General features: G+C 70.5%; 54 protein-coding genes (2 of these 54 only partly in view). 42 read left to right on the top strand and 12 right to left on the bottom strand.

Annotated elements, in window-relative coordinates; translation table 11 throughout:
- The 14 genes from ACIREI_RS04440 to ACIREI_RS04375 form a co-directional block, all read left to right on the top strand.
- Positions 1–719 carry the final stretch of a peptidoglycan D,D-transpeptidase FtsI family protein gene (locus ACIREI_RS04440; protein ID WP_403327250.1) on the top strand. Its footprint begins 1,231 nt before the window's first position, so 719 of the gene's 1,950 nt are visible here — the last part of the coding sequence; the start codon falls outside the window, past its left edge; its stop codon occupies positions 717–719.
- A 172-nt stretch (positions 720–891) separates the two neighbouring features.
- Entirely contained in the window at positions 892–2,418 is a 1,527-nt protein-coding gene (locus ACIREI_RS04435; protein WP_403327249.1) for a UDP-N-acetylmuramoyl-L-alanyl-D-glutamate--2,6-diaminopimelate ligase, read from the top strand.
- A 4-nt stretch (positions 2,419–2,422) separates the two neighbouring features.
- Positions 2,423–3,838, top strand: coding sequence for a UDP-N-acetylmuramoyl-tripeptide--D-alanyl-D-alanine ligase (murF, locus tag ACIREI_RS04430; protein WP_403327247.1), 1,416 nt, complete (start codon positions 2,423–2,425; stop codon positions 3,836–3,838).
- Positions 3,838–4,908 (top strand): phospho-N-acetylmuramoyl-pentapeptide-transferase, encoded by a 1,071-nt coding sequence (mraY, locus tag ACIREI_RS04425; protein ID WP_403328037.1) that lies wholly within the window; start codon positions 3,838–3,840, stop codon positions 4,906–4,908. Before murF ends, mraY begins: the two co-directional genes overlap by 1 nt.
- Positions 4,890–6,314 carry a UDP-N-acetylmuramoyl-L-alanine--D-glutamate ligase gene (gene murD, locus ACIREI_RS04420; RefSeq protein WP_403327245.1) on the top strand — a complete coding sequence of 475 codons (1,425 nt, stop codon included), beginning with the start codon at positions 4,890–4,892 and terminating at the stop codon, positions 6,312–6,314. Before mraY ends, murD begins: the two co-directional genes overlap by 19 nt.
- A gap of 103 nt (positions 6,315–6,417) precedes the next feature.
- Complete coding sequence (gene ftsW / locus ACIREI_RS04415) at positions 6,418–7,779, top strand: putative lipid II flippase FtsW (RefSeq protein WP_403327243.1); 1,362 nt, start codon at positions 6,418–6,420, stop codon at positions 7,777–7,779.
- A 6-nt stretch (positions 7,780–7,785) separates the two neighbouring features.
- Positions 7,786–8,877 (top strand): undecaprenyldiphospho-muramoylpentapeptide beta-N-acetylglucosaminyltransferase, encoded by a 1,092-nt coding sequence (murG, locus tag ACIREI_RS04410; RefSeq protein WP_403327241.1) that lies wholly within the window; start codon positions 7,786–7,788, stop codon positions 8,875–8,877.
- A gap of 25 nt (positions 8,878–8,902) precedes the next feature.
- Entirely contained in the window at positions 8,903–9,700 is a 798-nt protein-coding gene (locus ACIREI_RS04405; protein WP_403327239.1) for a cell division protein FtsQ/DivIB, read from the top strand.
- Between the two features lie 291 nt (positions 9,701–9,991).
- Complete coding sequence (ftsZ, locus tag ACIREI_RS04400; RefSeq protein WP_403327237.1) at positions 9,992–11,215, top strand: cell division protein FtsZ; 1,224 nt, start codon at positions 9,992–9,994, stop codon at positions 11,213–11,215.
- 10 nt (positions 11,216–11,225) lie between these two features.
- Positions 11,226–11,954, top strand: coding sequence for a peptidoglycan editing factor PgeF (gene pgeF, locus ACIREI_RS04395; RefSeq protein ID WP_403327236.1), 729 nt, complete (start codon positions 11,226–11,228; stop codon positions 11,952–11,954).
- Positions 11,955–11,960: 6 nt separating this feature from the next.
- The gene (locus ACIREI_RS04390; RefSeq protein ID WP_403327234.1) at positions 11,961–12,680 is read left to right on the top strand and encodes a YggS family pyridoxal phosphate-dependent enzyme; all 720 of its coding nucleotides are present in this window, start codon (positions 11,961–11,963) and stop codon (positions 12,678–12,680) included.
- A 130-nt stretch (positions 12,681–12,810) separates the two neighbouring features.
- Positions 12,811–13,452, top strand: coding sequence for a cell division protein SepF (locus ACIREI_RS04385; RefSeq protein WP_031483359.1), 642 nt, complete (start codon positions 12,811–12,813; stop codon positions 13,450–13,452).
- Between the two features lie 52 nt (positions 13,453–13,504).
- A complete protein-coding gene (locus ACIREI_RS04380; protein ID WP_004001943.1) occupies positions 13,505–13,792 on the top strand; it encodes a YggT family protein in 288 nt (95 codons plus the stop codon).
- Positions 13,793–13,847: 55 nt separating this feature from the next.
- Positions 13,848–14,978: a DivIVA domain-containing protein gene (locus ACIREI_RS04375; protein ID WP_403327231.1), complete on the top strand. Its 1,131-nt coding sequence runs from the start codon at positions 13,848–13,850 to the stop codon at positions 14,976–14,978.
- Positions 14,979–15,373: 395 nt separating this feature from the next.
- On the opposite strand, the gene ileS is transcribed toward ACIREI_RS04375, so the two are convergent.
- Positions 15,374–18,511: an isoleucine--tRNA ligase gene (gene ileS, locus ACIREI_RS04370; protein WP_403327229.1), complete on the bottom strand. Its 3,138-nt coding sequence runs from the start codon at positions 18,509–18,511 to the stop codon at positions 15,374–15,376.
- Between the two features lie 604 nt (positions 18,512–19,115).
- Here ileS and ACIREI_RS04365 point away from each other — a divergent pair.
- The 6 genes from ACIREI_RS04365 to ACIREI_RS04340 all read left to right on the top strand — a co-directional run bounded on the left by ACIREI_RS04365 (position 19,116) and on the right by ACIREI_RS04340 (position 25,047).
- The gene (locus tag ACIREI_RS04365; RefSeq protein WP_403327227.1) at positions 19,116–20,402 is read left to right on the top strand and encodes a TraR/DksA family transcriptional regulator; all 1,287 of its coding nucleotides are present in this window, start codon (positions 19,116–19,118) and stop codon (positions 20,400–20,402) included.
- A gap of 70 nt (positions 20,403–20,472) precedes the next feature.
- Complete coding sequence (lspA, locus tag ACIREI_RS04360) at positions 20,473–21,066, top strand: signal peptidase II (RefSeq protein ID WP_403327225.1); 594 nt, start codon at positions 20,473–20,475, stop codon at positions 21,064–21,066.
- 80 nt (positions 21,067–21,146) lie between these two features.
- Positions 21,147–22,091, top strand: a complete 945-nt coding sequence (locus tag ACIREI_RS04355; protein ID WP_302001387.1) for an RluA family pseudouridine synthase — start codon at positions 21,147–21,149, stop codon at positions 22,089–22,091.
- 62 nt (positions 22,092–22,153) lie between these two features.
- Positions 22,154–22,570, top strand: a complete 417-nt coding sequence (locus tag ACIREI_RS04350) for a GNAT family N-acetyltransferase (RefSeq protein ID WP_403328036.1) — start codon at positions 22,154–22,156, stop codon at positions 22,568–22,570.
- An 88-nt stretch (positions 22,571–22,658) separates the two neighbouring features.
- The gene (locus tag ACIREI_RS04345) at positions 22,659–24,245 is read left to right on the top strand and encodes a Na+/H+ antiporter (protein ID WP_403328035.1); all 1,587 of its coding nucleotides are present in this window, start codon (positions 22,659–22,661) and stop codon (positions 24,243–24,245) included.
- Positions 24,246–24,306: 61 nt separating this feature from the next.
- Positions 24,307–25,047, top strand: coding sequence for an SDR family NAD(P)-dependent oxidoreductase (locus ACIREI_RS04340; protein WP_403327223.1), 741 nt, complete (start codon positions 24,307–24,309; stop codon positions 25,045–25,047).
- Between the two features lie 56 nt (positions 25,048–25,103).
- Here the strand turns inward: ACIREI_RS04340 and ACIREI_RS04335 are convergent, their stop codons facing one another.
- Positions 25,104–26,234: a mechanosensitive ion channel family protein gene (locus tag ACIREI_RS04335; RefSeq protein WP_403327221.1), complete on the bottom strand. Its 1,131-nt coding sequence runs from the start codon at positions 26,232–26,234 to the stop codon at positions 25,104–25,106.
- A 94-nt stretch (positions 26,235–26,328) separates the two neighbouring features.
- Here ACIREI_RS04335 and ACIREI_RS04330 point away from each other — a divergent pair, with 94 nt between their 5' ends.
- Entirely contained in the window at positions 26,329–26,898 is a 570-nt protein-coding gene (locus ACIREI_RS04330; protein WP_403327219.1) for a dienelactone hydrolase family protein, read from the top strand.
- A 29-nt stretch (positions 26,899–26,927) separates the two neighbouring features.
- On the opposite strand, the gene ACIREI_RS04325 is transcribed toward ACIREI_RS04330, so the two are convergent.
- From ACIREI_RS04325 to ACIREI_RS04310, 4 genes are all read right to left on the bottom strand, one after another.
- Positions 26,928–28,589 (bottom strand): alkaline phosphatase D family protein, encoded by a 1,662-nt coding sequence (locus ACIREI_RS04325; protein WP_403327217.1) that lies wholly within the window; start codon positions 28,587–28,589, stop codon positions 26,928–26,930.
- Positions 28,590–28,682: 93 nt separating this feature from the next.
- A complete protein-coding gene (locus ACIREI_RS04320; RefSeq protein ID WP_403327215.1) occupies positions 28,683–29,522 on the bottom strand; it encodes a thioredoxin domain-containing protein in 840 nt (279 codons plus the stop codon).
- A 77-nt stretch (positions 29,523–29,599) separates the two neighbouring features.
- Positions 29,600–30,298 (bottom strand): hypothetical protein, encoded by a 699-nt coding sequence (locus ACIREI_RS04315; protein ID WP_403327213.1) that lies wholly within the window; start codon positions 30,296–30,298, stop codon positions 29,600–29,602.
- Between the two features lie 89 nt (positions 30,299–30,387).
- Positions 30,388–31,737, bottom strand: a complete 1,350-nt coding sequence (locus ACIREI_RS04310) for a DUF2252 domain-containing protein (RefSeq protein WP_403327211.1) — start codon at positions 31,735–31,737, stop codon at positions 30,388–30,390.
- Positions 31,738–31,964: 227 nt separating this feature from the next.
- Between ACIREI_RS04310 and dnaE the strand changes: the two genes are divergently transcribed.
- The gene (dnaE, locus tag ACIREI_RS04305; protein ID WP_403327209.1) at positions 31,965–35,504 is read left to right on the top strand and encodes a DNA polymerase III subunit alpha; all 3,540 of its coding nucleotides are present in this window, start codon (positions 31,965–31,967) and stop codon (positions 35,502–35,504) included.
- 104 nt (positions 35,505–35,608) lie between these two features.
- Here dnaE and ACIREI_RS04300 read toward each other — a convergent pair whose 3' ends face one another.
- Positions 35,609–35,773: a hypothetical protein gene (locus ACIREI_RS04300; RefSeq protein WP_302001396.1), complete on the bottom strand. Its 165-nt coding sequence runs from the start codon at positions 35,771–35,773 to the stop codon at positions 35,609–35,611.
- Between the two features lie 246 nt (positions 35,774–36,019).
- Here ACIREI_RS04300 and ACIREI_RS04295 point away from each other — a divergent pair, with 246 nt between their 5' ends.
- The 4 genes from ACIREI_RS04295 (at position 36,020) to ACIREI_RS04280 (ending at position 40,126) form a co-directional block, all read left to right on the top strand.
- Positions 36,020–37,240 (top strand): NYN domain-containing protein, encoded by a 1,221-nt coding sequence (locus ACIREI_RS04295; protein ID WP_403327206.1) that lies wholly within the window; start codon positions 36,020–36,022, stop codon positions 37,238–37,240.
- A gap of 211 nt (positions 37,241–37,451) precedes the next feature.
- Positions 37,452–38,426: an ABC transporter ATP-binding protein gene (locus ACIREI_RS04290; protein ID WP_403327204.1), complete on the top strand. Its 975-nt coding sequence runs from the start codon at positions 37,452–37,454 to the stop codon at positions 38,424–38,426.
- An 88-nt stretch (positions 38,427–38,514) separates the two neighbouring features.
- Positions 38,515–39,339: an ABC transporter permease gene (locus ACIREI_RS04285; protein ID WP_403327202.1), complete on the top strand. Its 825-nt coding sequence runs from the start codon at positions 38,515–38,517 to the stop codon at positions 39,337–39,339.
- Positions 39,340–39,373: 34 nt separating this feature from the next.
- Positions 39,374–40,126 carry an AAA family ATPase gene (locus ACIREI_RS04280; protein ID WP_403327200.1) on the top strand — a complete coding sequence of 251 codons (753 nt, stop codon included), beginning with the start codon at positions 39,374–39,376 and terminating at the stop codon, positions 40,124–40,126.
- 268 nt (positions 40,127–40,394) lie between these two features.
- Here ACIREI_RS04280 and ybaK read toward each other — a convergent pair whose 3' ends face one another.
- The 4 genes from ybaK to ACIREI_RS04260 all read right to left on the bottom strand — a co-directional run bounded on the left by ybaK (position 40,395) and on the right by ACIREI_RS04260 (position 44,422).
- The gene (gene ybaK, locus ACIREI_RS04275; RefSeq protein ID WP_403327198.1) at positions 40,395–40,901 is read right to left on the bottom strand and encodes a Cys-tRNA(Pro) deacylase; all 507 of its coding nucleotides are present in this window, start codon (positions 40,899–40,901) and stop codon (positions 40,395–40,397) included.
- 10 nt (positions 40,902–40,911) lie between these two features.
- A complete protein-coding gene (locus tag ACIREI_RS04270; RefSeq protein ID WP_403327196.1) occupies positions 40,912–41,649 on the bottom strand; it encodes an LON peptidase substrate-binding domain-containing protein in 738 nt (245 codons plus the stop codon).
- An 11-nt stretch (positions 41,650–41,660) separates the two neighbouring features.
- Positions 41,661–42,707: a hypothetical protein gene (locus tag ACIREI_RS04265; protein ID WP_403327194.1), complete on the bottom strand. Its 1,047-nt coding sequence runs from the start codon at positions 42,705–42,707 to the stop codon at positions 41,661–41,663.
- 125 nt (positions 42,708–42,832) lie between these two features.
- The gene (locus ACIREI_RS04260; protein WP_403327193.1) at positions 42,833–44,422 is read right to left on the bottom strand and encodes an oxidoreductase; all 1,590 of its coding nucleotides are present in this window, start codon (positions 44,420–44,422) and stop codon (positions 42,833–42,835) included.
- Between the two features lie 170 nt (positions 44,423–44,592).
- On the opposite strand from ACIREI_RS04260, the gene hisD reads away from it, so the two are divergent.
- From hisD to ACIREI_RS04210, 10 genes are all read left to right on the top strand, one after another.
- Positions 44,593–45,942, top strand: coding sequence for a histidinol dehydrogenase (gene hisD, locus ACIREI_RS04255; RefSeq protein ID WP_403327191.1), 1,350 nt, complete (start codon positions 44,593–44,595; stop codon positions 45,940–45,942).
- Positions 45,939–47,075 (top strand): histidinol-phosphate transaminase, encoded by a 1,137-nt coding sequence (locus tag ACIREI_RS04250; RefSeq protein ID WP_403327189.1) that lies wholly within the window; start codon positions 45,939–45,941, stop codon positions 47,073–47,075. Before hisD ends, ACIREI_RS04250 begins: the two co-directional genes overlap by 4 nt.
- Complete coding sequence (gene hisB, locus ACIREI_RS04245) at positions 47,072–47,665, top strand: imidazoleglycerol-phosphate dehydratase HisB (protein ID WP_403327187.1); 594 nt, start codon at positions 47,072–47,074, stop codon at positions 47,663–47,665. The genes ACIREI_RS04250 and hisB overlap by 4 nt, the downstream gene beginning before the upstream one ends.
- 4 nt (positions 47,666–47,669) lie before the next feature.
- Positions 47,670–47,834: a hypothetical protein gene (locus ACIREI_RS04240; protein ID WP_033318048.1), complete on the top strand. Its 165-nt coding sequence runs from the start codon at positions 47,670–47,672 to the stop codon at positions 47,832–47,834.
- Positions 47,834–48,478 (top strand): imidazole glycerol phosphate synthase subunit HisH, encoded by a 645-nt coding sequence (gene hisH, locus ACIREI_RS04235; protein WP_403327185.1) that lies wholly within the window; start codon positions 47,834–47,836, stop codon positions 48,476–48,478. The genes ACIREI_RS04240 and hisH overlap by 1 nt, the downstream gene beginning before the upstream one ends.
- A 4-nt stretch (positions 48,479–48,482) precedes the next feature.
- Positions 48,483–49,208 carry a bifunctional 1-(5-phosphoribosyl)-5-((5-phosphoribosylamino)methylideneamino)imidazole-4-carboxamide isomerase/phosphoribosylanthranilate isomerase PriA gene (gene priA, locus ACIREI_RS04230; protein ID WP_403327183.1) on the top strand — a complete coding sequence of 242 codons (726 nt, stop codon included), beginning with the start codon at positions 48,483–48,485 and terminating at the stop codon, positions 49,206–49,208.
- Positions 49,205–49,603 carry a RidA family protein gene (locus ACIREI_RS04225; protein ID WP_403327181.1) on the top strand — a complete coding sequence of 133 codons (399 nt, stop codon included), beginning with the start codon at positions 49,205–49,207 and terminating at the stop codon, positions 49,601–49,603. Before priA ends, ACIREI_RS04225 begins: the two co-directional genes overlap by 4 nt.
- A 12-nt stretch (positions 49,604–49,615) precedes the next feature.
- A complete protein-coding gene (gene hisF / locus ACIREI_RS04220; protein ID WP_403327179.1) occupies positions 49,616–50,371 on the top strand; it encodes an imidazole glycerol phosphate synthase subunit HisF in 756 nt (251 codons plus the stop codon).
- A 117-nt stretch (positions 50,372–50,488) separates the two neighbouring features.
- Positions 50,489–51,076, top strand: a complete 588-nt coding sequence (locus tag ACIREI_RS04215; RefSeq protein ID WP_403327177.1) for an ArsR/SmtB family transcription factor — start codon at positions 50,489–50,491, stop codon at positions 51,074–51,076.
- Between the two features lie 17 nt (positions 51,077–51,093).
- Complete coding sequence (locus tag ACIREI_RS04210; RefSeq protein WP_403327175.1) at positions 51,094–52,344, top strand: MFS transporter; 1,251 nt, start codon at positions 51,094–51,096, stop codon at positions 52,342–52,344.
- 4 nt (positions 52,345–52,348) lie between these two features.
- Here the strand turns inward: ACIREI_RS04210 and ACIREI_RS04205 are convergent, their stop codons facing one another.
- The gene (locus ACIREI_RS04205) at positions 52,349–52,984 is read right to left on the bottom strand and encodes a TIGR03085 family metal-binding protein (protein ID WP_403327173.1); all 636 of its coding nucleotides are present in this window, start codon (positions 52,982–52,984) and stop codon (positions 52,349–52,351) included.
- A gap of 74 nt (positions 52,985–53,058) precedes the next feature.
- Here ACIREI_RS04205 and hisI point away from each other — a divergent pair, with 74 nt between their 5' ends.
- The 6 genes from hisI to trpC all read left to right on the top strand — a co-directional run.
- Positions 53,059–53,475, top strand: a complete 417-nt coding sequence (gene hisI / locus ACIREI_RS04200) for a phosphoribosyl-AMP cyclohydrolase (protein WP_403327171.1) — start codon at positions 53,059–53,061, stop codon at positions 53,473–53,475.
- An 11-nt stretch (positions 53,476–53,486) separates the two neighbouring features.
- Entirely contained in the window at positions 53,487–54,983 is a 1,497-nt protein-coding gene (locus ACIREI_RS04195; protein ID WP_403327169.1) for an anthranilate synthase component I, read from the top strand.
- Positions 54,984–55,056: 73 nt separating this feature from the next.
- Positions 55,057–55,698 carry a TIGR02234 family membrane protein gene (locus ACIREI_RS04190; RefSeq protein ID WP_403327168.1) on the top strand — a complete coding sequence of 214 codons (642 nt, stop codon included), beginning with the start codon at positions 55,057–55,059 and terminating at the stop codon, positions 55,696–55,698.
- A gap of 230 nt (positions 55,699–55,928) precedes the next feature.
- On the top strand, positions 55,929–56,180 hold the full coding sequence (locus ACIREI_RS04185; RefSeq protein ID WP_403327166.1) for an HGxxPAAW family protein: 252 nt from the start codon (positions 55,929–55,931) through the stop codon (positions 56,178–56,180).
- A gap of 79 nt (positions 56,181–56,259) precedes the next feature.
- The gene (locus tag ACIREI_RS04180; protein ID WP_403327164.1) at positions 56,260–56,700 is read left to right on the top strand and encodes a DUF2752 domain-containing protein; all 441 of its coding nucleotides are present in this window, start codon (positions 56,260–56,262) and stop codon (positions 56,698–56,700) included.
- A gap of 136 nt (positions 56,701–56,836) precedes the next feature.
- Positions 56,837–57,014, top strand: partial view of an indole-3-glycerol phosphate synthase TrpC gene (gene trpC, locus ACIREI_RS04175; RefSeq protein ID WP_403327162.1) — the 5' portion only. The gene runs 632 nt beyond the window's last position; only the first 178 of its 810 coding nucleotides appear in the window; its start codon is at positions 56,837–56,839; its stop codon lies beyond the right edge, outside the window.

Genomic DNA, 57,014 nt, shown 5'->3' with positions numbered 1-57,014 from the left:
AGTCCAGCAACATCGGCACCATCCTGGCCACCGGCCAGCTGGGCAGGACCCAGGCGCAGGTCAACAAGGTGCTCTACAAGTACCTGCGCAAGTTCGGCCTCGGCAGCTATACCGGGCTCGGCTTCCCCGGCGAGACCCGTGGCATCCTCGCGGCCCCGGACAAGTGGTCGACCTCCCAGCAGTACACGATTCCTTTCGGCCAGGGTCTGTCCCTCAACGCGATGCAGGCGGCCTCCGTCTACTCGACGATCGCCAACGGCGGCGTACGCGTCGAACCCACGCTGGTGCGAGGCACCCAGGGTCCCGACGGGCAGTTCACCCCGGCCAAGGAGCCCAAGAAGACCAGGGTCATCAGTGCGAAGACGGCGAAGACCCTCGCCCAGATGCTGGAGTCGGTCGTGGACGACAAGGAGGGCACCGGCACCAAGGCGCGCATCCCCGGCTACCGGGTCGCGGGCAAGACGGGTACGGCGAACCGCGTGGATCCGGCCACCGGCAAGTACCGCGGCTACACGTCGTCGTTCGCCGGTTTCGCGCCCGCGGACAAGCCCCGCGTCACGGTCTACTGCGCCATCCAGAACGCCACCGCGGGCAATTACTTCGGCGGCCAGATCTGCGGCCCCATCTACAAGAAGGTGATGGAGTTCGCCCTGAAGACCCTCCAGGTCCCGCCGACCGGTGCCAAGCCCGCGAAGCTCCCGGTCTCCTACAAGCCCTGACCACCCTGATCAGCACCGAGCAGCCAGGAACCACCTCGTGACAACGATCACCCCCGACTCCGGGAACCAGGGGGCGTCCCGCCCCTCACTTCGCTCCGAAGCGGGTGCGCCCGGTACGCTCACCGCCGTGCCACACGCTGATCAGTCCCAAACCACCCAGAAGGGGCATCCCGTGACGTATCCCGGGCCGCCCAGGCCGGCGCAGGTGTCCGCCACACCCCTCGCGGAACTCGCCGATCAGCTGGGTGCCGCCGCGCCGGACCGCGCGGACGCCGTCGAGGTCACGGGCATCACCCATGACTCGCGCGCCGTCCGCCCCGGCGACCTGTACGCCGCCCTCCCGGGCGCCCGCCTGCACGGCGCCGACTTCGTCACGCAGGCCGCCGGCCTCGGCGCGGCCGCCGTGCTGACCGACCCGACCGGCGCCGAGCGTGCCGCGGCGACCGGCCTGCCGGTCCTGGTCGTCGACGACCCACGCGGGCTGATGGGCGAGCTGGCGGCCACGATCTACGGCCACCCCGGCCGCGACCTCCTCCAGATCGGCATCACCGGCACCTCCGGCAAGACCACCACGGCGTATCTCGTCGAGGGCGCCCTGAAGACCGCCCGCACCACCGGCCTCATCGGCACGGTCGAGATGCGCATCGGCGACGAGCGCATCAAGTCCGAGCGCACCACCCCGGAAGCCACCGACCTGCAGGCCCTGTTCGCCGTCATGCGCGAGCGCGGCGTCGAGGCGGTCGCCATGGAGGTCTCCAGCCACGCGCTGGTCCTCGGCCGGGTCGACGGCTGCGTCTTCGACATCGCGGTCTTCACCAACCTCAGCCCGGAACACATGGAGTTCCACTCCGACATGGAGGACTACTTCCGGGCCAAGGCGCAGCTGTTCACCCCGAAACGCAGCAAACTCGGCGTCGTCAACCTCGACGACGAGTACGGCCGCAGGCTGGCCAAGGAAGCCACCGTCCCGGTCGTCACCTTCTCCGCCGAGGGCCACCCGGACGCCGACTGGCGCGCCGAGGACGTTGAAGTCGGCCCCATGGACTCGACGTTCACCGTGATCGGCCCCAAGGGCGAGCGGATCGCCGCCCGGTCGCCGATCGCGGGCCCCTTCAACGTGGCGAACACCCTCGCCGCCGTCACCGCCCTGGCCGCCGCCGGCCTCGACGCCCAGGCCGCCGCCGACGGCATCGCCGCGGTGCCGGGCGTGCCGGGCCGCCTCGAGCGGGTGGACGCAGGGCAGCCGTATCTCGCGGTCGTGGACTACGCCCACAAGACCGACGCCGTCGAATCGGTGCTCAAGGCGCTCCGCAAGGTCACCGAGGGCAGCCTGCACATCGTGCTCGGCTGCGGCGGGGACCGCGATGTGACCAAGCGCGGGCCGATGGGCGCCGCCGCGGCCCGGCTCGCCGACACCGCCGTACTGACCTCCGACAACCCCCGCTCCGAGGACCCCCTCGCGATCCTCGCCACCATGCTCCAGGGCGCGGCGTCCGTACCGGCTCACGAGCGCGGCGAGGTCCAGGTCTTCGAGGACCGGGCCGCCGCCATCGCCGCGGCCGTCGCCCGTGCCCGGCCCGGCGACACCGTGCTGGTCGCCGGCAAGGGCCATGAGCAGGGCCAGGACATCGCCGGAGTGGTCCGTCCCTTCGACGACCGCCTAGTGCTTCGCGAAGCTATCCAGAAGACCCAGGGATGAACTTGTGATCGCCCTCTCTCTCGCCGAGATCGCTGAAGTCGTCGGCGGGCAGACGTACGACATACCGGATCCGTCCGTCCAGGTCACCGGACCGGTCGTCCGGGACTCCCGTGAAGTGGAGCCCGGCACCCTCTTCGCCGCCTTCGTCGGTGAGCGCGTCGACGGCCACGACTACGCCCGGCAGGTCGTCGAAGCGGGCGCGGTCGCCGTACTGGGGTCGCGCCCCGTCGGCGTTCCCGCGATCGTCGTGGCGGACGTCCAGAAGGCCCTCGGCGCCCTCGCCCGCCATGTCGTACGACGGCTCGGCGCGACCCTCGTGGCCCTGACCGGCTCGGCCGGCAAGACCAGCACCAAGGACCTGATCGCCCAGGTGCTCCAGCACAAGGCGCCCACCGTGTGGACGCCGGGCTCCCTCAACAACGAGATCGGGCTGCCGCTGACCGCCCTGAGCGCCACCGAGGAGACCCGGTTCCTCGTCCTGGAGATGGGCGCCCGCGGTATCGGCCACATCCGCTACCTCGCCGATCTGACGCCCCCGAAGATCGGCCTCGTGCTCAACGTCGGCACCGCCCACATCGGCGAGTTCGGCGGCCGCGAGCAGATCGCGCAGGCCAAGGGCGAGCTCGTCGAGGCCCTGCCGTCGGCGGACGACGGCGGCGCCGCGATCCTCAACGCCGACGATCCCCTCGTACGGGCCATGGCGTCCCGTACGAAGGCGAAGGTGGTCCTTTTCGGAGAGTCAGGCGAAGCGGACGTACGCGCCGAGAACGTGAGACTCACGGACAGCGGACAGCCTGCTTTCACTCTTCACACACCCTCCGGTGCAAGCGATGTGACCATGCGCCTGTACGGTGAGCACCACGTGTCGAACGCGCTCGCCGCGGCCGCCGTCGCCCATGAGCTGGGCATGTCCGCGGAAGAGATCGCCACCGCGCTCTCCGAGGCGGGCTCCCTCTCCCGCTGGCGGATGGAGGTCACCGAGCGCCCGGACGGCGTGACGGTCGTCAACGACGCCTACAACGCGAACCCCGAGTCCATGCGGGCCGCCCTCCGGGCGCTGGCAGCCATGGGCAAGGGGCGGCGGACCTGGGCGGTGCTCGGCAAGATGGCCGAGCTCGGGGACGAGGCGCTCGCCGAGCACGACGCGGTCGGGCGGCTCGCCGTCCGGCTCAATGTCGGCAAGCTCGTCGCGGTCGGGGGCAGGGAAGCGTCCTGGCTGCAACTGGGCGCATATAACGAGGGTTCGTGGGGTGAGGAGTCGGTGCACGTGTCCGACGCACAGGCGGCGGTCGACCTGTTGCGCAGCGAGTTGCGCCCGGGGGACGTCGTGCTCGTGAAGGCGTCCCGTTCGGTGGGGTTGGAGAGCGTCGCCGAGGCGCTGCTCGGGACCGGTGCCGAGGGTGAGGTTGCCGCCCGATGATGAAGCAGATCCTGTTCGCAGGAGTCATTGGTCTCTTCCTGACCCTGATCGGCACCCCCTTGCTGATCAAGCTCCTCGCGCGCAAGGGCTACGGCCAGTACATCCGCGACGACGGCCCGCGCGAGCACGCCAGCAAGCGCGGTACGCCGACGATGGGCGGTATCGCCTTCATCTTCGCGACGGTGGCCGCCTATTTCCTGTCCAAGCTCATCACCGGCTACACCCCGACCTACTCGGGTCTGCTCGTGCTGGGTCTGATGGTCGGCATGGGCCTGGTCGGCTTCCTGGACGACTACATCAAGATCGTCAAGCGGCGTTCGCTGGGCCTGCGGGCCAAGGCCAAGATGGCCGGCCAACTGCTCGGCGGTATCGCCTTCGCGGTGCTCTCGCTGCAGTTCGAGGACGCCCGCGGCAACACCCCGGCGTCCACGAAGCTGTCGTTCATCACCGACTTCGGCTGGACGATCGGCCCGGTGCTGTTCGTCGTCTGGGCGCTGTTCATGATCCTCGCGATGTCGAACGGCGTGAACCTGACCGACGGTCTGGACGGTCTGGCCACCGGCGCCTCCGTGCTCGTCTTCGGCGCCTACACCTTCATCGGCGTCTGGCAGTTCCAGGAGTCCTGCGCCAACGCGCAGACCCTGACCAACCCCAACGCGTGTTACGAGGTACGAGATCCACTCGACCTGGCCGTCGTCTCCGCCGCCCTGATGGGCGCCTGCCTCGGCTTCCTGTGGTGGAACACGTCGCCGGCCAAGATCTTCATGGGTGACACCGGTTCGCTCGCGCTCGGCGGTGTGCTCGCCGGTCTCGCGATCTGCTCCCGCACCGAGCTGCTGCTCGCCATCCTCGGCGGCCTGTTCGTGCTGATCACCATGTCGGTGGTCATCCAGGTCGGCTCCTTCCGCCTCACCGGCAAGCGCGTCTTCCGGATGGCGCCACTCCAGCACCACTTCGAACTCAAGGGCTGGTCAGAAGTGCTCGTAGTGGTCCGCTTCTGGATCATTCAGGGCATCTGTGTGATCGTCGGACTGGGCCTCTTCTACGCGGGATGGGCAGCGGACAAGTGACCGACTGGCAGGGGAAGAACGTCACCGTCGCCGGGCTCGGCGTCTCCGGGATCCCGGCGGCCAAGGTGCTGCACGGCCTCGGCGCCAAGGTCACCGTCGTCAACGACGGCGACGACGCACGCGCGCGTGCCCAGGCCGCCGAGCTGGAGGCACTGGGCATCACCGTCCGCCTCGGCGACGGGGCGACCCTGCCCGAAGGCACCGAACTCATCGTCACCGCGCCCGGCTGGAAGCCGGACAAGCCGCTGTTCGCGGCGGCTCATGAAGCAGGCGTTCCGGTCTGGGGCGACGTGGAGCTGGCCTGGCGGCTGCGCGGCCCCGACGCCGCGCCCTGGCTCGCCGTCACCGGTACCAACGGCAAGACCACGACCGTCCAGATGCTGGCCTCCATCCTGAAGGCGGCCGGCCTGCGCACGGCCGCCGTCGGCAACATCGGCGTCTCGCTCCTCGACGCGGTGCTCGGCGAGGAGCAGTACGACGTCCTCGCGGTGGAACTGTCCAGCTACCAGCTCCACTGGGCGCCTTCCCTGCGCGCCCACTCCGCCGCCGTGCTGAACCTCGCCCCCGACCACCTCGACTGGCACGGCTCCATGGAGGCGTACGCCAAGGACAAGGGCCGTATCTACGAGGGCAACCGCGTCGCCTGCGTCTACAACGTCGCCGACAAGGCCACCGAGGACCTGGTGCGCGAGGCCGACGTCGAGGAGGGCTGCCGGGCCATCGGCTTCACCCTCGGCACCCCGGGCCCCTCCCAACTCGGCGTCGTCGAGGGCATCCTCGTCGACCGCGCCTTCGTCGAGAACCGACAGAAGAACGCCCAGGAGCTCGCCGAGGTCGCCGACGTCAACCCGCCGGCCCCGCACAACATCGCCAACGCCCTCGCGGCAGCGGCCCTCGCCCGGGCCTACGGGGTGCCCCCCAAGGCCGTACGCGACGGGCTGCGGGCCTTCACCCCGGACGCCCACCGCATCGCGCACGTGGCGGACGTGGACGGGGTCGCGTACGTCGACGACTCCAAGGCCACCAACACGCACGCGGCCGAGGCCTCGTTGGCCGCCTACGAGTCCATCGTGTGGATCGCGGGCGGGCTCGCCAAGGGCGCGGTCTTCGACGAGCTGGTCGCCAAGTCGGCAAAGCGACTTCGCGCGGCCGTGCTCATCGGCGCGGATCGCGGCCTGATCCGTGAAGCCCTCGCGCGACACGCGCCGGAAGTACCCGTCGTCGACCTCGACCGGACCGACACTGGGGCGATGCTCGCGGCAGTCCAGGAGGCGAAGCGGCTCGCACAGCCCGGCGACACGGTGCTCCTTGCCCCGGCCTGTGCCTCGATGGACATGTTCGCCAACTACAACCAGCGCGGTGACGTGTTCGCGGAGGCGGTTCGCGAACTCGGCGCGGGCGCCTGACGCCGGGTCTCGGCCACTGCGGGTGCTTCGGGACCCTTGGAGGGACGCGTGACTCGGATGTGGCTGGACGGTACGCACGCCCACGGCGGGGCGGTGAGCGCCGATGCCCGGTAGCCGTACGGGACGACCCCCCGTCCAGCGGGCCGTCCGGCGTCCCGTCGCTCCCGGGCCGCCGCGCGACAACCCCGTACGACGGCTCCACACGCGCCTGCACCGGGCCTGGGACCGTCCGCTGACCGCGTACTACCTGATCCTCGGCGGCAGCCTGCTGATCACCGTGCTCGGTCTGGTGATGGTCTACTCGGCCTCACAGATCACCGCGCTGCAGATGTCGCTGCCGGGGTCGTACTTCTTCCGCAAGCAGCTGCTGGCCGCGGCGATCGGCACCGGGCTGCTGCTCGCCGCCTCCCGGATGCCCGTGAAGCTGCACCGGGCGCTCGCCTACCCGATCCTCGCCGGTGCCGTCTTCCTGATGGCACTCGTGCAGGTCCCCGGGATAGGAGTCGCGGTCAACGGCAACCAGAACTGGATCGCCCTCGGCGGCTCCTTCCAGATCCAGCCCAGCGAGTTCGGCAAGCTGGCGCTGGTGCTGTGGGGCGCCGACCTGATCGCCCGCAAGCAGGACAAGAAGCTGCTGACCCAGTGGAAGCACATGCTGGTGCCGCTCGTGCCGGTCGCCTTCATGCTGCTCGGGCTGATCATGCTCGGCGGTGACATGGGTACGGCGATCATCCTGTCGGCGATCCTGTTCGGCCTGCTGTGGCTGGCGGGGGCGCCGACCCGGCTGTTCGTGGGGGTGCTGTCGGTCGCCGGCGCGATCGGCGTGCTCCTCATCAAGAGCAGCGAGAACCGCATGGCCCGCCTGCAGTGCCTCGGCGCCACCGAGCCGCGCAGCGGCCTGGTCGACTGCTGGCAGGCGGTGCACGGCATCTACGCGCTCGCCTCCGGCGGAATCTTCGGTTCCGGACTGGGTGCGAGCGTGGAGAAATGGGGGCAACTCCCCGAAGCCCACACGGACTTCATCTTCGCCGTCACCGGTGAGGAACTGGGCTTGGCGGGGACGGTGTCGGTGCTCGCCCTCTTCGCGGCTCTAGGCTATGCGGGTATCCGCGTGGCCGGACGCACGGAGGACCCCTTCGTGAGGTATGCCGCGGGAGGCGTGACCACCTGGATCACGGCGCAAGCCGTGATCAACATCGGTGCGGTGCTCGGCCTGCTGCCGATCGCCGGCGTCCCCCTCCCGCTGTTCTCCTACGGGGGATCCGCCTTGCTGCCGACCATGTTCGCCATCGGGCTGCTGATCGCCTTCGCACGCGACGAGCCCGCTGCGCGGGCAGCGCTTTCTGCGCGGCAACCCCGCTTTGGTAGAAAGCGTGCGGGAGGCGCCGGCCGCGGCCGGGAGCCTCGGAGATGGAACACGATGCGACGGCGTGCCTCGGCGGCGCGTTCGTCCGGAGAGCGGTGAATTTCGGTGCATGTCGTACTCGCCGGTGGGGGGACCGCCGGCCACATCGAGCCCGCGCTCGCCCTCGCGGACGCCCTGCGCAGGCAGGACCCGACCGTGGGGATCACGGCCCTGGGCACGGAGCGGGGCTTGGAGACCACGCTCGTTCCGCAGCGGGGCTATGAGCTCGCGCTGATCCCCGCCGTCCCGCTGCCGCGCAAGCCGACGCCCGAGCTGATCACCGTGCCGGGCCGGCTGCGCGGCACGATCAAGGCGACCGAGCAGATCCTGGAGCGCACGAAAGCGGACTGCGTCGTCGGTTTCGGCGGCTATGTCGCCCTGCCCGGCTACCTCGCCGCCAAGCGCCTCGGTGTGCCGATCGTCATCCACGAGGCCAACGCCCGCCCGGGCCTGGCCAACAAGATCGGTTCGCGGTACGCCGCCCAGGTGGCCGTCTCCACCCCGGACAGCAAGCTCCGCAACTCGCGCTACATCGGCATCCCGCTGCGCCGGACCATCGCCACCCTCGACCGGGCCGCCGTACGCCCCGAGGCCCGCGCCGCGTTCGGGCTCGACCCGAACCTGCCCACGCTGCTGGTCTCCGGCGGCTCGCAGGGCGCCCGCCGCCTGAACGAGGTCGTCCAGCAGGTCGCGCCCTGGCTCCAGCAGGCCGGGATCCAGATCCTGCACGCGGTCGGTCCGAAGAACGAACTGCCGCAAGTGCATCAGATGCCGGGGATGCCGCCCTACATCCCGGTAAGTTACCTGGACCGGATGGACCTCGCGTACGCCGCGGCCGACATGATGCTCTGCCGCGCGGGCGCGATGACCGTCGCCGAACTCTCCGCCGTCGGACTCCCGGCCGCCTACGTCCCGCTGCCCATCGGCAACGGCGAACAGCGGCTGAACGCCCAGCCGGTGGTCAAGGCCGGCGGCGGACTGCTGGTCGACGACGCGGAACTCACCCCCGAGTGGGTGCAGCAGAACGTCCTGCCCGTGCTCGCCGACCCGCACCGGCTGTACGAGATGTCCCGCGCCGCAAGCGAGTTCGGCCGCCGGGACGCCGACGACCTGCTCGTCGGCATGGTGTACGAGGCGATCGCCTCGCACCGCCGCTAGGAACGTATGACGGAGGGCAGGGAGCGTGGCCGGACCGACGACCGCCGAGCGCGGTGAACGCCAGCAGGAGTCGTCCGACCCGCCCCTCGCCCGGCGACGGTTGAGGCTGTCGCGCCTTCGTATGATCATCATTCTTGCCGTGCTGCTCGCGCTCCTCGCCGTGGGCTCCGTCTGGCTGCTGTACGGCTCCAAGTGGCTGCGCGTCGAGCGCGTATCCGTCGCCGGTACGCGGGTCCTGACGCCCGCACAGGTCCGCGAGGCGGCCGACGTCCCCCTCGGCGCGCCGTTGATTTCCATCGACACCGATGCGATTGAGGCACGACTGCGCCGGAAATTGCCCCGAATTGACGAGGTTGACGTAGTCCGCTCCTGGCCGCACGGAATCGGCCTGAAAGTGGTGGAGCGTACTCCGGTTCTGATTGTCCAAAGGGGCGGAAAGTTCATCGAAGTGGACGATGAAGGTGTCCGATTCGCCACGGTTTCTGAGGCTCCGAAAGGCGTTCCCGCGCTGGAATTGACGCTGTCTCGGTCGAGCTCCGCCGCCGCGAGCCTGCGCCGCTTCGGCGAGGACCGTCTGGTGCGGGAGGCGGTGCGGGTCGCCGGCGCCATTCCGGCCGCCGTCGCGCGGGTCACCCAGGTCGTCAAGGTCCGTTCCTACGACGACATCTCACTGGAGTTGGGCGACGGCCGGACCGTCGTCTGGGGGAGTGGCGAGAAGGGTGCGGCGAAGGCTCGCACACTCATCGCTCTCATGAAAGCCTCGCCGGATGCGCGGTACTTCGACGTCAGCGTTCCCACCGCCCCTGCGTCATCGGGGAGTTGACGCACATCTGCGCAGGCCAGCACCCTGGTTGGGCAGCGACATGGCTGATCACATAGGGTGAAAAGAAAAACGGGAGGTTCGGCGTGTTCGTTGAACGTGCGCCACTTGTCGACTTAGTGTCCTGTTCAGAAGACTTCAAGGAACAGACACACTGGTAACCCTAAACTTCAGGGTTAGGGTTCGGGTCGGCGCTACGGACCGTCCCATTCGGCATCAGTCGCCGGGTTTCGTGGAGCTACAGCGCTTCCCCGTGATCCGACGACCCGTAACTCGAGGCGAGAGGCCTTCGACGTGGCAGCACCGCAGAACTACCTCGCAGTCATCAAAGTCATCGGTGTCGGCGGCGGTGGTGTCAATGCCATCAACCGGATGATCGAGGTCGGTCTCAAGGGCGTCGAGTTCATCGCCATCAACACCGACGCGCAAGCTCTGTTGATGAGCGACGCCGACGTCAAGCTCGACGTCGGCCGTGAACTCACCCGCGGACTCGGCGCCGGAGCCAACCCGGCCGTCGGTCGCAAGGCCGCCGAGGACCACCGCGAGGAGATCGAAGAGGTCCTCAAGGGGGCCGACATGGTCTTCGTGACGGCCGGTGAAGGCGGCGGCACCGGCACCGGCGGCGCGCCCGTCGTGGCCAACATCGCCCGCTCCCTGGGCGCCCTCACCATCGGCGTGGTCACGCGCCCGTTCACCTTCGAGGGACGGCGCCGCGCCAACCAGGCCGAGGACGGCATCGCCGAGCTCCGCGAAGAGGTCGACACCCTCATCGTCATCCCGAACGACCGGCTGCTGTCCATCTCGGACCGCCAGGTCTCGGTGCTCGACGCCTTCAAGTCGGCCGACCAGGTCCTGCTCTCCGGTGTCCAGGGCATCACCGACCTCATCACCACGCCGGGCCTCATCAACCTCGACTTCGCCGACGTCAAGTCGGTCATGTCCGAGGCCGGTTCGGCCCTCATGGGCATCGGCTCGGCCCGCGGCGACGACCGCGCGGTGGCCGCGGCCGAGATGGCGATCTCCTCGCCGCTCCTGGAGGCGTCCATCGACGGCGCCCGGGGCGTGCTGCTCTCCATCTCCGGTGGCTCGGACCTCGGCCTGTTCGAGATCAACGAGGCCGCCCAGCTGGTCAGCGAGGCCGCCCACCCCGAGGCCAACATCATCTTCGGTGCGGTCATCGACGACGCCCTCGGCGACGAGGTGCGGGTCACCGTGATCGCGGCCGGCTTCGACGGGGGCCAGCCGCCGGCCAGGCGGGACAACGTCCTCGGTTCGACCTCGTCCTCGTCGTCGTCCTCGACCGCGTCCTCGCCCCGCCGCGAGGAGCCCACTCCGGTACGGCAGGCCGAGAGCCGCCCGTCCTTCGGCTCGCTCGGCAGCGTCACGCCGAAGGAGGAGCCCGAGCCCGCCGCGCCGGACCCGGTGGCCGACATTCCGGTCGCCCCGCCGGTGCCGCCGTCGCGGACCTACGCCGACAGCGCGGCGGAGGAGCTGGACGTCCCGGACTTCCTTAAGTGATCCTTCTGACGTGATAGCACAGCGCGACATCGTGAGCGGCGCGCACTTCGCCTTCACCGACCGGTGGGGCGGGGTGAGCGCCGCTCCGTATGAGGAGCTCAACCTCGGCGGAGCGGTCGGTGACGACCCCGAAGCCGTACTGACCAACCGCGAGCTCGCCGCCAAGTCGCTGGGGCTCGGGCCGGGCGAGGTCGTCTGGATGAACCAGGTGCACGGGGCGGACGTCGCCGTGGTCGACGGGCCGTGGCGTGATCGTCCGGTTCCCGACGTCGATGCGATCGTCACCGCACAGCGGGGCCTCGCCCTCGCCGTCCTCACGGCCGACTGCGTGCCGGTCCTGCTGGCCGACCCGGTCGCCGGGGTCGTCGCCGCGGCTCATGCGGGACGGCCCGGCCTGGTCGCCGGGGTCGTCCCGGCCGCGCTACGCGCGATGACGGAACTGGGCGCCGACCCCGCCCGGATCGTCGCCCGCACCGGCCCCGCCGTCTGCGGCCGGTGCTACGAGGTGCCGGAGGCGATGCGCGCGGAGGTCGCCGCCGTGGAGCCGGCGGCGCACGCCGAGACGAGTTGGGGCACGCCGGCGGTCGATGTGGCCGCCGGGGTGCACGCGCAGCTCGCACGGCGCGGCGTGGATGACCGGGAGCACTCGCCGGTGTGCACGCGGGAGTCGAGCGACCACTTCTCGTACCGACGCGACCGCACCACCGGTCGGCTCGCGAGCTATGTGTGGCTGGACTGAATGGACATGACGGACCGTAAGGACGAACTCGCCGCGAACCTGGCGAAAGTGGAGGACCGGATCGCCGCCGCCTGCGCGGCCGCCGGGCGCGGCCGCGAGGAGGTGACCCTGATCGTGGTCACCAAGACGTACCCGGCGAGCGATGTGCGGATCCTGTCGGAACTCGGTGTGCGACACGTCGCCGAGAACCGCGATCAGGACGCGGCGCCGAAGGCCGCCGAATGCTCGGATCTGCCCCTTGTGTGGCATTTCGTCGGCCAGTTGCAGACCAACAAAGTGCGATCTGTGGTCGGTTACGCGGATCTCGTGCAGTCCGTCGATCGTTCCAAGCTGGTGACGGCCCTGTCGAAGGAGGCCGTACGGCAGGAGCGCGAAGTGGGCTGCCTCATCCAGGTCGCGCTGGATGCGGGAGAGCGCGCAAGGGGTGAGAGGGGTGGTGTGGCGCCGGGCGGGATCGAAGAGTTGGCCGACCTCGTCGTGAAGGCTCCGGGGCTGCGGCTCGACGGGCTCATGACCGTCGCCCCGCTCACCGGGGAGTACGCGGGGCGCCAACAGGCGGCGTTCGAGCGGTTGATGGATTTGTCGACCGCCATGCGCCGAGCTCATCCGGCTGCGAACATGGTGTCGGCGGGAATGAGTGCGGACCTCGAGGAGGCCGTGGCGGCCGGTGCGACACATGTGCGCGTCGGCACTGCGGTACTCGGAGTCCGCCCCAGGCTCGGGTAACGTCGCCAGGAAGTCGGACCACAGCAGAAAATATGGTCAATGTCGCCGAAAAAGGTGGCGTAACGGCCGCGTGGATCGCGGGCATTTGGCAGTCGTCAGTCGATCCACCACAGAGCGGAGGACTCAGAGAATGGCCGGCGCGATGCGCAAGATGGCGGTCTACCTCGGCCTCGTGGAGGACGATGGGTACGACGGCCGGGGGTTCGACCCCGACGACGACTTCGAGCCCGAACTGGACCCGGAGCCCGAGCGGGACCACCGACGGCACGAGCCGTCGCACCAGTCGCACAGCGCACATCAGTCCCAAAGGGACGAAGAGGTGCGAATCGTGCAGCCGCCCGCGCCGCGTGAACCCGTGGCCAGATCGACTTCGCTACCCGCGGAATCCAGCCGTCCGGCGCGCATCGCGCCCGTGGCATCCATCACACAAGAACGCGCAAGCCTGGAGAAGAACGCACCGGTGATCATGCCCAAGGTCGTGTCGGAACGAGAGCCTTACCGGATCACCACGCTTCACCCGCGGACCTACAACGAGGCCCGTACCATCGGGGAACACTTCCGTGAAGGCACCCCGGTGATCATGAATCTGACTGAGATGGATGACACAGACGCCAAGCGACTTGTCGACTTTGCGGCCGGTTTGGTGTTTGGTCTTCACGGCAGCATCGAGCGGGTGACGCAGAAGGTGTTCCTGTTGTCGCCTGCTAACGTCGATGTCACGGCGGAGGACAAGGCCCGTATCGCAGAGGGCGGGTTCTTCAACCAGAGCTGAGACGCACCACCGGAAACAACCGCACGGAACAGGGGAGAGGGAAGCACCAGTCATGAGCGTGGTCTTGCAGGTTCTCTACATCGCGCTGATGGTCTTCCTCATCGTGCTCATCTTCCGGTTGGTCATGGACTACGTCTTCCAGTTCGCCCGCTCGTGGCAACCCGGCAAGGCGATGGTGGTCGTTCTGGAGGCCACCTACACTGTCACTGATCCACCGCTCAAGCTTCTGCGGCGGGTCATCCCGCCGCTGCGTCTCGGGGGCGTGGCGCTCGACCTGTCCTTCTTCGTTCTGATGATCATCGTCTACATCCTGATCACGCTCGTGCGGAGCGCGATGTGAGCGATGTGACAGATACGGTCTTGCCGACTGCCGACGACTACGTTGAGGTGAAGAGATGCCGTTGACCCCCGAGGACGTGCGGAACAAGCAGTTCACGACCGTCCGCCTCCGAGAAGGCTATGACGAGGACGAGGTCGATGCCTTCCTCGATGAGGTCGAAGCCGAACTGACGCGCCTGCTCCGCGAGAACGAGGACCTGCGCGCCAAGCTGGCTGCGGCCACCCGTGCTGCTGCCCAGAACCAGCAGAACATGCGCAAGCCCCCGGAAGGTCCCGGCGGCCCGCAGGACCAGCAGCAGGGCGGCATGCCTCAGCAGGGCATGCGCGGTCCCGGCGCTCCTGTGCCCGCCGGCATATCGGGCCCGCCGCAGCAGCAGATGGGTGGCCCCATGGGAGGCCCGCCCCAGCTGCCCAGCGGTGCTCCGCAGCTGCCCGCCGGTCCCGGCGGTCAGGGTGGCCCGCAGGGTCCCGGCCCGATGGGCCAGGGTCCGGGGCCGATGGGCCAGCCCCCGATGCAGCAGCAGATGGGTGGCCCCATGGGCGGTCCTATGGGTGGCCCCATGGGCGGCCCGGGTCAGGGTGGCCCCGGTGGCGACAGCGCCGCCCGTGTCCTCTCGCTGGCCCAGCAGACCGCCGACCAGGCGATCGCCGAGGCTCGTTCCGAGGCCAACAAGATCGTCGGCGAGGCGCGTTCGCGTGCCGAGGGTCTCGAGCGTGACGCCCGTGCCAAGGCGGATGCCCTGGAGCGGGACGCGCAGGAGAAGCACCGTGTCGCGATGGGCTCCCTGGAGTCCGCCCGCGCCACGCTGGAGCGCAAGGTCGAGGACCTGCGCGGCTTCGAGCGCGAGTACCGCACGCGGCTGAAGTCCTACCTGGAGTCCCAGCTGCGCCAGCTGGAGACCCAGTCGGACGACTCGCTCGCCCCGCCGCGCACCCCGGCCACGGCGTCCCTCCCGCCGTCCCCGGCGCCTTCCATGGCACCGGCCGGCGCGAGTGCCCCGTCGTACGGCGGCAACCAGACGATGGGCGGCGCCCCGTCTCCGGCTGCTCCGTCCTACGGCGGTCAGCAGCAGATGTCCCCGGCGATGACCCAGCCCATGGCACCGGTCCGGCCGCAGGGTCCGTCCCCGATGGGCCAGGCTCCGTCTCCGATGCGCGGGTTCCTCATCGACGAGGACGACAACTGACGGTTGGTAGTACGCCTTAGGCGTCGGCAGCGTTCAGGGCGGGGCCCCGGATTTCGATCCGGGGCCCCGCCCTTTTGCTACGCGTGTTCACGGGGTTTGCGGTGTTTGTTCGGGGGTTGGGTGCGGTGTCCGACGTACACAACGCCGAAGGCCCGGGACCGCCAAGATTTTCTTGGCCGTCCCGGGCCTTCGATGTGCGCGGGGTGGGGGCTGGGCGCGGGTGGGTCGCGCAGCCCGGCGTCGGCGGGGTGCCGCCCTTCTTTGGGTCGGGAGCCCCAGCGGCACGACTGCCCGCAGGCTGTGCGACTCGATCGGGCCGCGGGCTGTGCGGCTCCATGACGCACCGAAGGCCCGACCCTGCAGAAGGGGCCGGGCCTTCGGCGTGCCGCTGGGGCTTACGCCTTGCGCAGGCGGAACGTCAGGGTCAGGCCCTCGTCCGTGAACGGGGAGCCGTAGGTGTCGTCCGCCTCGCCCTGGGCGAAGTCCGTGGCGAGGACCTCGTCGGCGATGAGCTCGGCGTGCTCGCCCAGCGCCGCGATCGTCGCCGGGTCCGTAGCGGTCCAGCGCAGGGCGATCCGGTCGGCCACGTCCAGGCCGCTGTTCTTGCGGGCCTCCTGGATCAGGCGGATCGCGTCACGGGCCAGGCCCGCGCGGCGCAGCTCCTCCGTGATCTCCAGGTCCAGGGCGACCGTGGCGCCCGAGTCGGAGGCCACCGACCAGCCCTCGCGCGGGGTCTCCGTGATGATCACCTCGTCCGGAGCGAGGGTGACCGTCTCGCCGTCGACCTCGACCGACGCCGTGCCCTCGCGCAGGGCCAGGGACAGCGCCGCCGCGTCCGCGTTCGCGATGGCCTTCGCGACGTCCTGGACGCGCTTGCCGAAACGCTTGCCCAGGGCGCGGAAGTTGGCCTTGGCGGTGGTGTCCACCAGGCTGCCGCCCACCTCGGACAGCGACGCCAGCGACGAGACGTTCAGCTCCTCGGTGATCTGCGTGTGCAGCTCGGGGTCGAGGGTCTCGAAGCCCGCGACCGCCACCAGGGCACGGGACAGCGGCTGGCGGGTCTTCACGCCCGACTCCGCGCGCGTGGCGCGGCCCAGCTCGACCAGCCGGCGGACCAGGACCATCTGCTTCGACAGCTCCGGGTCGATGGCGGTGAGGTCCGCCTCCGGCCAGGACGCCAGGTGCACCGACTCCGGGGCGCCCGGGGTGACCGGCACGACCAGGTCCTGCCAGACCCGCTCGGTGAGGAACGGGGTCAGCGGGGCCATCAGCTTGGTCACCGTCTCGACGACCTCGTGCAGGGTGCGCAGCGCCGCCTTGTCGCCCTGCCAGAAGCGGCGGCGGGAGCGGCGGACGTACCAGTTCGACAGGTCGTCGACGAAGGCCGAGAGCAGCTTGCCGGCGCGCTGGGTGTCGTACGCCTCCAGGGACTGGGTCACCTGGTCGGTCAGCGCGTGCAGCTCGGACAGCAGCCAGCGGTCCAGGACCGGGCGGTCGGCCGGGGCCGGGTCGGCCGCGGACGGTGCCCAGTTCGAGGTGCGGGCGTACAGGGCCTGGAAGGCGACGGTGTTCCAGTAGGTGAGGAGGGTCTTCCTCACCACCTCCTGGATCGTGCCGTGGCCCACGCGGCGGGCCGCCCACGGGGAGCCGCCGGCCGCCATGAACCAGCGGACCGCGTCGGCGCCGTGCCGGTCCATCAGAGGGATCGGGTCCAGGGTGTTGCCCAGGTGCTTGGACATCTTGCGGCCGTCCTCGGCGAGGATGTGGCCGAGGCAGACGACGTTCTCGTACGACGACTTGTCGAACACCAGGGTGCCGACCGCCATCAGCGTGTAGAACCAGCCTCGCGTCTGGTCGATGGCCTCGCTGATGAACTGCGCCGGGTAGCGGCTCTCGAAGAGCTCCTTGTTCTTGTGCGGGTAGCCCCACTGCGCGAACGGCATGGAGCCCGAGTCGTACCAGGCGTCGATGACCTCCGGCACGCGCGTGGCCGTCTTCTCGCACTGGGGGCACGCGAAGGTGACGTCGTCGATGTACGGGCGGTGCGGGTCCAGGTTCGACTGGTCGGTGCCGGTCAGCTCGGTGAGCTGAGCACGAGAGCCGACGCAGGTGAGGTGGTCGTCCTCGCAGCGCCAGATGGGCAGCGGGGTGCCCCAGTAGCGGTTGCGGGAGAGCGCCCAGTCGATGTTGTTCTGCAGCCAGTCACCGAAGCGGCCGTGCTTGACCGTGTCCGGGAACCAGTTGGTCTTCTCGTTCTCCTGGAGGAGGCGGTCCTTGACGGCGGTGGTGCGGATGTACCAGGACGGCTGCGCGTAGTAGAGGAGCGCGGTGTGGCAGCGCCAGCAGTGCGGGTAGCTGTGCTCGTACGGGATGTGCCGGAAGAGCAGACCGCGCTGCTGGAGGTCCTCGGTGAGCTTTTCGTCCGCCTTCTTGAAGAAGACGCCGCCGACGAGGGGCACGTCCTCGGCGAAGGTGCCGTCAGGGCGGACGGGGTTCACGACCGGCAGGTCGTACGCGCGGCAGACCTTGAGGTCGTCCTCACCGAAGGCGGGGGACTGGTGGACCAGACCCGTACCGTCCTCGGTCGTGACGTACTCGGCGTTGACCACGAAATGCGCCGGTGCCGGGAACTCGACCAGCTCGAACGGACGTTGATACGTCCAGCGCTCCATCTCGGCGCCCGTGAAGGTCTGGCCGGTGGTCTCCCAGCCCTCGCCGAGGGCCTTGGCGACGAGCGGCTCGGCGACGACGAGCTTCTCCTCGCCGTTCGTCGCGACGACGTAGCTGACCTCGGGGTGCGCGGCCACGGCCGTGTTGGAGACGAGGGTCCAGGGCGTCGTCGTCCACACCAGGAGCGCGGCTTCGCCGGCGAGCGGACCGGAGGTGAGGGGGAAACGGACGTACACCGAGGGGTCGACGACCGTCTCGTAGCCCTGCGCCAGCTCGTGGTCGGACAGGCCGGTGCCGCAGCGCGGGCACCAGGGCGCGACGCGGTGGTCCTGGACCAGCAGGCCCTTGTCGAAGATCTCCTTGAGCGACCACCAGACCGACTCGATGTACTCGGGGTCCATCGTGCGGTAGGCGTCGTCGAGGTCGACCCAGTAGCCCATGCGGGTCGTCAGGTCGGTGAACGCGTCGGTGTGCCGGGTCACGGACTCGCGGCACTTGGCGTTGAACTCGGCGATGCCGTACGCCTCGATGTCCTGCTTGCCGGAGAAGCCGAGCTCCTTCTCGACGGCCAGCTCCACGGGGAGGCCGTGGCAGTCCCAGCCGGCCTTGCGGGCGACGTGGTAGCCGCGCATGGTGCGGAAGCGGGGAAAGACGTCCTTGAAGACGCGGGCCTCGATGTGATGGGCGCCGGGCATGCCGTTGGCGGTGGGCGGGCCCTCGTAGAACACCCACTCGGGGCGGCCCTCGGACTGCTCCAGGCTCTTGGCGAAGATCTTCTGCTCGCGCCAGAAGTCGAGCACGGCGTGCTCGAGCGCGGGCAGGTCGACCTGGGCGGGTACCTGGCGGTACGTCGGCGTTGTCATCAGCGAGCTTCCTCCGGCGGACTTGCTGCCTTCCGTCCGGAGGGACGAGAGCTGTGTCTTTCCGTACGCCGGTTTCGGCGCGCTCCCGCGGTACCACCCTCCTTGGCCCGCCGACGCGGGGTGTGCGTCGGTGAACCCCCTCATTGGGGTCGCGATGCCGGGTCTACCGACCACTGCCGTACGGCTGCGGCTTTCTTCCGGCGGCTCCGGGGTGATCTTCACGTCGCGCTCGCCCCCGGGCTTCCACCGTCCCCGGGTCGCTCTGGGCTGCGTACGCCGCTACTCGTCCCCATCCACGCTTTTCGCTCCGCCCAGTGTACGGCGCCGCACCGACAGCGGCCGACCGGATTTTCGGGGGAGCGAAAGCGGAGGTGCTGTACCGGCCGGGATGACCCGAATGGATCGGTACGCGTGTTCGGATTCTGGGACGTCCGGCTCGGTTGCATACCCGGCGGGGAGCTGGGCACAACGCATGCAGGTCTGCCGCGCGGCATGCGCGAGGCGGGCGAATCGGGCGGTGTGCCCCGTTGCCGCGGGACTCAAGTCGATTTATCGTCCCAGCACGATTCGCGAGCAAGATCACAATATGTGAAGGGGCCGCGGCATGGTGGCGAAGAAGACCGCCGTACAGCAGTCGGCGTCGGGCAGGTCCACCCATGCGAGTGCCTCCGGCGGTACGGGTGCCGGTGCCTCCGGCGGTGCGGCCAAGGATGTGGGCGGGAAGAAGAGTGCGCGGGGTGGTTCCACGGGGGCGCGGGGAGGTTCTTCCGCGGGTGGGCGGGGCGGGAAGCCGGTGAAGACCGTTCGGGGGCCGGTCGGGGGTGGGGCGGAGGAGGCGGCAGGGAAGAGGGCGGGCTCGAAAGCGGCCGTCAAGAAGGTCGGGTCCAAGAAGGCCGGGCCCGGCGGCAAGGGAGTCAAGGAGGCGGCGGCCGAAGAGGCGACCGCGGAGAGAGCGGTCGCGAAGAGGGCGGTCGCGAAGACGGCCGTCGCGAAGAAGGTGGTGGCCAAGAAGGCGACACCCAAGGAAAGCGCGGCCAGGAAGGCGGCCAAGGGTAGCGCGGCCAAGAAGGCCGTGGCCAAGGAAGGTGCCGCCAAGAAGGTGGCCGTGAAGGTGGCCGTCGGGAAGGAAGCAGCCGGGAAGGAAACGGCCGGGAAGGAAACGGCCGGAGAGAAGGCGGCCGGGGACAAGGGCGTCGGCAGGGGTGGGGAGGGGCGCGGTGCTGTGGTGCAGGGCGCCTCCGAGGCGAGCGCCGCCAAGAGGAGCACGTCCAGGACGAGCACCACGTCCAAGAGGGCCGCGGCCAGGAAGAAAGCGGTCGCGGAGCGGGCGGCCGGGAAGAGTGCGGTCGCCGAGAGCAGGGCCAAGAAGGCGGGCGCGGCGCAGGCCGCGGAGCAGACGGGAGCCACGACGGTGGTTGCGAAGAAGACTCCTGGCACGGCCACGGCGGCGAAGACCGCCCTTCCCAAGGCACGCATCGCCGCGGCGGTGGAGCCCGGCGAGCTCGCGGTGCGCCCCGGTGAGGACCCCTGGACCCCGGAGGAGGTCGAGGAGGCACGAGCCGAGCTGATGGCCGAGGTGATGCGGCTGCGCGAGGAGCTCGCGTCGTCCGAGCAGTCCCTGGTCGGTCTGATGCGGGACTCCGGGGACGGGGCCGGCGACGACCAGGCGGACACCGGCGCCAAGAACATCACGCGCGAGCACGAGCTGGCGCTCGCCGCCAACGCGCGCGAGATGCTCACGCAGACCGAGCGGGCCTTGGAGCGGCTCGACGCGGGCACCTACGGACTGTGCGAGAACTGCGGCAACCCGATCGGCAAGGCGCGCATGCAGGCCTTCCCGCGCGCGACCCTGTGCGTGGAGTGCAAGCAGAAGCAAGAACGACGGTACTGACCGGTATCCGGGTGCCGCCGGACGTGTCGTACTCTCGTCCTCAGTCAGGTAACTAGGTTGAAGGACTCACGTGGCAGAGGCGGAGCGCATCATCGGTACGCCGGATACCCCAGAGGCGGCGGGAGCCGAGCCGGAGCAGTCCGACGAGAACGCGAAGGACACGGCCGAGCGGCCCCGGGGCAGGCGTCGGATCGCCGTGCTGTTCGGGGTTGCCGCCTTCGCCTACGCCCTCGACCTGATCAGCAAGATGATCGTGGTCGCCAAGCTGGAGCATCACCCGCCGATCGAGGTCATCGGGGACTGGCTGAAGTTCGAGGCGATCCGCAACGCGGGCGCGGCCTTCGGCTTCGGTGAGGCCTTCACCGTGATCTTCACGGTGATCGCGGCGGCCGTGATCGTGGTGATCGCCCGGCTCGCCCGCAAGCTGTACAGCCTGCCCTGGGCGATCGCGCTCGGCCTGCTGCTCGGCGGTGCGCTCGGCAACCTCACCGACCGGATCTTCCGCTCGCCGGGCGTCTTCGAGGGCGCGGTCGTGGACTTCATCGCGCCCAAGCACTTCGCCGTGTTCAACCTGGCCGACTCGGCGATCGTGTGCGGCGGCATCCTGATCGTGCTGCTGTCGTTCAAGGGGCTGGACCCCGACGGGACCGTCCACAAGGACTGAGGCCCCGGCGGGCCGGGCCGGCCAGGGGTTGTCCACAGGCTCCGTACGGGGCTGTCGGCCCCGTCCGGCATACTCGTCGGGTGAGCACGATTCCCGAGATCCGTACCCTGCCCGTGCCCGACGGCCTGGAGGGCGAGCGCGTCGACGCCGCCATCTCCCGCATGTTCGGCTTCTCCCGGACCAAGGCGGCCGAGCTCGCCGCCGCGGGGAAGGTCACGGTCGACGGGTCGGTGGTCGGCAAGTCGGAGCGCGTGCACGGCGGCGCCTGGCTGGAGGTGGAGATGCCGCAGGCGCCGGCGCCGGTGCAGGTCGTCGCCGAGCCGGTCGAGGGCATGGAGATCGTGCACGACGACGATGACGTGGTCGTGATCGTGAAGCCGGTCGGTGTGGCCGCGCACCCGTCGCCGGGGTGGAGCGGTCCGACGGTCATCGGCGGGCTGGCCGCGGCCGGGTACCGGATCTCCACGTCCGGTGCCGCCGAACGCCAGGGCATCGTGCACCGGCTCGACGTGGGCACGTCCGGGCTGATGGTCGTCGCCAAGTCCGAGTACGCGTACACGTCGCTCAAGCGCCAGTTCAAGGAGCGCACGGTCGACAAGCGGTACCACACGCTCGTCCAGGGCCACCCCGACCCGACCAGCGGCACCATCGACGCTCCCATCGGCCGCCACCCCAACCACGACTACAAGTGGGCGGTCACCGCCGACGGCAAGCCGTCCGTCACGCACTACGACCTCATCGAGGCGTTCCGCGCGGCCTCCCTGCTCGACGTGAAGCTGGAGACCGGCCGCACCCACCAGATCCGCGTCCACATGGCCGCTCACCGGCACCCCTGCGTGGGCGACCTGACGTACGGGGCCGACCCCACGCTCGCCAAGCGGCTCCACCTGACCCGCCAGTGGCTGCACGCCGTACGTCTCGGCTTCGAGCACCCCGGGGACGGCCAGTGGGTGGAGTTCGCCTGCGACTACCCGGCCGACCTGCAGAAGGCCCTGGACCAGGTCCGCGAGGAGACGTACGCGTGAGTTCGCCGTCCCCGTCCGCGTCGTATGCGGTGCGGGTCGCCGAGGACCCCGCCGACCGTGAGATGTGCTTCGCGGTGCGCAAGGAGGTCTTCGTCGGAGAGCAGGGCGTCCCCGAGGACCTGGAGTACGACGCGTACGACGCCGTGGCCGTGCATGTGCTGGCCGTGCGGGCGGACGGGGTGCCGCTCGGCACCGGGCGGCTGCTGCACGGGGAGGCGGCCGCGGCCAAGGTCGACGGCGATCCGTCGGTGGCGTCGCTGGGGCGGCTCGCGGTGACGAAGGCGGCGCGCGGGCTCGGCGTCGGGGTCGCGCTGGTGCGGGCCATCGAGGAGGCGGCACACGCGCGTGGGCTCGCGGCCGTGGATCTGCACGCGCAGACGCACGCGCTGGGTTTCTACGAGCGGTTGGGGTACGCGGCGTACGGGCCGGAGTTCCCCGACGCGGGGATACCGCACCGGGCGATGCGGCGCGCTCTGTAGTCGAGGGGGCCGTACGTGCTGGTGAGAAGGGCGGCCTGGCAGGCTTGAGGTCTGTCTCGTGGACGTCGACGTCACCGGAGCGCTGACCGTGGATCAGTTGGCCCTGTTGTTCGTGCTGTTGCTCGGGGCCGTGGTGAGTGTCCCGGTGGGGGACCGGGTCGGGCTGCCGGCGCCGGTGCTGATGACGCTGCTCGGGATCGTTCTCGCGCTGCTGGAGTTCGTTCCCAATGTCGATATTCCGCCCGATCTGATTCTGCCGCTGCTGTTGCCGCCGTTGCTGTACGCGGCCGTACGGCGGACCTCGTGGCGGCAGTTCGCGGCGAATGTGCGGCCCATCTTTCTGCTGGCCGTGGCGCTGGTGTTCGTCACGACGGTGTGCGTGGCCGCGGTCGCCCACGCGATCGTGCCGGGGCTGCCGCTCGCCGCCGCCGTGGCGCTGGGCGCGCTCGTCGCGCCGCCCGACCCGGTCGCGGCGACCGCCGTCGCCGGGCAACTCGGGCTGCCGCGGCGGCTGGTGTCCATCCTGGAGGGCGAGGGACTCTTCAACGACGTGACGGCCATCGTGCTGTACCACGTGGCGATCGCGGCCGCTGTGAGCGGCAGTTTCTCGCCGTGGGAGGCCGGACTGGATCTGGTGCTCTCCGCCGTGGTGGCGCTGGCCGTCGGGCTCGCTCTCGGGTGGGGCGCCAACAAGCTGATGGATCTGCTGGGGGACCCGACCCTGCAGATCGGGCTCACGCTCCTCGTGCCGTACGCCTCGTACGTGATGGCCGAGGAGCTCCACGGCTCCGGTGTGCTCGCCGTGCTGGTCACCGCCCTGTTCCTCGCCGAGTACGCCACCGACGCGGACGACGTGATGACACGGCTCGCCGGGCACACCTTCTGGGACATCGTCGACACGCTGGTCACCGGCGTCGCGTTCGGGCTGATCGGGCTCGAACTGCACATCGCGGTGCGGACGGCGTCCGGGCGGTGGGACGAGATGCTCGGCTGGGCGGCCGCGGTGGTCGGCGTCGTCGTACTGGTGCGACTGCTGTGGTTGCTGCCGGCGACCTGGCTCACCAAGCGGATGCACGCGAAACGGGACTACGACGAGGAGATCCCGGTGAGCTGGCGCGAGACCGTCGTCATGTGGTGGTCCGGGATGCGGGGCGTCGCCTCGGTCGCCCTGGCGCTGGCCATTCCGCTCGAGACGGATTCGGGCGCCCCGTTTCCCGACCGGGACGAGATCGTGTTCATCGCGTTCGGGGTGATCATGGCGACGCTGGTGCTGCAGGGGCTGACCCTGCCGTGGCTGGTGAAGCGGCTCGGGGTGCGGGCCGACAGCGAGCGCGAGAAGGAGTTCGAGAAGCAGCTGGCGGTGCGGGCGGCCAAGGCGGCGAAGCGGAGGCTGAGGGAGATCGAGGCCGTCGAGGACCTGCCCGAGGAGCTGTCCGAGCAGATGCTGCGGCGGGCGTTCGAGATCGGGGTGCGGATCAGCCCGGAGATGGGCGAGGAGGAGCGCAGGGAGGCCCATCAGCAGCGGGTGCGGCGGCTGAAGCGGGTGCGGCGAATCCAGGGCGAGCTGCTGAGCGCGGCCCGGCACGAGGTGCTGGCGGCGCGCAGTGAGCCGGGGGCCGACCCTGAGGTGGTGGACCGGGTACTGCGGCATTTGGACGTGCGTAGTCTGCGGTGACCTTTATGGCAGTCGTGTGAACGGACGAGGCATGTGCGGCGTCCCTTTGTAGGGTCGGATCATGGCTCGCAACGTTGTCATCAGTGGTGGCGGTACAGGAATCGGGCTCGCGGCGGCGCAGCTCTTCGCGGCGGACGGGGATCAGGTGCTGCTGCTCGGGCGGCGCGCCGAGGTGCTGGAGCAGGCCGGTGTGCGCGGGGCCCTCACGTATGCGGCGGATCTGAGCAAGCCGCGCGGCGTGCGGGGCGTGGAGCGGTTCGTGGCGTCGGAGTTCGGCACCGTGGACGTACTGATCCACAGCGCCGGAGGCGCCGGCTACCTGGAGCCCACGGTGGACAGCGACGAACCCCTCGACGTCGTCCTGCACAACTGGACCCTCAACTTCGGCCTCAACACCCTGACCGCGGCCCTGCTCACCGAGGCGTTGAAGGACCGGCTCGCCGACCCCGGCGGGCGGGTGCTGTTCCTCAGCTCCATCGCCGCCTTCCGGGGGTCCGGCAGCGGGGCGTACGCGGCGTCCAAGGCGGCGCTGCATCCGTACGCCCATGATCTCGCCCGGCAGTTGGGGCCGCGCGGGATCACCGTCAACGTGGTCGCGCCCGGCTATGTCGAGGACACCGACTTCTTCGGCGACACGATGGACCGGGAGCGGCACGAGCGGCTCGTCGCGGAGACCTCGACCGGGCGGGCCGCCACGCCGGGGGACGTCGCCGCGACCCTGCACTGGCTGGCGTCCCACGCCGCCGGGCACATCACCTCGCAGATCATCCAGGTCAACGGCGGGGCCGAGCGCGGCCACTGAGCCGGTCACGGTCGGTCGGCGGCGGCCAGGAAGCGGTCAGGGGCGGCCAGGAGCGGTCAAGGGCGCTCCGGCCGCACCGTCGGCTGGTGGTCGTGCTGGTGCGTGCGGCGGGCCGGGACGCGGCCGGGCACGGCACCGGGGACGGGGAAGCCCGGCGGCAGCGCCGCGTCCGTCGCGTTGACCCGTGGCAGCGCGTACGGGTGCCGCTCGGCCAGCCAGCCGATGAGCTGCTCGCGCACGGTGACCCGGACCGTCCACAGGTCGTCCGCGTCCTTCGCCGTGACCAGGGCCCGCACCTCCATGGTGCTCGGTGTCGAGTCCGTGACGACCAGGCCGTAGTCGCGGCCGTCCCACGCCGGGCACGCGCGCAGGATGTCGCGGAGCTTCTCGCGCATCTTCTCCATCGGCGCCGAGTGGTCGAGGTGGAGGAAGACGGTGCCGGTCATCTGGGCACCGCCGCGCGACCAGTTCTCGAAGGCCTTCGAGGTGAAGTACGACACGGGCATCGTGATCCGGCGTTCGTCCCACGTGCGCACCGTCAGGAACGTCAGCGTGATCTCCTCGACCGTGCCCCACTCGCCGTCCACCACGACGGTGTCCCCGAGGCGCACCATGTCGCCGAAGGCGATCTGGAACCCGGCGAACATGTTGCTCAGCGTGGACTGGGCCGCGACACCGGCGACGATGCCGAGGATGCCGGCCGAGGCCAGCAGCGAGGCGCCGGCCGCGCGGAACGCCGGGAACGTCAGCAGCATCGCGGCGACGGCCACGACGCCGACGACCGCCGAGACCACGCGCATGATCAGCGTCACCTGGGTGCGCACCCGCCGGACCCGGGCCGCGTCACGGTGGACGCGGGCGTAACGGCTGTACGAGGTCTCGACGACCGCCGCCGCGATCCGGATCGCCAGCCAGGCCGTCGCCCCGATCAGCACCAGCGTCAGCACCCGGCCGACGGCGCCCCGGTGCTCGGGCAGCAGATCGGCCTCGTGGTACGACGCTCTGAGCAGGGCCGTGCACAGAACGAGCTGGTAGGGGATGCGGCTGCGGCGCAGCAGACCCCACAGCGGGGTCTCACTGTGCCGGTCGTCAGCCTTGCGCATCAGGCGGTCGGTGGCCCACCCGATGATCACGGTGAGCAGCACCGAGCCGCCGATCACGATCAGTGGTCGGAGTATGTTCTCCATCCCCCGAACGTAACCAGCCGAGGGGGGTCATGAACATGTGCGTGGGTGAGGCGGTGGTCACGGCGTTGTCGTACCCGGCTGGCACCATGGCCTCATGAACATCATGCTCTTTCACTCGACCTATGGCCTCAGGCCCGCGGTGCGCCAGGCCGCGGACCGGCTGCGCGCCGCCGGACACGAGGTGTGGACGCCGGACCTCTTCGAGGGGCGCACGTTCGAGACGGTCGAGGAAGGCATGGAGTTCAACGACCGGATCGGCAAGGACGAGCTGCTGAAGCGGGCCGTGCTCGCCGCCGCGCCCTACTCGGAGCGAGGCCTGGTGTACGCCGGGTTCTCACTCGGTGCCTCCATCGCGCAGACCCTCGCGCTCGGCGACGAGAAGGCGCGCGGGGTGCTGCTCCTGCACGGCACCTCGGACATCGCGGCGAGCGCCTCGGTGGACGAGCTGCCGGTGCAGCTGCATGTCGCCGAGCCGGACCCGTTCGAGACGGACGACTGGCTGAGCGCCTGGTATCTGCAGATGGGCAGAGCGGGCGCCGACGTGGAGGTGTACAGATACGCCGGAGCGGGCCACCTCTTCACCGACCCCGATCTGCCGGACTACGACGAGGAGGCCGCCGAGGCCACCTGGCGGGTGGCGCTCGGCTTCCTCGAAACCCTCTAGAGGCCGTTCGACGGGGTCGTACGGCTGCGTCAGACGGGGTCGTACGTCCGTTCGACCTTCTGCGTCCCGCTGCGCGTGCGGTACGAGCGCGCCCAGGAGGCGGTCGCGTCCTTCTTGGTCTTGTCGGACAGGACGTAGTAGTCCATCTGCGCCCGTTCGGCCGTGATGTCCAGGACGCCGTAGCCGTGGCGGTCGGTGTCGACCCAGTGGACATGCCGGTTGGCGGCCTTGATGATCGGCGCGGCGATCGCGGAGACCGTGCCCTCGGGGACCTTGACGATGTCGTCGAGGTTGTCCGAGGTGACCGACGTGACCACGAACTCCGTGGCGGCGGAGGCGGACAGCGGGTAGGTGCCGGCGTCCACCGGCACGTCGTTGGCCCACGCCATGTGGATGTCGCCGGTCAGGAACACGGTGTTGCGGATCGCGTTCGAGCGCAGGTGGGCGAGCAGCTCCCGGCGGTCGTCCGTGTAGCCGTCCCACTGGTCGGGGTTGAGGGCGAGGCCCTCCTGCGGCAGGCCCATCAGCTTGGCCAGCGGCTTGAGCAGGTCCGCCGTGAGGGAGCCGATCGCGAACGGCGAGATCATCACCGAGTTGCCGACCAGCCGCCAGGTGGTGTCGGAGGACTTCAGCCCCGCCTTCAGCCAGTCCAGTTGGGCCCGGCCGGTGAGCGTACGGTCCGGGTCGTCGACCTCGCCGTTGCCGACCTTCACCTGCTGCGAGCGGAAGGAGCGCAGGTCGAGCAGGGAGAGGTCGGCGAGCTTGCCGAAGCGCAGGCGGCGGTAGGTGGTGCCGGCGATCGCCGGGCGCACCGGCATCCACTCGAAGTAGGCCTGCTTGGCGGCGGCCTGACGCGCCGTCCAGGTGCCCTCGGCGCCCTCGGTGTGGTTCTCGGCGCCGCCCGACCAGGCGTCGTTGGCGATTTCGTGGTCGTCCCAGATCGCGATGACGGGCGCCTTCGTGTGCAGGGCCTGCAGATCGGGGTCCGTCTTGTACTTGCCGTGCCGGACGCGGTAGTCGGCGAGCGTGAGGATCTCGTGGGTGGGCGCGGTCTGGCGTACGACGGTCCCGCGCGTGCCGTACTCGCCGGTGCCGTACTCGTAGATGTAGTCGCCGAGGTGGAGCCACGCGTCCAGGTCGCCGCGGGCCGCGAGATGGCGGTACGAGGCGAAGTAGCCGCCCTCCCAGTTGGCGCAGGAGACCACGCCGAAGCGGAGACCGGCCACGGACGCGTTCGCCGCCGGCGCGGTGCGGGTACGCGCCACCGGGGAGTCCGTGCCGCCCGCCGAGAAGCGGAACCAGTAGTCCGTGGCCGGCTCCAGGCCGCGTATGTCGGCCTTGACGGTGTGGTCGGAGGCGGCGGTCGCGGTGGTCGAGCCTTTGGCGACGATGTTCGTCAACGCCTTGTCGCGGGCGACGATCCAGCTGACCTCGGTGTCCGGACCGAGCCCGGAGCCGGGTACGGCCTCGGCGGTCGGTGTCACCCGGGTCCACAGCAGGACGCCGTCGGGCAGGGGGTCGCCGGAGGCGACGCCGTGCAGGAAGGCCGGGGCCTGCTCGGCCGCCCGGGCGGGTAGCGCGGCGGCGAGCGGGCCGGCCAGGACAGCCGTCGCCGCCGCGGCCTTGACGACCGTACGGCGGCGAGGGGTAAGGGAGTTGAGCTGCTCTGGTGATCTGTATCGACTGGTCACAGCCGATCAGGTTACTGACTGGTATGAACAAAGGCGGGCGAACCCGTGAAAGTTCGCCCGCCTTTCATACGAAGACCGGCTTCCCGGCCGGCGTCAGCCCTTGAGGGCCGTGTCCACCGCGTTGGTGAACTCCTCCGCCGTCCAGGGCTGGTTGGGGCCGGAGGTCTTCAGCTGCTTGCCGTCCATGACGAAGCTGGGAGTTCCCGTCACGCCGTCCTTGTTGGTGTCGAAGGCCTTCGACATGGCCAGCGCCCAGGCGTCGTACGTGCCCTTCTTCACGGCGTTCTGGAACTTGGTGTTGTTCTTGAGAGCGGGGACGGTGTTCGCGATCTCGATCAGGTAGTCGTCGTCCTTGAACTTGTCGTCCGTCTCCTCGGGGTGGTACTTCGCCGAGTAGATCGCGGTCTTGTACTCGAGGAACGCATCCGTGCTCACGTTCAGCGCGGCGCCCAGGGCGCTCATCGCGTTCTTGGAGCCCTCGGCGTTGGCGCCGATCTTGCCGTCCTTCAGCTGGTCACCGTCGAGGAACGTGCCGCCGATGAACTGCATCTTGTACTTGCCGGCCTCGATGTCCTTGTCGACGACCGAACCGGCGGCCTGCTCGAACGAGGCGCAGACGGGACAGCGCGGGTCCTCGTAGACCTTGAGCGTCTTCTTGGCGCTGTCCTTGCCGATGACGACGGTCGTGCCGTTCGTGCCCGTGGTGTGCGCCGGGGCGACGACCTTCTCGTCCTTCACCGCCTCCCAGTGGCTGGGCTTGCTGGCCTGGACGACGGCGTAGCCTATGCCGCCCGCCGCCGCCAGGACGCCGACGACCGAACAGGCGACGATGATCTGCCGCCTGATCTTCGCCCGCTTGGCCTCGCGCTCGCGCTCGGCGCGCAGCCGCTCCCGGGCCGCCGACTTCGCTGCCTGGCTGTTCCGCTTGCTCATGTTGGTGATCTCCATGGGGACACGCACACGTGTGTGTGCGGGATACGTATGGGTGGGCTGTGGTGCTCAGACGCCGTTCACGCGCACGTGAAGGCGGGCGAGCACGGCGGTCCACGCCGTCCCAGGGAGTGCACGAGGAGGAGGCTGCGGGCGGTGGCCGTACGGCCGGAGGGGCGCGGCAGGCGGCGGGCCGGTGCGATCCGGCGCACCGTCACCGCGGCGACCGCCAGCAGCAGCGGGCGGAACGTGGTCGCCGTCACCGCGCTCAGCAACTGGGCCAGGGCCCGCTCGCCCCGGCGCAGCCAGGCGGCGGCCAGGAGGCCGACCGAGACGTGCGCGCCGAGCAGCAGCCAGGCGGTGGCCGGGTCGGCGTGGGCGAGGAGACCGCCGAGCCTGTCGGGGTCGGTGCCGGTGACCTGGGCCAGGGGGGTGCCGACCTGGGTGCCGTCGCCGCACAGCACGTCCCAGCCGACCGAGGCCAGCGGGCCGGCGACCGGGCCGCCCGCCTTGCCGTAACAGACGTGCTGGCCGGTGGTGAGAATCGTGTCGGCGGCCAGCTCCAGTGGGATCAGCAGGGCGGCGATCCGCCCGAAGCCGCGCTCGCGGCCGGCCAGGGCGTACGCGAGGACGAACATGGCGGCCGCGAGCAGGGCCACCGTGTTCAGCGGCAACGGCGCCCGGGAGAGCAGCACGTGCGACGCGGTGCTGAGCGTCACGACGAGTGACGTGAACAGCGCCGCGCGTACGGCTCGTAGCTGGGTCCCGGATATGTCCATAGCGGAGAAGAGTCTGTCACGTAGGCCTGTAAGAGACCCTTAAAGGGTGCCTGTGAGTGGCCGGTGAGCGCCGGTGCGCGGCCTTTCCGTCACAGACCCGGAATCCGGCCGTTGCGGAACAGGTCCACGAAGATCTGGTGGTCGGCACGCGCGCGTGCGCCGTAGTCGTGCGCGAAGTCGGCCAGGAGGTCCGCGAAGCCGTCCTCGTCGGCCGCGATCGCCGCGTCGATGGCCCGCTCGGTGGAGAACGGCACCAGGGACTCGCCGGAGGTGTCGTCCGCCGCCGCGTGCATCGTGGCCGTGGCCCGGCCGAGGTCGGCGACGACCGCCGTGATCTCCTCCGGGTCGTCGATGTCGCCCCAGTCCAGGTCCACGGCGTACGGCGAGACCTCGGCGACCAGCTGGCCCGCGCCGTCCAGCTCGGTCCAGCCCAGCCACGGGTCGGCGTGCGCCTGCAGGGCGCGCTGGGAGATCACCGTGCGGTGACCCTCGTGCTGGAAGTACTCGCGGATCGCAGGGTCGGTGACGTGGCGGGAGACGGCCGGGGTCTGGGCCTGCTTGATGTAGATCACGACATCGTTCTCCAGGGCGTCGCTGTGGCCCTCCAGAAGGATGTTGTACGACGGCAGGCCGGCCGATCCGATGCCGATGCCGCGCCGGCCCACCACGTCCTTCACCCGGTACGAGTCCGGTCGGGCCAGCGAGGAGTCCGGCAGCGTCTCCAGATAGCCGTCGAAGGCCGCGAGCACCTTGTAGCGCGTGGCTGCGTCCAGCTCGATCGAGCCGCCGCCCGCAGCGAAGCGGCGCTCGAAGTCCCGGATCTCGGTCATCGAGTCCAGCAGCCCGAAGCGGGTCAGCGCGCGGGCGTCGCGAAGCGCGTCCAGGAGCGGGCCCTGGGCGGTGTCCAGCGTGAACGGCGGGACCTCGTCGCTCTTGGCGCCGGTGGCCAGCGCGTGCACACGCTCGCGGTACGCGCCCGCGTAGATCTGCACCAGCTCGGTGATCTGCTCGTCGCTGAGCGCCTTGGCGTACCCGATGAGGGCGACCGAGGCGGCGAAGCGCTTGAGGTCCCATGTGAAGGGGCCGACGTACGCCTCGTCGAAGTCGTTGACGTTGAAGATCAGCCGGCCGTTGGCGTCCATGTACGTGCCGAAGTTCTCGGCGTGCAGGTCGCCGTGGATCCACACGCGCGAGGTGCGCTCGTCCAGGTACGGTCCGCTGTATATCTTCCCGCCGCCCCGCCCGGCGTTCTCGGCGTCCAGGTCGTGGTAGAAGAGGCACGCCGTGCCGCGGTAGAAGGCGAACGCCGAGGCCGCCATCTTCCGGAACTTCACGCGGAACGCGGCTGGGTCGGCGGCCAGGAGCTCGCCGAAGGCGGTGTCGAAGACGGCGAGGATCTCGTCGCCGCGCTGCTCGCCGTTGAGCTGGGGGACCGACATCGCTGGGTGCCTCCTGGTGCATGAACGTGTACGACAGCGTTTCTGTCGTCTCCAACGGGTGAGGGCACCCGGAAGTGCCCGCGACCCTCGCTGTGAAGGTACGCGGGGGAGACCCTCGGGTGTCAGTCCCGAGGCATAGACTTCGACGCTGTCCCCCAGACTGTCCGCAGCCCGTCGGGATCACGTCCTGATCTTGTCGACGCCCGTTTGCCTTGGAGGCCGAAACCGTGTCAAAGCCGCCGTTCACGCACCTGCACGTCCACACCCAGTACTCGCTGCTGGACGGTGCCGCGCGGCTCAAGGACATGTTCAACGCCTGCAACGAGATGGGCATGACGCACATCGCCATGTCCGACCACGGCAACCTCCACGGGGCGTACGACTTCTTCCACTCCGCGAAGAAGGCCGGAGTCACCCCGATCATCGGGATCGAGGCGTATGTCGCCCCCGAGTCCCGGCGCAACAAGCGCAAGATCCAGTGGGGCCAGCCGCACCAGAAGCGGGACGACGTCTCCGGTTCGGGTGGTTACACCCACAAGACGATGTGGGCCGTGAACAAGACGGGCCTGCACAACCTCTTCCGGCTCTCCTCCGACGCCTACGCCGAGGGCTGGCTGCAGAAGTGGCCCCGCATGGACAAGGAGACGATCTCCCAGTGGTCCGAGGGGATCGTCGCCTCCACCGGCTGCCCCTCCGGCGAGGTCCAGACCCGGCTGCGGCTGGGGCAGGAGGAAGAGGCGCTGAAGGCCGCCGCCGACTACCAGGACATCTTCGGCAAGGACCGCTACTTCCTGGAGCTGATGGACCACGGCATCGACATCGAGCACCGGGTCCGTGACGGCCTGCTGGAGATCGGCAGGAAGCTCGGCATCCCCCCGCTGGTCACCAACGACTCGCACTACACCTACGCGCACGAGGCGACCGCGCACGACGCCCTGCTGTGCATCCAGACCGGCAAGAACCTCTCCGACCCGGACCGCTTCAAGTTCGACGGCACCGGCTACTACCTGAAGTCCACGGACGAGATGTACGCCATCGACTCCTCGGACGCCTGGCAGGAGGGCTGCGCCAACACGCTCCTGGTCGCCGAGATGGTCGACACCACCGGCATGTTCGAGGCCAAGAACCTCATGCCGAAGTTCGACATCCCCGACGGCTACACCGAGGTCACCTGGTTCAAGGAGGAGGTCCGCCGCGGCATGGAGCGCCGCTTCCCCGGCGGCATCCCCGAGGACCGCCAGAAGCAGGCCGACTACGAGATGGACGTCATCATCTCGATGGGCTTCCCCGGCTACTTCCTCGTCGTCGCCGACTTCATCATGTGGGCCAAGAACAACGGCATCGCGGTCGGCCCCGGCCGAGGCTCCGCGGCCGGTTCGATCGTCGCGTACGCCATGGGCATCACCGACCTCGACCCCATCCCGCACGGCCTGATCTTCGAGCGGTTCCTCAACCCCGAGCGCATCTCGATGCCCGATGTCGACATCGACTTCGACGAGCGTCGGCGCGTCGAGGTGATCCGGTACGTGACGGAGAAGTACGGCGCCGACAAGGTCGCCATGATCGGCACCTACGGCAAGATCAAGGCGAAGAACGCGATCAAGGACTCCGCGCGCGTGCTGGGCTACCCGTACGCCATGGGCGACCGCCTCACCAAGGCCATGCCCGCCGACGTCCTCGGCAAGGGCATCGACCTCAACGGCATCACCGACCCCTCGCACCCCCGCTACAGCGAGGCGGGCGAGATCCGGTCGATGTACGAGAACGAGCCGGACGTGAAGAAGGTCATCGACACCGCGAAGGGCGTCGAGGGCCTGGTCCGGCAGATGGGCGTGCACGCCGCCGGCGTGATCATGTCCAGCGAGACCATCACCGAGCACGTGCCCGTCTGGGTGAGGCACACCGACGGCGTGACCATCACGCAGTGGGACTACCCGAGCTGTGAGTCGCTCGGCCTGCTGAAGATGGACTTCCTCGGCCTGCGCAACCTGACGATCATGGACGACGCCGTCAAGATGGTGAAGTCCAACAAGGGCATCGACCTGGAGCTGCTGAGCCTCCCGCTGGACGACCCGACGACCTTCGAACTGCTCCAGCGCGGCGAGACCCTCGGCGTCTTCCAGTTCGACGGCGGTCCCATGCGCTCGCTGCTGCGCCTGATGAAGCCCGACAACTTCGAGGACATCTCCGCCGTCTCCGCCCTGTACCGCCCGGGTCCGATGGGCATGGACTCGCACACCAACTACGCGCTGCGCAAGAACAAGCTCCAGGAGATCACGCCCATCCACAAGGAGCTCGAAGAGCCCCTCAGGGAGGTCCTGGACGTCACCTACGGCCTGATCGTCTACCAGGAGCAGGTGCAGAAGGCCGCCCAGATCATCGCCGGCTACTCGCTCGGCGAGGCCGACATCCTGCGCCGCGTGATGGGCAAGAAGAAGCCCGAGGAACTGGCGAAGAACTTCGTCCTCTTCCAGGACGGCGCCCGCAAGAAGGGCTACAGCGACGAGGCCATCCAGGCCCTGTGGGACGTGCTGGTCCCGTTCGCCGGCTACGCGTTCAACAAGGCGCACTCCGCCGCGTACGGCCTGGTCTCGTACTGGACCGCCTACCTCAAGGCGAACCACCCCGCCGAGTACATGGCTGCGCTGCTGACCTCCGTCAAGGACGACAAGGACAAGTCGGCGGTCTACCTCAACGAGTGCCGCCGCATGGGCATCAAGGTGCTCCCGCCGAACGTCAACGAGTCGGTGCACAACTTCGCCGCCCAGGGTGACGACGTGATCCTCTTCGGCCTCGAGGCCGTGCGCAACGTGGGCACGAACGTGGTCGAGTCGATCATCAAGAGCCGCAAGGCCAAGGGCAAGTACGCCTCCTTCCCCGACTATCTCGACAAGGTCGAGGCGGTCGCCTGCAACAAGCGCACCACGGAGTCGCTGATCAAGGCGGGCGCCTTCGACACCCTCGGGCACACCCGCAAGGGCCTCACCGCGCACTTCGAGCCGATGATCGACAACGTGGTCGCGGTCAAGCGCAAGGAGGCCGAGGGCCAGTTCGACCTCTTCGGCGGCATGGGCGAGGAGGAGAGCGACGAGCCCGGCTTCGGACTCGACGTGCAGTTCACCGACGAGGAGTGGGACAAGACCTATCTGCTCGCCCAGGAGCGGGAGATGCTCGGTCTGTACGTCTCCGACCACCCGCTCTTCGGTCTGGAACACGTCCTGTCCGACAAGGCGGACGCCGGTATCGCCCAGTTGACGGGCGGTGAGCACGCCGACGGCGCGGTGGTGACCATCGGCGGCATCATCTCCGGCCTCCAGCGCAAGATGACCAAGCAGGGCAACGCCTGGGCGATCGCCACGGTCGAGGACCTCGCCGGTTCCATCGAGTGCATGTTCTTCCCGGCGACGTACCAGCTCGTCTCGACCCAACTCGTCGAGGACGCCGTCGTGTTCGTCAAAGGCCGCCTCGACAAGCGCGAGGACGTGCCTCGCCTGGTCGCGATGGAACTCCAGGTGCCCGACCTGTCCAACGCGGGCACCAACGCGCCCGTGATCCTCACCATCCCGGCCACCAGGGTCACCCCGCCGATGGTCAACCGCCTCGGCGAGATCCTCAGCCACCACAAGGGCGACAGCGAGGTCCGCATCAAGCTCCAGGGCCCGACCAAGACGACGGTGCTGCGGCTGGACCGGCACCGGGTGAAGCCCGATCCGGCGCTGTTCGGTGACCTGAAGGTGCTGCTCGGCCCGTCCTGTCTGGCGGGCTGAGCCCTCGCCGCGCGCCTCGGCGTCGGAAGCGTGAGAGGGGCGCACCCCGTGCGGGGTGCGCCTCTCTTCATGTGCCCGGGTCTCAACAACCCGTTATGCAGATGTCAGTTGTGGCCGAAGCGCTTCTGCCGGCCCTTGCGGGCCATGTCGCCCGGCGTCGCCTGGGTGATGCGCTGCTCGGCCTGCGTCTCCATCGAGGACTGCTGGGCCTGCTGCTGACCACGCTCGGACTGCGGCTGCTTGCGGTCCTGCTTCTTGTTCTTGGCCATGGTGATGCCTCCTGTGGGGGATCTAGGGGCCAGGGCCGGGACCAGATTCACATAGGCTGACAAAGCCTGCATTTCGGATAATTACCGTGTGTAACGGGGGTTGTCGGGGCGTGAGGCCTGGCGCGCCGCGGCGACGATGCCCCGAAACGCCACGCCGAAGATCGAGTTCGCCCCGTTAACCCCCGCGCGGTCGGGCAGACTCGAAGGAAGCCCCGAAGCAAACCTCCCAGGAAGAGGGTGAGTCGCGTGGACCGCTGCATCGTCCTGGTGGACGCCGGGTATCTGCTGGGGGCCGCCGCGAGCCTCCTCGCCGGGGAGCCCTCCCGGTCCCGGATCACCGTCGACCACACCGCCCTCATCCAGGGGCTGCGCGAACGCGCCGAGTCCGACACACAGCAGCCCCTGCTGCGCATCTACTGGTTCGACGGCGCCCCCGACCGTGTCCCGCAGCCCGAGCACCGCAGGCTGCGCGTGATGCCCCGGGTCACCGTCCGGCTGGGCGCCCTGACCCGCAGTGACGGCCGCTGGGCCCAGAAGGGTGTGGACGCCGCGATGCACGCCGAGCTCACCGAGCTGGCCCGCAACCGCGCCTGCTCGGACGTGGTGCTGGTGACCGGCGACGGCGATCTGCTGCCGGGCATGATGGCCGCCAAGGAGCACGGCGTCGCCGTACACCTGTGGGCGGTGCAGGCCGCCGACGGTGACTACAACCAGTCCGAGGACCTGGTAGCCGAGGCCGACGAGCGGCGCGTGCTCGACCGTACGTGGATCACCAAGGCCGTACGCGCCAAGGAGCTCACCGGCGTCTGCGCGCCGCCGCCCGTGCCCCGGCCCGAGATCGCCGCGATCCTGTCGGCGCCGCTGCCCGACTCCGCGCTCGGCGCGAGGGCCGAGCGGCCCGCCGACGAGGGCGAGCACGCCCCCGCGGCCACCGCCTCGGAGAACGGCACGCAGGAGCGGGTACCGGCGCCCAAGGGCGTGCCCACGCCGAAGGACCTCGCCGCCCTGCGCGCGCCCGGCGTCCAGCCGGCCCAGCCCCCCGCGAGTGCGACGCTGCGCTGGTCCTCCGACAAGGGGTGGGTCGACCGGCCGGGCGTCGCGGCCGAGCCGCCCGACGCCGCCTCCATGCCGACGCTCGCGCAGCTGACCACGGCGGAGCAGCGATGGGCCGACCGGGAGGAGGACATCACCACGGTCGGCGGCGACCCGTACGAGGTGGGGCAGGTCTTCGCCCGGCGGTGGATGGAGCGGCTGGGGGAGCAGAGCCATCTGCAGAAGCTCTCCGGGATGTATCCGCGGATTCCGCACCGGATCGACGGGGAGCTGCTGCGGTACGCCGCTCGGTTCGGGTTGCTCGCGCACAAGGACGACCAGATCGACGAGCATGACCGGTACGCGATCCGGGCCGGGTTCTGGCGGGAGATCGATGTGCGGACGGCCGCGGAGCACGCTCCTGTGGGTGAATGACCCGGGGCCGCGATGAGCCCGGCGCCGCCGGGAGCGTCGTCGGCGTTGAGTGCCGTTGCGGCGGATTTGGGGTTACCGGCGGATTTCCTGCGGCGAGCTGCCGGTTTGTGCCGAGTGGCCGACCCGAGGGCGGATCGGGGTTCCGGACCCCGTAGTCTCGTCCCTTGTGAGTACGCGCGCGGGACAGGCACTTCGGCACAGTGGGGATGTCGTGTGTGCCGTGCGCGGGCTGACCAAGACCTATCCGGCCGTACGAGGGCGGCGCGGGACGCCCGGCACACCCGAGGTGCGCGCCACCGACGACGTACGGCTGGACATCCGGCGCGGCGAGATCTTCGGGCTGCTCGGCCCGAACGGCGCCGGCAAGACCACCCTCGTACGACAGCTCACCGGGCTGATGCGGCCCGACACCGGCAGCGTGGAGATCCTCGGGCACGACATCGTGCGGCACCCGGAGCGGGCCGCGCGCATCCTCGCCTACCTCGGGCAGGAGTCGACCGCCCTGGACGAGCTGACCGTGTCCCTCGCCGCCGAGACGACCGGGCGGCTGCGCGGCCTGGATGTGCGGCAGGCGCGGGCCGAGCGGGACGCCGTACTCGACGAGCTGGGCCTCGGGCCGCTCGCCGGGCGGCCGATCAAGAAGCTGTCCGGCGGACAGCGGCGGCTGGCCTGCTTCGCCGCCACGCTGGTGGGGGAGCGGCCGCTGCTCGTGCTCGACGAGCCGACCACCGCGATGGACCCGGTGGCGCGGCGGGCCGTGTGGTCGGCCGTGGACCGGCGGCGGGCCGAGCACGGTACGACCGTGCTGCTCGTCACCCACAACGTCATCGAGGCCGAGACCGTGCTCGACCGGGTCGCCGTGCTGGACCGGGGGCGTGTCATCGCCTGCGACACGCCGTCCGGGCTCAAGGAACGGGTCGCGGGCGAGGTGCGGGTCGAGCTGCTGTGGCGGGACCGGGCGCCGCTGGATGTGCCCGAGGTCGCCGCGCTGCAGGACCGGGTCGTGGAGTCCGGGCGGCGCTGGACGCTGCGGCTCGCCCCCGAGGAGGCCCGCGCGGTCGTCGCCACCGTCACCGGCGGGGCCGCCTTCGCCGCGCTGGACGACTTCACGCTGGCCACGCCCAGCCTGGAGGACGTGTACCTGGCGTTGGGCGGGGCCGCGCAGCAGGGGCTGGTGAAGGCTTGAGTACGCAGCCCGTCGTAGCCGTATCCGTATCCGTACGGAGCAGGGCCACCTCCCCCGTGATCCCCCGTGTGAAAGGGAGCAGCGCCACGTGAGTGTCGTACCCGCCGAGGTTCTGCCGGGCAGCGCCCTGGCCGTGGACGAGACGGCCCGTCCGGCCGAGGCCGAGCTCGGGCCGCGGGCGCGGCTGTGGCCGTCGCTGTGCGCCGTGTACCGGGCGCAGCTGTCCCGTGCCCGGGTCGCGCGCATTCCGCTGCTGTTCGTGGCGACCTTCCAGTCGATCGGGATCATGGTCCTGATGCGCGGGGTCGTGGACGGCGGTGCCGAGGCGCAGGCCGTCGTGGCGGGGTCGGCGGTGCTCGTCGTGGCCTTCGTCGCGCTGAACCTGCTCGCGCAGTACTTCGGGCAGCTGCGGGCCAGCGGCGGGCTCGACCACTACGCCACGCTGCCGGTGCCGCCCGCCGCGGTGGTGCTCGGGGCGGCGGGGGCCTACGCGTCCTTCACCGTGCCGGGGACCGTGGTGACGGCGCTCTTCGGGTGCGTGCTGTTCGGGTTGCCGGTGGCGCATCTGTGGGTGCTCGTCGCGGTGATCCCGCTGGCCGGGGCCGCGCTCGCCGGGCTGGGGGCGGCGCTCGGACTGCTCGCGCCGCGGCCCGAACTGGCCACGCTGCTCGGGCAGTTGGGGATGTCCGCGGCGCTGCTGCTGGGGGTGCTGCCGGCCGACCGGATGCCGGAGGTGGTGCGGTTCGCGCGGGATCTGCTGCCGTCGACGTACGGCGTGGAGGCCTTCGCGCGGACCTTCGGGCCGCACCCCGACTGGGCCTTCGTGCTGGGTGACCTCGCCGTGTGCGGGGTGGTCGGCGTCGTCTCGCTGGCCGTCGCCACCTGGGCGTACCGCCGGGCTGCCGTCCGGTGACGCGTCGCACAGTTCGGCCTGGCACGATGGCAGGGTGACCGCTCCGCTGACTCCTCCGCCGCCGCCCCGTGACCAGTCGTCCCACCACGCGTGGCAGCAGCACGCTGCCGGGCGCGCGGGTTCCGGGCCGTACGACGCCGTGTACGGTGCGCCTCCCGGGGCACATGATCCCCACGGTTCTCACGGCGCGTACGGCATATATGGCTCGTACGGACAGGACGGTCCCGGGATGAAGACCGAGGTGCGAGAGGCCGCCGTGGTCGCGGTCGTGGTGGCGCTCTTCGGAGCGCTGCTCGGGGTGCTGTGGTGGTGGCTGGCGCCGAGTGTGCCGCTGGTCGGGGACGTCGTCGACAAGAGCTGGGTCGTCTACTTCAAGGACACCGAGGGGGAGCAGGCGGTCGGGGTGGACGGAACGTTCACTCTGCTCGCGCTCGCGTTCGGGCTGGTGAGTGCGGTCGCCGTCTTCGTCTGGCGGCGGCGTGGGGGTGTGCCGCTGGTGGTGGGGCTGGCCGTCGGGGGGTTTCTCGGGGCGTTGCTGGCCTGGCGGGTCGGGGTGTGGCTGGGGCCGACGGAGGATGTGATCGGCCACGCGAAGGAAGTGGGCAAGGGGGTCACGTTCTCGGCGCCGCTGAAGCTGGGGGCCAAGGGGGCGTGGCTGGCGTGGCCGTTGGCCGCGTTGGTGGTGCATCTGGGGTTGACGGCGTTGTTCGGGCCTCGGGATGCGGAGCCGTATCAGGTGCAGCCGTCGGGGGCTCCGCAGGGGCCGTACGGGGCGCCGCCGGCGTAGGTTTTCTCGCCCCCGCCGCCCCTACCCGTCCCATCCCCCAGGGGCGCTGCCCCTTCGACCCGGTCTCCCTGGGGGCCTGCGGCCCCCAGACCCCCGCTCCGGCCCTGAACGGGCCTTGTCCTCAAACGCCGGACGGGCTGGAGGGGGCGGCTCTACGCCGGGCGCCGGCCATGGTTCGAGCGGCCCTTCTTGATGCGCCACTTGCGTTTCCGCGTTTTCTTCGACATGTCCCTCGTACTTAACCGAGGGGGCGGGGTTCGTCGAGGGGTTACGCGCGTCCGATGGGGGCGAGGGTCGCGTTCGTGAGGTGGGTCAGGTCTTCGGGGGAGAGTTCGACCTCCAGGCCGCGGCGGCCGGCCGAGACGCAGATCGTGGGGTGGGTGGAGGCCGAGGCGTCCACCACCGTGGGGAGCTTCTTGCGCTGGCCCAGGGGGGAGATGCCGCCCCGCACGTAGCCCGTGGTGCGTTCCGCCAGGGCCGGGTCGGCCATCGCGGCGCGCTTGCCGCGGACCGCCGACGCCAGGGCCTTGAGGTCCAGCTGGCCGGCGACCGGGACCACGGCCACGGTGAGGGTGCCGTCCACATCGGCCACGAGGGTCTTGAAGACCCGGTCGGGGGAGACGCCCATCGCCTCCGCGGCCTCCTCGCCGTAGGACGGGTGGGAGGGGTCGTGGTCGTAGGCGTGGATGGTGTACTCGACGCCCGCTGCCGAGAGGGCGACCGTCGCGGGCGTGCCGCCGGACGGTTGCTGGGTCTTCTTCGACTTCTTCGCCATGTCGTTCCGCTCAGTTGAGACTCGTCGGGCCGCGCGTCAGATCCGACGCGGGCAGCGACGGCAGAGTACGGATGATCGAGGTCTCGGCGCGCAGGAGTTTCAGTTCGTCGCGCAGGCGGGACGCGGTGTCCGGAGCCTGGAGCAGGCGCTGCTTCGTCGGGGTGTCCAGCATCATCGCGGCCGCCACCAGGAAGGAGACGACCGACGGCTGGTCGGGCAGTTCGGCCGTGCTGGACAGGGAGCGTTCGCGGGCGCCCGCCAGGCGTTTCTGGTACTGGCGGAACGCGCGCAGCACCCCTTCGGCGAGGGCTCCCGCCTCGTCGCCCGGCTCCTCCGGCAGCTCCTCCAGCTCCGCCGTCAGGAACGGGCCCGAGGCGTCCACCGAGAGCAGGCGCACGCGAGTCGTTCCCGTCGCCAGCACCTCGAACGTGCCGTCGGCCCGCTCCCGGATCGTCGCCGCGTCGGCGACACAGCCCACCCCGTGGAACGCCTTGACCGGGTCGGGGCCGAAGCCCGCCGCGGGGCCGCGCTCGGGGACGGACGTGGGATCCGGCATGCCGGGCGCGCTCTGGGCCACCTCGTGGCCGTCGCGGATCGCCACGACGGCGAAACGGCGCGGTTCCTCCTCGGGGGTCTTCAGCAGGTCGCGCATCATGGCGCGATAGCGCTCCTCGAAGACGTTCAGAGGCAGGACGAGGCCCGGGAACAGCACCGAGTTCAGGGGGAAGAGCGGAAGGCGGACGGTCACGGCGTCAAAGCCTAGTGGTCGCCGGAGTGAACGCGTCCGGCGTGCCCACTCCGTGGATGACCGGCGCCCGCACTCCGGGGAGGGGCGGAGGCCGTCCGGTGCCGGACTTCGTCGCGCACCTCCAGGAACCGGCCGAGCGGATCGTCCGAGTGCCGGCTCCAGGGGAAGGAGGTGGCGTACGGGCCGATCAGGCGCAGTTGCTCCAGGGCGTCCGCCCAGCGGCCCAGCCGTACCAGGACGTACGTCAGCTTGTTGCGGATCGCGGCCGGCCAGAGGTCGGCGGCCGGGAAGCGTGCGGAGAGCGCGATCGCCCGGTCGGCCGCCGCGTCCAGCCGCTCGGGCGGCACGCCCGGACCGCAGCCGTCGTTCAGGTAGCTGAGGACGGCCCGGGTCGGCAGCGCCTGTACGAGGGAGTCGGCCGGGGCGTCCTGCGCGGCCCGGTCGGCGAAGTCGAGGCACTCCCGGTGGGAGCCGTGCCAGGACGAGGCGAGGTAGCGCAGGGCGGCCACATGGCAGCCGTAGTGGAGCGGGGCGCGGCGCAGGGCCGCCTCCCACAGTTCCCCGAAGTAGGTGTGCCCGGCGCGTGAGCCGCGCGCGTGGTCCAGGGCGATCCGCCACGGCACCGGGTCGCGGTCGTCGGCCCGGGCGGCGGCGGTGATCAGCGGGCTCACCCCGCGCAGCAGCTCGGCCCGGGCAGGGGACTGCCAGGCGCGGTCCACCGCCAGCTGGGCCCGGACCAGCAGCGCGTCCGGGTCGTTCGGGGCGGCCGCGCACCAGGCCTCCAGCCACTCGGGCCGCGAGCGTGCGAAGGCGGCAAGGCGCAGCGCGTACCCGTCGCGGTACTCCCACTGTGCCGTCAGCCGGGTGCTGGCGAGCACCTCGGCGGCGGTCTCGTACGTGCCCCGCCCGGCCGCGACCAGCGCGGGTCCGAGGCGGTCGTCGGGCGCGTCGAGGAGCACCTCGGCGTCGGCGGGGAGCCCGACGGCGGGGTGTTCTACGGTCCTTGCCGGCCGGGACGCGCGGCCGAACGAGAGCGGCAGAGCCATGGTGTCGACCATTGAAAGACCGCCGGTCGTGCCCGCGCCAGAGGGAACGGGCAACCCGCGGAAAGTTGTACACGGATCGGTCAAGAACCGGTAAAGGTCAACTGTTCAACAAGTGTCCGACATCCACCCCGGCCGGGTCAGCTCCGTCGCAGTGTGCGTGTCGCCCCCGCCGCCACCGTCGTCGCCAGGATCCAGCCCAGCAGGATCATCACCGCGGCCAGCCACTGCCAGGCGCCGCTCAGGTGCCAGAACCCGACCTGGCCCAGTTCGATGACCGGCAGCAGCAGGTCGAGGGCGAACAGGGACGGACTCCAGGTCGGATGCTCGCCGCCCTTCAGCGGTGGAGGGTCGGCGTGCGCGAAGGCCACCGAACTCGCCGCCCACAACACCGCCATCCACACGGCGGCACGGCCCGGCCGATAGCCGTAGGCGACCATCCAGTCCTGCGCGTACCCCCACAGCTTGGCCGCGGGCGGCAGCGTCTCACGGCGCCGGCGCTGCTTGGCGAGCAGCACCTCGCGCGCGTCCTCGTCCTCACCGCCGTTGCGCAGCACGGAGGCCAGCAGTTCGTACGGCTCCGGGTTGTACTCGGCGGTCGCGGCGGCCACCCACTCCAGCCGTCTCTCCAGCGGGAACGGGCCGCGCGGCACGAGGTTCTCGTAGCTGAAGCCGCCCATGTGCAGCAGTCCCGGGCCCGGCCAGGCGTCCGCCCGGTCCATCAGGTTGACGACCCGTGCCCCGGACAGCACCACCCGGCCGCGCTCCGGCCGCTCCCCGAGGAAGCGCAGTTCGGGCGTCTGGATGCGGCGCAGCGACAGTTCCTGCTCGTCCGAGAAGGTGAACCGGGCCCGCTCCAGGTCCACCGCGTCCCCGAACCGCCCGTCGTCCAGTCGCACACCGCCCTGGCAGGCGAAGCGCTGGATGCGCGTCCCGCGCGCGGGTGTACGGCCGCTCAGCAGCGGACTGCCGACGCCCGCCGGGGTCAGGTACAGGGTGCGCCCGACGGTCAGCTGGGGGGCGTTCAGCGCGAGCCGCGTGTACGGGTTGACCAGCCGCGCGCCCCGCAGGCTCAGCGACACGCCGATGCTGGCGCCGCGCAGGCTCAGCTCGCCGTGCGACTCCAGCATCTCGGCCTGGAGGTCCTGGCCGACGCTGATGCCGTCCGCGGCGATCGAGCGGCCGCTGCGGTCGCGGTAGACGATCGCCTGGTTGAGCAGCAGATCGGTGCCGATCTGCGCGTCGGTGAGCCGTATGCCGCCCTGGAAGCGGCAGCGCGGCAGATGCAGATCGCCCTCGGTGTGCACCCGGGCCGCCTCCAGACGCGGCACCGCGCAGTCCACCAGCCGCACGGTCGTGAAACGGGCCTCCGGCAGCCGGATCTCCTGGTCGAAGCGGCAGCCGCGCATCTCGACGTACGGCACCACCGTGCCGCCCGCGAGGTCCATCGCGTCACTGATCCGTACGCCGACGAGCTTCAGCGACGACACCCGGCCCGCGAGGGCGGGCGGCCCGTCCAGCAGCAGCCAGCAGATGATCCGCGCGCGTACGGTCCGCTCCTCGCCCCACGGATGCCCGCCGTGCGGATCGTCGACGACCGTGTCGCCGCTGCTCAGGTCGTACACGCTGCCGTTGCGGAAGGCCTGCCACATGCCGAGTTCGGCGGCGGTCAGGTCGTTGGGCAGGTCGTCCGGCAGGTCTCCGTCACGGAGGCCGGCACCTTCGGTCACGTTTCGCCCATCCCCCTCATCTACTCATGGGTTCGTACAACTGTTCATGCCCGCTGAGTGACGCCCCGAACGCTAGACGTGAAGGTGATCTTCCAAGTTCCCGGGGGGATCCGTATCAGCCACTGGAACGCGCGAACGGCACGCAACCCACGTCTGAGAGAATTGAGCCCGTGATCTCCCGAATCGATCTGCGCGGCGACGCCCTCCCCGAGGGCCCCGCCCTGCGCGACCTGCTGCCCCGAGCCGAGTTCGACGTTCAGGCCGCCCTGGAGAAGGTGCGTCCGATCTGCGAGGCCGTGCATCATCGGGGCGACGCGGCGCTGATCGACTTCGCGGAGAAGTTCGACGGGGTCAAGCTGGACCAGGTGCGGGTGGCGCCCGCCGCGCTCACGCGCGCGCTGGAGGAGCTCGACCCGGCCGTGCGCGCGGCCTTGGAGGAGTCGATCCGCCGCACCCGTCTCGTCCACCGCGAGCAGCGCCGTACGACGCACACGACCCAGGTCGTGCCGGGCGGATCGGTGACCGAAAAGTGGGTGCCGGTCGACCGGGTCGGGCTGTACGCGCCCGGCGGACGGGCCGTCTACCCGTCCTCCGTGATCATGAACGTCGTCCCGGCCCAGGAGGCCGGCGTCGAGTCCCTCGCCCTCGCCTCCCCGGCGCAGGCCGACTTCGGCGGCCTCCCGCACCCGACGATCCTCGCCGCGTGCGCGCTGCTCGGCGTCGACGAGGTGTACGCCGCCGGTGGCGCGACCGCCGTCGCGATGTTCGCGTACGGCACCGAGTCCTGCGCGCCCACCAACATGGTCACCGGTCCCGGCAACATCTGGGTCGCCGCCGCCAAGCGCTACTTCACCGGCAAGATCGGCATCGACGCAGAGGCGGGCCCGACCGAGATCGCGATCCTCGCCGACGCCACCGCCGACCCGGTGCACGTCGCCTCCGACCTGATCAGCCAGGCCGAGCACGACCCGCTCGCAGCCGCCGTCCTCGTCACCGACTCCGTGGAGCTCGCGGACGCGGTGGAGAAGGAACTGGAGCCGCAGGTCGCGGCCAGCAAGCACATCGACGACCGGATCGTCCCGGCCCTCAAGGGCAGGCAGTCCGCGATCGTCCTGGTCGACGGGGTCGAGGAGGGGCTCCGGGTCGTCGACGCGTACGGCGCCGAGCACCTGGAGATCCAGACGGCCGACGCGGCCGCCGTGGCCGACCGGGTACGCAACGCCGGCGCGATCTTCATCGGCCCCTGGGCGCCGGTCTCGCTCGGCGACTACGCCGCCGGGTCCAACCACGTGCTGCCGACCGGCGGCTGTGCCTGCCACTCCTCCGGCCTGTCCGTGCAGTCCTTCCTGCGGGGCATCCACATCGTCGACTACACGAAGGACGCGCTGGCCGAGGTCGCGCATCACGTGGTCACGCTGGCGGAGGCGGAGGACCTGCCGGCGCACGGCGCGGCGATCAAGGCGAGGTTTGTCGGAGACGAACAAATGTCGCGTGGCTGGAAGGTACCCGGAAGCAAGTGACTGGCATCGACGATCTCCCCGTACGGGACGAGCTGCGCGGCAAGTCCCCTTACGGCGCGCCCCAGTTGGACGTCCCCGTACGGCTGAACACCAACGAGAACCCCTACCCGCTGCCCGAGCCCCTGGTCGAGCGGATCGCCGAGCGCGTCCGTGAGGCGGCCCGCCACCTCAACCGCTACCCGGACCGGGACGCGGTCGAGCTGCGCACCCAGCTCGCCAAGTACCTGACGGACACGTCCGGTCACGAGGTGGGCCTCGCGAACGTCTGGGCGGCCAACGGCTCCAACGAGGTCCTGCAGCAGCTGCTGCAGACCTTCGGCGGACCGGGCCGTACGGCCATCGGCTTCGAGCCGTCGTACTCGATGCACGGCCTCATCTCGCGCGGTACCGGCACGGGCTGGATCTCCGGTCCGCGCAACGAGGACTTCACGATCGACCTCGAGGCCGCCGAGAAGGCGATCGCCGAGCACCAGCCCGACGTCGTCTTCATCACCACCCCCAACAACCCCACGGGCACCGCGGTCCCACCCGAGACCGTCCTCGCGCTGTACGAGGCCGCGCAGTCGGCGAAGCCGTCCATGGTCGTGGTCGACGAGGCGTACATCGAGTTCAGCCACGGCGACTCGCTGCTGCCACTGATCGAAGGCCGGCCGAATCTCGTCGTCTCCCGCACGATGTCCAAGGCCTTCGGCGCCGCCGGCCTGCGCCTCGGCTATCTCGCCGCGCACCCGGCGGTCGTGGACGCCGTCCAGCTCGTACGGCTGCCCTACCACCTGTCGGCCGTCACCCAGGCGACCGCCCTGGCCGCCCTGGAGCACACCGACACGCTGCTGAAGTACGTCGAACAGCTGAAGTCGGAGCGGGACCGGCTGGTGGGCGAGCTGCTCGCCATCGGCTACGACGTCACGCCGTCGGACGCCAACTTCGTGCAGTTCGGACGGTTCGAGGACGCGCACGCCGTCTGGCGGCAGATCCTCGACCGGGGCGTGCTGGTCCGGGACAACGGCGTGCCGGGGTGGTTGCGGGTGACCGCCGGAACTCCCGAAGAGAACGACGCGTTCCTCGACGCGGTACGTGAGTTGCAGTGTCTTGTGGGGGACGCCCCCACACCCCCGAAGGAGCAGAGCACATGAGCCGCGTTGGACGCGTGGAGCGGGTGACCAAGGAGACCTCGGTCCTCGTCGAGATAAACCTGGACGGCACGGGGCAGGTCGACGTGTCGACCGGCGTCGGCTTCTACGACCACATGCTCGACCAGCTCGGCCGGCACGGTCTGTTCGACCTGACCGTGAAGACCGAGGGCGACCTGCACATCGACTCGCACCACACCATCGAGGACACCGCCCTCGCGCTGGGCGCCGCCTTCAAGCAGGCGCTCGGCGACAAGGTGGGGATTTATCGATTCGGCAACTGCACGGTCCCGCTGGACGAGTCCCTCGCCCAGGTCACCGTCGACCTGTCCGGCCGCCCGTACCTCGTGCACACCGAGCCCGAGAACATGGCGCCGATGATCGGCGAGTACGACACCACGATGACCCGGCACATCCTGGAGTCCTTCGTCGCCCAGGCCCAGATCGCGCTGCACGTGCACGTGCCGTACGGGCGCAACGCCCACCACATCGTGGAGTGCCAGTTCAAGGCGCTGGCCCGGGCCCTGCGGTACGCGTCCGAGCGCGACCCGCGCGCGGCGGGCATCCTTCCCTCCACGAAGGGTGCCCTGTAACCCCATGAACGGGCTGTCCACCGTCCTGATCGTCGTCGGCCTCTTCCTCGTCGGCGGGATCATCTCGTTCGCCAAGCAGCAGATGCCGAAGAGCCTCATCGTGCTGCTCTCGATCGGCGCCGCGATGTGTCTCGTCGCGGGCATCCTGAGGCTGGAGGTGTGGAACTGATGAGCACCGTCGCGAAGAAGGTCGTCGTCTTCGACTACGGCTTCGGCAACGTCCGCTCCGCCGAACGCGCCCTCGCGCGCGCGGGCGCCGATGTCGAGATCACGCGCGACTTCGACAAGGCCATGAACGCCGACGGCCTGCTGGTGCCCGGCGTCGGCGCCTTCGCGGCCTGCATGCAGGGCCTGAAGGAGGCGCGCGGCGACTGGATCGTCGAGCGCCGGCTGGCCGGCGGGCGCCCGGTGATGGGCATCTGCGTCGGCATGCAGATCCTGTTCGCGCGGGGCATCGAGCACGGCGTCGAGACCGAGGGCCTCGGCGAGTGGCCCGGCTCGGTCGAGCCGCTCCAGGCCGACATCGTGCCCCACATGGGCTGGAACACCGTGGACGTGCCGGCCGGCACCGAACTGTTCGCCGGTCTGGACGCGGACGCGCGCTTCTACTTCGTGCACTCCTACGCGGTCCACGACTGGGCCCTGGAGGTGCACAACCCGCTGATGCAGGCACCCAAGGTCACCTGGTCGACGCACGGCAAGCCCTTCGTGGCCGCCGTGGAGAACGGCGCCCTGTGGGCCACGCAGTTCCACCCCGAGAAGTCCGGCGACGCCGGAGCGCAGCTGCTCACCAACTGGATCGGAACCCTGTAGAGACATGGCCAAGCTCGAACTCCTCCCCGCCGTCGACGTCCGCGACGGCCAGGCCGTCCGCCTCGTGCACGGCGAGTCCGGCACCGAGACCTCCTACGGCTCCCCGCTGGAGGCCGCCCTCGCCTGGCAGCGCTCGGGCGCCGAGTGGCTGCACCTGGTCGACCTGGACGCCGCGTTCGGCACCGGCGACAACCGGGAGCTGATCGCCGAGGTCGCGGGGGCGATGGACATCAAGGTCGAGCTGTCCGGCGGCATCCGCGACGACGCCTCCCTGGCCGCCGCCCTCGCCACCGGCTGCACGCGCGTGAACCTCGGCACGGCCGCCCTGGAGACCCCCGAGTGGGTCGCCAAGGTCATCGCCGAGCACGGCGACAAGATCGCCGTCGGCCTCGACGTACGCGGCACGACCCTGCGCGGCCGCGGCTGGACCCGCGACGGCGGCGACCTCTACGAGACGCTGGAGCGCCTCAACAGCGAGGGCTGCGCGCGGTACGTCGTCACCGACATCGCCAAGGACGGCACGCTCCAGGGCCCGAACCTGGAGCTGCTGAAGAACGTCTGCGCGGCGACGGACCGCCCCGTGGTCGCCTCCGGCGGCGTCTCGTCCCTGGACGACCTGCGGGCCATCGCCGAGCTGGTCCCGCTCGGTGTCGAGGGCTCGATCGTCGGGAAGGCCCTGTACGCGAAGGCGTTCACCCTGGAAGAGGCCCTGGAGGTTGTCTCGTCATGACGTCCGATGCCGTACGGCGTGTGCAGAGCGGAAGTCCCTGGGAAGAGTCCTTCGGGTTCGCACGCGCCGTCGCGGCGGGAGACCGCGTGCTGGTGGCCGGCACGACGTCCTTCAAGGGCGATGTGCTGTACGGCGAGGGCGACCCGTACGAGCAGGCCAGCGTGGCCTTCACCCATGCGGTCGAGGCGATCGGCGAGTTCGGGCTCGGCGTCGAGTCCGTCATCCGTACCCGGATGTACCTGACCCACGCACGGGACGTGGACGCCGTGGGCCGGGCCCACAAGGAGTTCTTCGACACGGTGCGCCCGGTCTCGACGTTGCTCGTCGTGGAGGGTTTCGTGGACTCGCGCATCCTGGTCGAAGTGGAAATAGAAGCATTCAGAGGCCGTGAGTAAGGAGCCGGTTTCATGACCCTGGCGGTCCGAGTCATCCCCTGCCTGGACGTGGACAACGGTCGGGTCGTCAAGGGCGTCAACTTCCAGAACCTGCGCGACGCGGGCGACCCCGTCGAGATGGCCAAGGTGTACGACGCCGAGGGCGCCGACGAGCTGACGTTCCTGGACATCACCGCGTCGTCGGGCAACCGCGAGACCACGTACGACGTGGTGCGTCGTACGGCCGAGCAGGTGTTCATCCCGCTGACGGTCGGCGGCGGCGTCCGCACGGCCGAGGACGTGGACAAGCTGCTGCGCGCGGGCGCCGACAAGGTGGGCGTCAACACCGCCGCCATCGCCCGCCCCGACCTGATCCGCGAGATCGCCGAGCGGTTCGGACGGCAGGTGCTGGTGCTGTCGGTCGACGCGCGGCGCACTCCTGAAGGCACCTTCGAGGTCACCACCCACGGCGGCCGCAAGGGCACCGGCATCGACGCCGTCGAGTGGGCGCACCGCGCCGCCGAGCTGGGCGCGGGCGAGATCCTGCTCAACTCGATGGACGCGGACGGCACGAAGGACGGCTACGACATCGAGATGATCGAGGCCGTACGCAAGCACGTGACGGTCCCGGTCATCGCCTCCGGCGGCGCCGGCAAGCTCGCCGACTTCCCGCCGGCCATCGAGGCGGGGGCGGACGCGGTGCTCGCGGCGTCGGTGTTCCACTTCGGGGATCTGCGGATCGGTGAGGTGAAGGACGCGTTGCGGGAGGCGGGGCAGCCCGTCCGCTGACGAGGAGCCCGAGCTGAGCCCCGGTCGAGCAGGCCGGGGCTTTCTCATCGGCAGATGCGAAAGAGAAGTTGCGCAAAATATATTGCGCAACTTTTCTTTCGTATCTAGGGTTGGGGCATGGCAAGCAAGGAGATCCGCCACATCACCGACCTGGGCACGCTCAAGGCCCTCGCGCACCCACTGCGCACGAAGCTCTACCGGCTGCTGTTCGTCGCCGAGGCGGCCACCGCCTCGCAGCTCGCCGAGCAGGTGGACGAGGCCGTCTCCCTGGTCAGCTACCACCTGCGCAAGCTCGCCGAGCACGGCCTCGTGGAGGAGGCCGAACCGCGCAGCGCCGACGCCAGGGAGCGCTGGTGGCAGCCCGCCTCGCAGGGCGTCAGCGTCCGCGACAAGGACTTCCAGGACGCCCCCGAGAAGGTGGCCGCCCACCTCGCGGCGTCACGGCTCTTCCAGGAACAGCGCTCCGAGATGTACCGCACCTACCTCGACGAGCGCGCCCACTGGGGCCCGGAGTGGAGCGCGGCCGCGCACGACTCCGAGTTGCTGCTGCGACTGACGGCCGGCGAACTGGCCGACTTGAAGAAGGACCTGCACGACGTGCTCAAGAGGTACGACGAGCAGGGGCGCGCCCGCGAGGCCGCCGGCGAGACCGAGGGGCGCGAGAACGTCGCCCTGCACATGTACGGCTTCCCGTTCCGCGTCTGAGAGAGGACACCCCTCCCGTGACCGCCACGCTCATAGCCGCGACCGACGTCGTCGACAGACCCGCCCACCGCGACCCCAACGTCCTGCGCTGGCTCGCCGCCTACACCGCCTCGATGATGGGCGACAGCGTCTACTACATCGCCCTCTCCTGGGCGGCCGTACAGGCCGGTTCGCCGTCCCAGGCCGGAGTGGTCATGGCGGTGAGCGCCCTGCCGCGGGCCCTGCTGATGCTGGGCGGGGGAGTGATCGCCGACCGGCTCGGGCCGCGCAGGGTCGTCATCGGCAGCGACGCGGTGCGCTGCGCGGCCGTCCTCGCGGTGGCCGGGCTGCTGTTCTTCACCACGCCCGGCCTGTGGCCGCTGGCCGCGCTCGCCCTGGTCTTCGGCACCGTCGACGCCGTGTTCACGCCGGCCGTGGGAGCGCTCCCCGCTCGCGTGACGACACGCGACCAGCTCGCGCGCGTGCAGGGCATGCGAGGCCTCGGGATCCGCTTCGCGATCGTCGTCGGCGCTCCGCTCGGCGGTCTCGGGGTCGCGGTCGGGGGCGCGGCGGCCGCGTTCGGCCTCGCCGGGCTGCTCATCGCGGTGTCGGTGCCGCTGCTGGTCTTCGTACGGGTGCGGGAGCTGCCCCCCGACGACAAGGCGGCCGCGCGGGGCGGCACCGCCTGGCGCGATCTGCTGGCCGGTCTCGGCTACATCCGCCGCCACCGGGTGCTCGCTCCACTGATGCTGGCCATCGCCCTCGGCGACCTCGGCTTCGTCGGCCCCCTCAATGTCGGCCTGACGCTGCTCGCCGACGAGCGGGGCTGGGGCGCCTCCGGAATGGGCTGGGTGCTCGCCGGTTTCGGCGTCGGCGCGGGTGCCGCGTCCCTGCTGCTGACCGTGCGCGGACGCCTGCCGCACGCCGGGCAGGTGGCGGGATGGGCGATCCTCGCGGGGTCGGTCGCGATCGGCGCCCTGGCCTTCGTGCCCGGCGTGCTCGCGGCCGTCGGCGTCGCCCTGCTCATCGGACTGCTCGCCGGGCTCAGCGGCGCCATGTGCGGCGCCCTGCTGCAGACCCAGGCCGACGCCGCCTATCTTGGCCGTGTCACCGCCGTCTCCGGGCTGGTCAGCCTCGGTTTCGCGCCGCTCAGCATGCCGCTGTCCGCCGCGGCCATCGGCGCCTGGGGCACCGGCCCGGTCTTCGTCGTCAGCGCGGCGGTGTGCGGGCTGGGCGGAGTGATCGCCCTGGGCGTGCCCGCCCTGCGCCGCGCCGAACTCCCGAAGTGACTTCTCAGATCCCCAGCTGCTTCCCCTCGTGCAGCTTCGTGATCGCGTCCTTGTCGCCGTCCAGTTCGACCTTGGCGGCGTCCTGGCGGCCGTAGGCGAAGAGCAGCAGTTCCGACGGCTCGCCGGTCACCGTGACGACCGGCGTGCCCCGGTGGGCGACCGCCGTCTGGCCGTTCGGGCGGCGCAGCACCAGTCCCGTGGGCGTGCCGCGGCCCATCAGGCGGGCGGAACGCTCCAGGCGGGACCAGAGGGCGTCCTGGAAGACCGGGTCGAGTTCGCGGGGCGTCCAGTCCGGCTGGGCGCGGCGGACGTCCTCGGTGTGGACGTAGAACTCGATCGTGTTCGACAACTCGTCGATCTGCTTGAGCTGGAACGGCGAGAAGCGCGGCGGGCCGGTGCGGATGAGCTGGATCAACTCCTCGTAGGGCTTCGCCGCGAACTCCTCCATCGCCTTGTCCAGGCGCGGCGCGAGCTGCTTGATCAGCATGCCGGCGGCGGCGTCGGGGCGGCGCTCGCGCACCACCACGTGCGCGGCGAGATCGCGGGTCGTCCATCCCTCGCAGAGGGTGGTGGCGTCCGGGCCCTCGGCCTCCAAGAGGTCGGCCAGGAGAAGTCGTTCACGCTTGGCGAAGGTCGACATGCAGTCAGCCTACGACTGCGTATGAGGTCCGCCCAGTGGACACCTCGCGGTCACTGTCAGTGGCGCGCGGCACAATGGCATGCATGACCATCAGCACGCCCCGTCAGCCCAGCCGGCTGGACCCCGAGATCGCCGCGCGCCTCAAGCGCAGCGCGGACGGGCTCCTGCCCGCCATCGCCCAGCAGTACGACACCGGAGAGGTGCTGATGCTCGGCTGGATGGACGACGAGGCGCTGCACCGCACGCTCACCACCGGCCGCTGCACCTACTGGTCGCGCAGCCGCCGGGAGTACTGGGTCAAGGGCGACACCTCAGGCCACTTCCAGTGGGTCAAGTCCGTCGCCCTCGACTGCGACGCCGACACGGTGCTCGTCAAGGTCGACCAGGTCGGCGCCGCCTGCCACACGGGCGCGCGCACCTGCTTCGACGTGGACGTGCTGCTCAAGGAGACCGAGGGCGCCGATTCCGGCGTGCCGGTCTCGGATCAGTAAGGTCGGCCGCCATGGACCTCGAGACGTTCCGCAAGCTGGCCACCGACCGCCGAGTCATCCCGGTCACCCGCAAGCTCCTCGCCGACGGCGACACCCCGGTCGCGCTCTACCGCAAGCTCGCCGCCGAGCGCCCCGGCACGTTCCTCCTGGAGTCCGCGGAGAACGGCCGGACTGCCTTTCAATGGTCTCGCTACTCGTTCGTGGGCGTACGGTCCGCGGCGACGCTGACCGAGCGCGACGGACAGGCCCACTGGCTCGGCACCCCGCCCGTCGGTGTCCCCGTCGAGGGCGACCCGCTCGCCGCCCTGCGCGCCACCATCGAGGCCCTGCACACCCCCCGCGACCTGGCCCACGACCTGAACCTGCCGCCCTTCACCGGCGGCATGGTCGGCTACCTCGGCTACGACATCGTGCGCCGCCTGGAGAAGATCGGCCCCGGCGAGCGGGACGACCTGGGGCTGCCCGAGCTGACCATGCTGCTCACCAGTGACCTCGCCGTCATGGACCACTGGGAGGGCTCCGTCCTACTGATCGCCAACGCGATCAACCACAACGACCTCGACACCGGCGTCGACGAGGCCTACGCCGACGCGATCGCCCGCCTCGACGCCATGCAGGCAGACCTCTCCCGCCCGGTCGCCCAGCCGCCCGCCGTGCTCCCGCCCTCCGAGCTCCCCGACTACACGGCCCTGTGGGGCGGCGAGGACTTCCAGGAGGCCGTCGAGGACATCAAGGAGCGCATCCGGGCCGGCGAGGCCTTCCAGGTCGTCCCCTCCCAGCGCTTCGAAACGCCGTGCAGCGCGAGCGCGTTGGACGTCTACCGGGTCCTCCGGGCGACCAACCCCTCGCCGTACATGTACCTCTTCCGCTTCGACGGCTTCGACGTCGTCGGATCGTCCCCCGAAGCCCTGGTCAAGGTCGAGGACGGGCAGGCCATGGTCCACCCCATCGCCGGGACGCGCTGGCGCGGAGCCACCCCGCAGGAGGACCAGGCCCTCGCCGACGAACTGCTCGCCGACCCCAAGGAACGCGCCGAGCACCTCATGCTGGTCGACCTCGGCCGCAACGACCTCGGGCGGGTCTGCGAGCCGGGCTCGGTCGAGGTGGTCGACTTCATGTCCATCGAGCGCTACTCCCACGTGATGCACATCGTCTCCACGGTGACGGGACGCGTGGCACCCGGCCGCACGGCCTTCGACGTCCTGACGGCCTGCTTCCCGGCCGGCACGCTCTCCGGCGCGCCCAAGCCCCGCGCGATGCAGATCATCGACGAACTCGAGCCGTCCAGGCGGGGGTTGTACGGCGGCTGCGTCGGCTACCTCGACTTCGCGGGCGACTCCGACACGGCCATCGCGATCCGTACGGCCCTGCTGCGCGACGGCACGGCCTACGTCCAGGCCGGCGCCGGCATCGTCGCCGACTCCGACCCGGTCGCCGAGGACACCGAGTGCCGGAACAAGGCGGCGGCGGTACTGCGGGCGGTACACACGGCGAACCGACTCACGTGAGCCAGGGGGGCCGAACCCGAGTGGCCCCTCTCACCGAACCCCGGGTGACCGATCGTTCGGGGTCCGGGTGATAGTGGAGTACGTGACTGCTGTTCCTCACCCCCGTTCCGAAGCCCCCGGTTCCGCCCGGGCCGGCCGTATGAGTCTTGCCGTTGCCCTGCTGTGCGGCGCGCTCGGCGCGGCCGTGGCGCTGCTCGCCACCCGGCAGCGCTGGTCGGAGGGCACCGTGACGGTGGCCGGCGGCCCGTTCCCGCTGGTCGCCAAGGGCAGCGACGTCACGGGCGTCCCCGCGGCCCTGGCCATAGTGGGACTCGCCGCGCTCGTCGCCGTCTTCGCCGTCCGTAGGGCCGGCCGCTTCATGGTCGCCGCCCTGCTCGCGCTCTCCGGCGCCGGCACGGTCGCCGCGGCCCTGCTCGGCGCCTCCGACAGCTCCGCGCTGGACGAGAAGGCCGCGCAGGCCTCCGGCGACACCTCGGCCACCGTCCAGGCCCTCACCCACACCGCATGGCCGTACGTCGCGGCCGTCGGCGGCGCCCTGATCCTGCTCGCCGGACTACTGGCCCTGCGCTACGGCCGCCTGTGGCCGGGGATGTCCGGCCGCTACGAGCGCGGCGGCGCCCCACGGCAACGCCGCAAGGCCCCGGCCGTCGACCCCGACCGGCCCGAAGAGCTCTGGAAGGCCCTCGACCGGGGCGAGGACCCGACCAGCGCGTAGCGCTCCGCCAGGAGGCCGGTGACCAAACGTGCGGGCCGGTGGGGGCTGGGCGCGCCCGCGCGGTGGCAGCCGCATATCGACACAGCCCCGCGCCCCTTGGCGGCGTGGCAGCCCCCGGGGTCGACTCGTGAGGGCTACCCCCGATCACCTCATCGTCACGCGTGCGGGACAATGACAGCGAGCGTCCGCTCACCCACGTACAACACGTACACAGCAACGAGGAGCAAGCAATGGCGGGCAGCAGCCACGGTCACACCCCGGCCGCCTGGACCGGTGTCACGATCGCCTTCATCGGTTTCTGCGTCTCGGGCGCCTTCATGGTGATGGCCCAGCCCGCGGGTTTCTGGGCCGGCCTGGGCGTCGTGGTCCTCGGCGGCGTCGTCGGCTGGATCATGAGCGCTATGGGCATGGGCCAGCCGAAGGACGCTCACAAGGCGCTGCTCACGACGCAGGAGCGCGAGACGGCGGCCGTCGAGAGCTGAGAGCCGTACGGCTTCGCCGAGGGGCGACCCGGCACCGATGGGTGCCAGGGGCGCCCCTCCCGCGTGTTCGGAGGGGACAATGCAGGACGTGAACGCCGACAACCGCAGGCCGACCCGGTCCGGCGCCGTGCTGGGGCGACTGGCCGGCCCGGCGGCGGTGCTCGCGGCCGTCGCCGGCGCCTTCGCGTACGTGGGGACCGTGGACCCGAACGAGCCCGGCCACTACCCGGCCTGTCCGCTCCTGCGGTTCACCGGCATCTACTGCCCCGGCTGCGGCGGACTGCGCAGCGCGCACGCCGTCGTCCACGGGGACTTCGCGGCGGCCCTCCAGGACAACGCGCTCGCTGTCGTGGGCTATGTGCTCTTCGCCGTGGTGTGGACCGTCTGGGTGGTCCGGGCGGTACGGGGGCGGCCGTTCAGCCTGGTTCTCTCGCCGGTGCAGCTGCGGGCCGCCGGGGCGTTGCTGCTGGTCTTCACCGTTGTCCGGAACCTGCCGTTCGGTGGCTGGCTACACCCTTGATCAACTGGAGAACGTCCAGGTAGTGGGACCGGCGTCAACTGGATGCGAGGCCTACGCCCACCTCCGGATACCATCGCAGTGACCATAGTTTTTCGCACCGCTTTCACAACCGACCGTCTGGAAGGGGGCCGCTCGCGTGAGTGTGCTCGACGAGATCATCGACGGAGTCCGTGCCGACCTCGCGGAGCGGCAGGCGCGCGTCAGCCTCGACGAGCTCAAGGAGCGCGCGGCGAAGGCTCCCGCGGCCAAGGACGGGGTCGCCGCTCTGAAGGGCGACGGCGTCAAGGTCATCTGTGAGGTCAAGCGCTCCAGCC

This window comes from Streptomyces sp. NPDC093591, assembly GCF_044764885.1.
Classification (GTDB): domain Bacteria; phylum Actinomycetota; class Actinomycetes; order Streptomycetales; family Streptomycetaceae; genus Streptomyces.
The sequence above is the reverse complement of the archived record's forward strand: the minus strand, read 5'-3'. Positions and strand labels throughout refer to the sequence as shown.

Excerpts from the sequence above, each read along its gene's own strand:
- mraY (WP_403328037.1), top strand. The coding sequence starts at position 3,838 with ATGAAGCAGATCCTGTTCGCAGGAGTCATTGGTCTCTTCCTGACCCTG.
- murD (WP_403327245.1), top strand. The coding sequence starts at position 4,890 with ATGGGCAGCGGACAAGTGACCGACTGGCAGGGGAAGAACGTCACCGTC.
- ftsW (WP_403327243.1), top strand. The coding sequence starts at position 6,418 with ATGCCCGGTAGCCGTACGGGACGACCCCCCGTCCAGCGGGCCGTCCGG.
- ACIREI_RS04390 (WP_403327234.1), top strand. The coding sequence starts at position 11,961 with ATGACGGACCGTAAGGACGAACTCGCCGCGAACCTGGCGAAAGTGGAG.
- ACIREI_RS04385 (WP_031483359.1), top strand. The coding sequence starts at position 12,811 with ATGGCCGGCGCGATGCGCAAGATGGCGGTCTACCTCGGCCTCGTGGAG.
- ACIREI_RS04380 (WP_004001943.1), top strand. The coding sequence starts at position 13,505 with ATGAGCGTGGTCTTGCAGGTTCTCTACATCGCGCTGATGGTCTTCCTC.
- ACIREI_RS04375 (WP_403327231.1), top strand. The coding sequence starts at position 13,848 with ATGCCGTTGACCCCCGAGGACGTGCGGAACAAGCAGTTCACGACCGTC.
- ileS (WP_403327229.1), bottom strand. The coding sequence starts at position 18,511 with ATGACAACGCCGACGTACCGCCAGGTACCCGCCCAGGTCGACCTGCCC.
- ACIREI_RS04365 (WP_403327227.1), top strand. The coding sequence starts at position 19,116 with ATGGTGGCGAAGAAGACCGCCGTACAGCAGTCGGCGTCGGGCAGGTCC.
- ACIREI_RS04350 (WP_403328036.1), top strand. The coding sequence starts at position 22,154 with ATGTGCTTCGCGGTGCGCAAGGAGGTCTTCGTCGGAGAGCAGGGCGTC.
- ACIREI_RS04340 (WP_403327223.1), top strand. The coding sequence starts at position 24,307 with ATGGCTCGCAACGTTGTCATCAGTGGTGGCGGTACAGGAATCGGGCTC.
- ACIREI_RS04335 (WP_403327221.1), bottom strand. The coding sequence starts at position 26,234 with ATGGAGAACATACTCCGACCACTGATCGTGATCGGCGGCTCGGTGCTG.
- ACIREI_RS04330 (WP_403327219.1), top strand. The coding sequence starts at position 26,329 with ATGAACATCATGCTCTTTCACTCGACCTATGGCCTCAGGCCCGCGGTG.
- ACIREI_RS04320 (WP_403327215.1), bottom strand. The coding sequence starts at position 29,522 with ATGAGCAAGCGGAACAGCCAGGCAGCGAAGTCGGCGGCCCGGGAGCGG.
- ACIREI_RS04315 (WP_403327213.1), bottom strand. The coding sequence starts at position 30,298 with ATGGACATATCCGGGACCCAGCTACGAGCCGTACGCGCGGCGCTGTTC.
- ACIREI_RS04310 (WP_403327211.1), bottom strand. The coding sequence starts at position 31,737 with ATGTCGGTCCCCCAGCTCAACGGCGAGCAGCGCGGCGACGAGATCCTC.
- ACIREI_RS04300 (WP_302001396.1), bottom strand. The coding sequence starts at position 35,773 with ATGGCCAAGAACAAGAAGCAGGACCGCAAGCAGCCGCAGTCCGAGCGT.
- ybaK (WP_403327198.1), bottom strand. The coding sequence starts at position 40,901 with ATGGCGAAGAAGTCGAAGAAGACCCAGCAACCGTCCGGCGGCACGCCC.
- ACIREI_RS04265 (WP_403327194.1), bottom strand. The coding sequence starts at position 42,707 with ATGGTCGACACCATGGCTCTGCCGCTCTCGTTCGGCCGCGCGTCCCGG.
- hisB (WP_403327187.1), top strand. The coding sequence starts at position 47,072 with ATGAGCCGCGTTGGACGCGTGGAGCGGGTGACCAAGGAGACCTCGGTC.
- ACIREI_RS04240 (WP_033318048.1), top strand. The coding sequence starts at position 47,670 with ATGAACGGGCTGTCCACCGTCCTGATCGTCGTCGGCCTCTTCCTCGTC.
- hisH (WP_403327185.1), top strand. The coding sequence starts at position 47,834 with ATGAGCACCGTCGCGAAGAAGGTCGTCGTCTTCGACTACGGCTTCGGC.
- priA (WP_403327183.1), top strand. The coding sequence starts at position 48,483 with ATGGCCAAGCTCGAACTCCTCCCCGCCGTCGACGTCCGCGACGGCCAG.
- ACIREI_RS04225 (WP_403327181.1), top strand. The coding sequence starts at position 49,205 with ATGACGTCCGATGCCGTACGGCGTGTGCAGAGCGGAAGTCCCTGGGAA.
- hisF (WP_403327179.1), top strand. The coding sequence starts at position 49,616 with ATGACCCTGGCGGTCCGAGTCATCCCCTGCCTGGACGTGGACAACGGT.
- ACIREI_RS04215 (WP_403327177.1), top strand. The coding sequence starts at position 50,489 with ATGGCAAGCAAGGAGATCCGCCACATCACCGACCTGGGCACGCTCAAG.
- ACIREI_RS04205 (WP_403327173.1), bottom strand. The coding sequence starts at position 52,984 with ATGTCGACCTTCGCCAAGCGTGAACGACTTCTCCTGGCCGACCTCTTG.
- hisI (WP_403327171.1), top strand. The coding sequence starts at position 53,059 with ATGGCATGCATGACCATCAGCACGCCCCGTCAGCCCAGCCGGCTGGAC.
- ACIREI_RS04195 (WP_403327169.1), top strand. The coding sequence starts at position 53,487 with ATGGACCTCGAGACGTTCCGCAAGCTGGCCACCGACCGCCGAGTCATC.
- ACIREI_RS04185 (WP_403327166.1), top strand. The coding sequence starts at position 55,929 with ATGGCGGGCAGCAGCCACGGTCACACCCCGGCCGCCTGGACCGGTGTC.
- ACIREI_RS04180 (WP_403327164.1), top strand. The coding sequence starts at position 56,260 with ATGCAGGACGTGAACGCCGACAACCGCAGGCCGACCCGGTCCGGCGCC.